45 protein-coding genes and 1 pseudogene (2 of these 46 cut by a window edge) are annotated in these 57,174 nt (G+C 72.6%); 25 read left to right on the top strand and 21 right to left on the bottom strand.

All coding sequences use genetic code 11. The features are described from left to right. The 4 genes from A3Q37_RS15700 to A3Q37_RS15685 form a co-directional block, all read left to right on the top strand. On the top strand, positions 1-131 hold the 3' portion of the coding sequence (locus A3Q37_RS15700) for a hypothetical protein (protein WP_032788903.1). 82 nt of this gene lie to the left of the window's left edge; the window shows 131 of its 213 coding nt (coding positions 83-213); the start codon falls outside the window, past its left edge; its stop codon occupies positions 129-131. A gap of 154 nt (positions 132-285) precedes the next feature. Further along, positions 286-1,440 (top strand): methyltransferase, encoded by a 1,155-nt coding sequence (locus A3Q37_RS15695; RefSeq protein ID WP_065484639.1) that lies wholly within the window; start codon positions 286-288, stop codon positions 1,438-1,440. A gap of 100 nt (positions 1,441-1,540) precedes the next feature. Continuing rightward, positions 1,541-2,719, top strand: coding sequence for an acyl-CoA dehydrogenase family protein (locus tag A3Q37_RS15690; protein WP_065484636.1), 1,179 nt, complete (start codon positions 1,541-1,543; stop codon positions 2,717-2,719). A 106-nt stretch (positions 2,720-2,825) separates the two neighbouring features. Next, positions 2,826-3,503: a pyridoxamine 5'-phosphate oxidase family protein gene (locus tag A3Q37_RS15685; protein WP_065484633.1), complete on the top strand. Its 678-nt coding sequence runs from the start codon at positions 2,826-2,828 to the stop codon at positions 3,501-3,503. A 73-nt stretch (positions 3,504-3,576) separates the two neighbouring features. Here A3Q37_RS15685 and A3Q37_RS15680 read toward each other — a convergent pair whose 3' ends face one another. Then, the gene (locus A3Q37_RS15680) at positions 3,577-4,458 is read right to left on the bottom strand and encodes a universal stress protein (protein WP_065484630.1); all 882 of its coding nucleotides are present in this window, start codon (positions 4,456-4,458) and stop codon (positions 3,577-3,579) included. A gap of 184 nt (positions 4,459-4,642) precedes the next feature. On the opposite strand from A3Q37_RS15680, the gene A3Q37_RS15675 reads away from it, so the two are divergent. Further along, the gene (locus A3Q37_RS15675) at positions 4,643-5,593 is read left to right on the top strand and encodes a universal stress protein (RefSeq protein WP_065484621.1); all 951 of its coding nucleotides are present in this window, start codon (positions 4,643-4,645) and stop codon (positions 5,591-5,593) included. Here the strand turns inward: A3Q37_RS15675 and A3Q37_RS15670 are convergent. The 3 genes from A3Q37_RS15670 to A3Q37_RS15660 are packed head-to-tail and all read right to left on the bottom strand — an operon-like array spanning position 5,586 to position 8,674. After that, entirely contained in the window at positions 5,586-7,025 is a 1,440-nt protein-coding gene (locus tag A3Q37_RS15670) for an MBL fold metallo-hydrolase RNA specificity domain-containing protein (protein ID WP_079137816.1), read from the bottom strand. The two genes, A3Q37_RS15675 and A3Q37_RS15670, sit on opposite strands and share 8 nt — an antisense overlap. A gap of 45 nt (positions 7,026-7,070) precedes the next feature. After that, positions 7,071-8,066, bottom strand: a complete 996-nt coding sequence (locus tag A3Q37_RS15665; protein WP_079137815.1) for an Acg family FMN-binding oxidoreductase — start codon at positions 8,064-8,066, stop codon at positions 7,071-7,073. Further along, positions 8,063-8,674, bottom strand: a complete 612-nt coding sequence (locus A3Q37_RS15660; protein WP_065484619.1) for a CBS domain-containing protein — start codon at positions 8,672-8,674, stop codon at positions 8,063-8,065. The genes A3Q37_RS15665 and A3Q37_RS15660 overlap by 4 nt, the downstream gene beginning before the upstream one ends. Before the next feature lie 217 nt (positions 8,675-8,891). On the opposite strand from A3Q37_RS15660, the gene A3Q37_RS15655 reads away from it, so the two are divergent. After that, entirely contained in the window at positions 8,892-10,676 is a 1,785-nt protein-coding gene (locus A3Q37_RS15655; RefSeq protein WP_065484616.1) for a GAF domain-containing sensor histidine kinase, read from the top strand. 30 nt (positions 10,677-10,706) lie between these two features. On the opposite strand, the gene A3Q37_RS15650 is transcribed toward A3Q37_RS15655, so the two are convergent. Continuing rightward, positions 10,707-11,426: a response regulator transcription factor gene (locus tag A3Q37_RS15650; RefSeq protein ID WP_065484612.1), complete on the bottom strand. Its 720-nt coding sequence runs from the start codon at positions 11,424-11,426 to the stop codon at positions 10,707-10,709. 226 nt (positions 11,427-11,652) lie between these two features. Here A3Q37_RS15650 and A3Q37_RS15645 point away from each other — a divergent pair, with 226 nt between their 5' ends. Both A3Q37_RS15645 and A3Q37_RS15640 read left to right on the top strand, forming a co-directional pair. Further along, positions 11,653-13,821 (top strand): serine/threonine-protein kinase, encoded by a 2,169-nt coding sequence (locus A3Q37_RS15645; protein WP_065484609.1) that lies wholly within the window; start codon positions 11,653-11,655, stop codon positions 13,819-13,821. Between the two features lie 62 nt (positions 13,822-13,883). Further along, the gene (locus A3Q37_RS15640) at positions 13,884-15,503 is read left to right on the top strand and encodes an NAD(P)/FAD-dependent oxidoreductase (protein ID WP_255311828.1); all 1,620 of its coding nucleotides are present in this window, start codon (positions 13,884-13,886) and stop codon (positions 15,501-15,503) included. A 13-nt stretch (positions 15,504-15,516) separates the two neighbouring features. On the opposite strand, the gene A3Q37_RS15635 is transcribed toward A3Q37_RS15640, so the two are convergent. Beyond that, positions 15,517-16,683: an SGNH/GDSL hydrolase family protein gene (locus tag A3Q37_RS15635; protein WP_065484603.1), complete on the bottom strand. Its 1,167-nt coding sequence runs from the start codon at positions 16,681-16,683 to the stop codon at positions 15,517-15,519. Between the two features lie 228 nt (positions 16,684-16,911). Continuing rightward, positions 16,912-18,783 carry a serine hydrolase gene (locus tag A3Q37_RS15630; RefSeq protein ID WP_176711422.1) on the bottom strand — a complete coding sequence of 624 codons (1,872 nt, stop codon included), beginning with the start codon at positions 18,781-18,783 and terminating at the stop codon, positions 16,912-16,914. Between the two features lie 224 nt (positions 18,784-19,007). Between A3Q37_RS15630 and A3Q37_RS15625 the strand changes: the two genes are divergently transcribed. The 3 genes from A3Q37_RS15625 to A3Q37_RS15615 all read left to right on the top strand — a co-directional run bounded on the left by A3Q37_RS15625 (position 19,008) and on the right by A3Q37_RS15615 (position 22,055). Then, entirely contained in the window at positions 19,008-20,117 is a 1,110-nt protein-coding gene (locus A3Q37_RS15625) for a nitronate monooxygenase family protein (RefSeq protein ID WP_065484871.1), read from the top strand. Next, on the top strand, positions 20,114-21,667 hold the full coding sequence (locus tag A3Q37_RS15620; protein WP_065484596.1) for an acyl-CoA synthetase: 1,554 nt from the start codon (positions 20,114-20,116) through the stop codon (positions 21,665-21,667). Before A3Q37_RS15625 ends, A3Q37_RS15620 begins: the two co-directional genes overlap by 4 nt. A 112-nt stretch (positions 21,668-21,779) precedes the next feature. Continuing rightward, on the top strand, positions 21,780-22,055 hold the full coding sequence (locus A3Q37_RS15615) for a hypothetical protein (RefSeq protein ID WP_065484593.1): 276 nt from the start codon (positions 21,780-21,782) through the stop codon (positions 22,053-22,055). Between the two features lie 104 nt (positions 22,056-22,159). Here the strand turns inward: A3Q37_RS15615 and A3Q37_RS15610 are convergent, their stop codons facing one another. Continuing rightward, on the bottom strand, positions 22,160-24,574 hold the full coding sequence (locus A3Q37_RS15610) for an acylase (RefSeq protein WP_065484591.1): 2,415 nt from the start codon (positions 24,572-24,574) through the stop codon (positions 22,160-22,162). Positions 24,575-24,728: 154 nt separating this feature from the next. Between A3Q37_RS15610 and A3Q37_RS15605 the strand changes: the two genes are divergently transcribed. Further along, complete coding sequence (locus tag A3Q37_RS15605) at positions 24,729-26,234, top strand: acyl-CoA synthetase (RefSeq protein ID WP_065484587.1); 1,506 nt, start codon at positions 24,729-24,731, stop codon at positions 26,232-26,234. 11 nt (positions 26,235-26,245) lie between these two features. Here A3Q37_RS15605 and A3Q37_RS15600 read toward each other — a convergent pair whose 3' ends face one another. From A3Q37_RS15600 to paaK, 4 genes and pseudogenes are all read right to left on the bottom strand, one after another. Continuing rightward, a complete protein-coding gene (locus A3Q37_RS15600) occupies positions 26,246-27,010 on the bottom strand; it encodes an amino acid ABC transporter ATP-binding protein (RefSeq protein WP_065484585.1) in 765 nt (254 codons plus the stop codon). After that, positions 27,007-27,884, bottom strand: a pseudogene (locus A3Q37_RS15595) (amino acid ABC transporter permease). Before A3Q37_RS15595 ends, A3Q37_RS15600 begins: the two are co-directional and overlap by 4 nt. Then, positions 27,881-28,762, bottom strand: coding sequence for an ABC transporter substrate-binding protein (locus tag A3Q37_RS15590; RefSeq protein WP_065484583.1), 882 nt, complete (start codon positions 28,760-28,762; stop codon positions 27,881-27,883). The pseudogene A3Q37_RS15595 and the gene A3Q37_RS15590 overlap by 4 nt, the downstream one beginning before the upstream one ends. 110 nt (positions 28,763-28,872) lie before the next feature. Continuing rightward, positions 28,873-30,174 (bottom strand): phenylacetate--CoA ligase PaaK, encoded by a 1,302-nt coding sequence (paaK, locus tag A3Q37_RS15585; RefSeq protein ID WP_065484581.1) that lies wholly within the window; start codon positions 30,172-30,174, stop codon positions 28,873-28,875. A gap of 169 nt (positions 30,175-30,343) precedes the next feature. Here paaK and A3Q37_RS15580 point away from each other — a divergent pair, with 169 nt between their 5' ends. Continuing rightward, positions 30,344-31,894, top strand: coding sequence for an alpha/beta fold hydrolase (locus tag A3Q37_RS15580; RefSeq protein WP_065484579.1), 1,551 nt, complete (start codon positions 30,344-30,346; stop codon positions 31,892-31,894). Continuing rightward, entirely contained in the window at positions 31,888-32,883 is a 996-nt protein-coding gene (locus A3Q37_RS15575; RefSeq protein ID WP_065484573.1) for a helix-turn-helix domain-containing protein, read from the top strand. The genes A3Q37_RS15580 and A3Q37_RS15575 overlap by 7 nt, the downstream gene beginning before the upstream one ends. Before the next feature lie 34 nt (positions 32,884-32,917). Here the strand turns inward: A3Q37_RS15575 and A3Q37_RS38225 are convergent, their stop codons facing one another. Next, complete coding sequence (locus tag A3Q37_RS38225; protein ID WP_065484563.1) at positions 32,918-36,574, bottom strand: serine/threonine-protein kinase; 3,657 nt, start codon at positions 36,572-36,574, stop codon at positions 32,918-32,920. 215 nt (positions 36,575-36,789) lie between these two features. Further along, the gene (locus A3Q37_RS15565; RefSeq protein ID WP_065484561.1) at positions 36,790-38,415 is read right to left on the bottom strand and encodes an acyl-CoA synthetase; all 1,626 of its coding nucleotides are present in this window, start codon (positions 38,413-38,415) and stop codon (positions 36,790-36,792) included. Positions 38,416-38,582: 167 nt separating this feature from the next. Here A3Q37_RS15565 and A3Q37_RS15560 point away from each other — a divergent pair, with 167 nt between their 5' ends. The 5 genes from A3Q37_RS15560 (at position 38,583) to A3Q37_RS15540 (ending at position 43,243) form a co-directional block, all read left to right on the top strand. Further along, the gene (locus A3Q37_RS15560; protein ID WP_065484558.1) at positions 38,583-39,383 is read left to right on the top strand and encodes a crotonase/enoyl-CoA hydratase family protein; all 801 of its coding nucleotides are present in this window, start codon (positions 38,583-38,585) and stop codon (positions 39,381-39,383) included. A gap of 98 nt (positions 39,384-39,481) precedes the next feature. Further along, positions 39,482-40,429, top strand: coding sequence for a Zn-ribbon domain-containing OB-fold protein (locus A3Q37_RS15555; RefSeq protein WP_065484556.1), 948 nt, complete (start codon positions 39,482-39,484; stop codon positions 40,427-40,429). Continuing rightward, positions 40,430-41,482, top strand: a complete 1,053-nt coding sequence (locus tag A3Q37_RS15550; RefSeq protein WP_065484549.1) for a thiolase domain-containing protein — start codon at positions 40,430-40,432, stop codon at positions 41,480-41,482. Continuing rightward, positions 41,475-42,641 (top strand): thiolase domain-containing protein, encoded by a 1,167-nt coding sequence (locus A3Q37_RS15545; protein WP_065484546.1) that lies wholly within the window; start codon positions 41,475-41,477, stop codon positions 42,639-42,641. Before A3Q37_RS15550 ends, A3Q37_RS15545 begins: the two co-directional genes overlap by 8 nt. A 101-nt stretch (positions 42,642-42,742) precedes the next feature. Next, complete coding sequence (locus A3Q37_RS15540) at positions 42,743-43,243, top strand: hypothetical protein (protein WP_003971159.1); 501 nt, start codon at positions 42,743-42,745, stop codon at positions 43,241-43,243. 121 nt (positions 43,244-43,364) lie between these two features. Here A3Q37_RS15540 and A3Q37_RS15535 read toward each other — a convergent pair whose 3' ends face one another. The 3 genes from A3Q37_RS15535 to A3Q37_RS15525 all read right to left on the bottom strand — a co-directional run bounded on the left by A3Q37_RS15535 (position 43,365) and on the right by A3Q37_RS15525 (position 48,046). Next, positions 43,365-45,578 carry a terpene synthase family protein gene (locus tag A3Q37_RS15535; RefSeq protein ID WP_065484545.1) on the bottom strand — a complete coding sequence of 738 codons (2,214 nt, stop codon included), beginning with the start codon at positions 45,576-45,578 and terminating at the stop codon, positions 43,365-43,367. 162 nt (positions 45,579-45,740) lie between these two features. Beyond that, the gene (locus A3Q37_RS15530) at positions 45,741-46,424 is read right to left on the bottom strand and encodes a transglycosylase SLT domain-containing protein (protein ID WP_065484544.1); all 684 of its coding nucleotides are present in this window, start codon (positions 46,422-46,424) and stop codon (positions 45,741-45,743) included. A 485-nt stretch (positions 46,425-46,909) separates the two neighbouring features. Next, positions 46,910-48,046 carry an aminoglycoside phosphotransferase family protein gene (locus A3Q37_RS15525; RefSeq protein WP_065484543.1) on the bottom strand — a complete coding sequence of 379 codons (1,137 nt, stop codon included), beginning with the start codon at positions 48,044-48,046 and terminating at the stop codon, positions 46,910-46,912. Between the two features lie 231 nt (positions 48,047-48,277). On the opposite strand from A3Q37_RS15525, the gene A3Q37_RS15520 reads away from it, so the two are divergent. After that, entirely contained in the window at positions 48,278-49,765 is a 1,488-nt protein-coding gene (locus A3Q37_RS15520; RefSeq protein WP_065484540.1) for a hypothetical protein, read from the top strand. Between the two features lie 111 nt (positions 49,766-49,876). Here the strand turns inward: A3Q37_RS15520 and A3Q37_RS15515 are convergent, their stop codons facing one another. Continuing rightward, complete coding sequence (locus A3Q37_RS15515) at positions 49,877-51,307, bottom strand: PP2C family protein-serine/threonine phosphatase (RefSeq protein ID WP_065484537.1); 1,431 nt, start codon at positions 51,305-51,307, stop codon at positions 49,877-49,879. 361 nt (positions 51,308-51,668) lie between these two features. On the opposite strand from A3Q37_RS15515, the gene A3Q37_RS15510 reads away from it, so the two are divergent. Further along, complete coding sequence (locus A3Q37_RS15510) at positions 51,669-51,929, top strand: type B 50S ribosomal protein L31 (RefSeq protein ID WP_065484534.1); 261 nt, start codon at positions 51,669-51,671, stop codon at positions 51,927-51,929. Positions 51,930-52,154: 225 nt separating this feature from the next. On the opposite strand, the gene A3Q37_RS15505 is transcribed toward A3Q37_RS15510, so the two are convergent. Together A3Q37_RS15505 and A3Q37_RS15500 are read right to left on the bottom strand one after the other, a co-directional pair. Further along, positions 52,155-52,838 carry a YoaK family protein gene (locus tag A3Q37_RS15505; protein WP_065484870.1) on the bottom strand — a complete coding sequence of 228 codons (684 nt, stop codon included), beginning with the start codon at positions 52,836-52,838 and terminating at the stop codon, positions 52,155-52,157. A 185-nt stretch (positions 52,839-53,023) separates the two neighbouring features. Then, the gene (locus A3Q37_RS15500; protein ID WP_065484866.1) at positions 53,024-53,524 is read right to left on the bottom strand and encodes a tetratricopeptide repeat protein; all 501 of its coding nucleotides are present in this window, start codon (positions 53,522-53,524) and stop codon (positions 53,024-53,026) included. A 99-nt stretch (positions 53,525-53,623) separates the two neighbouring features. Here A3Q37_RS15500 and A3Q37_RS15495 point away from each other — a divergent pair, with 99 nt between their 5' ends. Both A3Q37_RS15495 and A3Q37_RS15490 read left to right on the top strand, forming a co-directional pair. Beyond that, a complete protein-coding gene (locus A3Q37_RS15495; protein ID WP_065484530.1) occupies positions 53,624-54,322 on the top strand; it encodes a VanZ family protein in 699 nt (232 codons plus the stop codon). A 113-nt stretch (positions 54,323-54,435) separates the two neighbouring features. After that, positions 54,436-55,224 (top strand): DUF4389 domain-containing protein, encoded by a 789-nt coding sequence (locus A3Q37_RS15490; protein ID WP_065484520.1) that lies wholly within the window; start codon positions 54,436-54,438, stop codon positions 55,222-55,224. Here A3Q37_RS15490 and A3Q37_RS15485 read toward each other — a convergent pair. After that, positions 55,221-56,240 carry a YafY family protein gene (locus tag A3Q37_RS15485; protein ID WP_065484502.1) on the bottom strand — a complete coding sequence of 340 codons (1,020 nt, stop codon included), beginning with the start codon at positions 56,238-56,240 and terminating at the stop codon, positions 55,221-55,223. The two genes, A3Q37_RS15490 and A3Q37_RS15485, sit on opposite strands and share 4 nt — an antisense overlap. Before the next feature lie 99 nt (positions 56,241-56,339). On the opposite strand from A3Q37_RS15485, the gene A3Q37_RS15480 reads away from it, so the two are divergent. Both A3Q37_RS15480 and A3Q37_RS15475 read left to right on the top strand, forming a co-directional pair. Beyond that, on the top strand, positions 56,340-56,915 hold the full coding sequence (locus tag A3Q37_RS15480; protein ID WP_065484500.1) for a DinB family protein: 576 nt from the start codon (positions 56,340-56,342) through the stop codon (positions 56,913-56,915). Beyond that, positions 56,912-57,174, top strand: the beginning of a protein-coding gene (locus A3Q37_RS15475; protein ID WP_065484497.1) for a winged helix DNA-binding domain-containing protein. It continues 838 nt past the right edge of the window; only the first 263 of its 1,101 coding nucleotides appear in the window; the start codon lies at positions 56,912-56,914; its stop codon lies beyond the right edge, outside the window. Before A3Q37_RS15480 ends, A3Q37_RS15475 begins: the two co-directional genes overlap by 4 nt.

The following is a 57,174-nucleotide window of genomic DNA, read 5'->3' as shown; positions in this document are numbered from 1 at the left end:
CGAGCGACCGGCCGAGCCCGGAGGACCTGGTGCTGGCCTCCGGGCGGGACCTGACCCCGGAGACCCTGGAATGGGCCCGGCGCAAGCTGGCCGCCGAGGGGCGGTCGGCCATCGACAAACAACTGCCCTGACACATCCGCCGGGGGCCCACGTGGGCGCCCGGCGAGCAGGCGCGCGGAGCCGTACGCCGCTCGGTACACCGCTCCGTACGCCGAGGTGGACGCGGCCGCGGGGCCGGGGAGCGTGTGGGGCGCCCCCGGCCCCCTCGGCTAGCCTGAGTCACCTATGAACCGCTTGACGATCCCCCAGGGCACGTTCGATCTCGCCCGCTTCCCCGAGCACCCGCGCGACCCCTTCCGGGCGTGGGACGCCGCCGACGACTATCTGCTCCGGCAGCTGACGGACCCCGAGGCGGGACCGGTCGACCTCTCGGGGACGGTCGCCGTCGTGGGGGACCGGTGGGGAGCGCTCGCCACCGCGCTGGCCGCGCACCGGCCCGTCCAGATCAGCGACTCCTACCTGGCCCGCCGCGCCACCCTCGCCAACCTCGCCCGCAACGGCATCGACGAGGACGCGGTACGGCTGCTGTCCTCGCGCGACACCCCTCCGGACCGGATCGACGTCCTGATCGTCCGGGTGCCCAAGTCGCTGGCGTTCCTGGAGGACCAGCTCCACCGGCTCGCGCCCGCCGTCCACGCCGGCACCGTGATCATCGGCACCGGCATGGTCAAGGAGATCCACACCTCCACGCTGAAACTCTTCGAGCGGATCATCGGCCCGACCCGCACCTCCCTCGCCGTCCGCAAGGCGCGGCTGATCTTCTGTACCCCGGACCCCGAGCTGCCGCGTACGCCGAGCCCGTGGCCGTACCGCTACGAGCTGCCCGCCGACGTGGGCCCCGTCTCGGGCCTGACCACCGTCAACCACGCCGGGATCTTCTGCGCCGACCGCCTCGACATCGGCACCCGCTTCTTCCTGAAGCACCTGCCCACCCGCGGCGGGGCCGTCCGGGTCGTCGACCTGGGCTGCGGCAACGGCGTCCTCGGGCTCTCCGCCGCCGTCGCCAACCCCGAAGCGCACATCACCTTCGTCGACGAGTCCTACGGGGCGGTCGCCTCCGCCGAGGAGACCTTCCGGGCCGGGGCGCCGGACGGCGCGAAGGCCGACTTCCTGGTCGGCGACGGACTCGCCGGCCTCGATGCGGGCAGCGTCGACCTGGTGCTGAACAACCCGCCGTTCCACTCCCACCTGGCCACCACCGACGCCACGGCCCGCGCGATGTTCGCCGGCGCGCGGACCGCGCTGCGGCAGGGCGGCGAGCTGTGGGTCGTGGGCAACCGGCACCTCTCGTACCACACCCACCTGCGCCGGATCTTCGGCAACTGCACCACGGTCGCGGGCGATCCGAAGTTCGTGGTCCTGCGCGCCGTCAAGCGCTGACGACGAACCACACGCCCCGGCCCTTCCGGATTCCTGCAACAGGTTCTACTGTGTGCGCCGCTGCACACGGACGACGCCGACGCGAGACTCTGGAGGGGCCGTGCACCTCGAATACACGCCTGAGCAGCAGCGGTTGCGTACCGAACTGCGTACGTACTTCGCGGCCCTGGTCCCCGACAACGCCTACGCCCGCTACGCGGAACCCGCCGCCCAGAAACGCTTCTACCGCGACACGGTCCGCAGGCTCGGCGCCGACGGCTGGCTGGGCGTCGGCTGGCCGGAGGAGTACGGCGGCCGGGGGCTGACCCCGATGGAACAGTTCATCTTCTTCGACGAGGCCGCCCAGGCAGGCGTACCGCTGCCCCTGATGGCCCTGAACACCGTCGGCCCCACGATCATGCAGTACGGCACCGACGAGCAGAAGGCCCACTTCCTGCCCGGAATCCTCGCCGGCGAGATCGACTTCGCGATCGGCTACAGCGAACCGGACGCGGGCACCGACCTCGCCGCCCTCAAGACCCGCGCGGTCCGCGAGGGCGACACCTACATCGTCGACGGCCAGAAGATCTGGACCACCAACGGCGACACCGCCGACTGGGTCTGGCTCGCCGTGCGCACCGACCCCGACGCCCCGCCGCACAAGGGCATCACCATGCTCCTCGTCCCCACGAGCGACCCCGGCTACTCCTGCACCCTGATCAACACCCTCGCCTCGCACGACACGACCGCCAGCTACTACGAGAACATCCGCGTCCCCGTCTCCCGCCGCGTCGGCGAGGAGAACAAGGGCTGGCGGCTCATCACCAACCAGCTCAACCACGAACGCGTCACCCTCGCCGCCCACGGCACCATGGCCGTCCGCGCCCTGCACAATGTCCAGCGCTGGGCCGCCGGCACCAAGCTCGCCGACGGCCGCCGGGTCATCGACCTCGGCTGGGTCCGCGCCCTGCTCGCCCGCACCCACACCCGCCTCGACGCGATGAAACTCCTCAACTGGCAGATGGTCGCCGCCCTCCAGGACAACACCCTCACCCCGCAGGACGCCTCCGCGGTCAAGGTCTACGGCTCCGAGGCCCGCCGGGACGCGTACGCCTGGCTGATGGAGATCGTCGGCTCCGCGGGCGCCCTGAAGGAGGGCTCGGCCGGCGCGGTCCTCCACGGCGAACTGGAACGCGGCTACCGCTCGGCCGTGATCTTCACCTTCGGCGGCGGCAACAACGAGATCCAGCGCGAGATCATCTCGTGGATCGGCCTGGGGATGCCGCGCGTGCGGCGGTGAGCCCGCTCCCGGTGCCGGGCCGGCAGGGTCTTTGCGCTGCGGCCGCCCCCTCTCCTGGTTAGCGTGAGCCGAGGGGGCCGTACGTCGACAGTGAAGGAGCCCCGCGATGCCCTCAGCACCGCAGCCGGTCGGTGGCGACCTGGGCCGGCGCATCGTGGCACGCCGTATGCAGCTCGGTCTGTCCCGGCAGGACGTAGCGCTGCGGGCGGGCGCCGCGCCCGGCTACATCGAGTACGTGGAGGAGCAGTCCGCCACCCCCGGCGTCGGCTTTCTGCTCCGGCTGGCCGACGCGCTGGAGACCACGGTCCATGAGCTGACGGGAGGAACGGTCGATCTGCCGCGCGGCGCGGGGCGGGGTGCCCGGCGCGCCCGGATGGCTGAACTCGACGAAGCGATGTGCTGGACGCTGCTGGGCGACCACGGGGTGGGGCGGGTGGCCCTGGCACTCGGGGACGGGCCGGTCGTCCTGCCGGTGAACTACCAGGTGAGCGACGGTGAGGTGGTGTTCAGCACGGCGGAGGACTCCCCGCTGGCCACCGCGGACGGCACGGAGATCGCCTTCGAGGCCGACCACATCGACGACGCCTTCAGCAAGGGCTGGAGCGTGCTGCTCGTGGGAACCGTGCATGCCGTCACCGACGAGGAGGCGGCGCGGCGGCTGAGGGAGGCCGCGTACTCGACCCCGTGGGCGGGGCCCGAGCGCGACCACGTCATGGTGCTGACGCCCCGGCGCGTCACCGGGCGCAAGATCGTCGTCCCCGACGCCCCGGGCGAGGCCGACTGAAGCCTCGGGGCGCGGGTGAGGGTCCCTGAGCGCGTCGGCCGGGGAGCCGGCTGAAGCCACAGCGCCGCTGACGTCACTCGAACGGAACGACCGCGACCGGCGCCGCGCTGTGATGGATCACCGCGTGCGCCACATGGCCGATGTGGAAGCCCAGAGCCCGGCTGCCGCGCCGGCCCACGACCACCAGGCCCGCACCCCGGGACGCCCGGACCAGCTCGTCGGCCGCCGGGCCCATGACCGCCTTCTCCGTCACCTCGACCCGAGGGAACTCCGCCCGCCACGGACGGAGCAGTTCCGTCAGGCCTTCGGCGGCGCGCTGCCCGAGCCCGCTGCCGAGACCGGGGTCGAGGATCGCCGCGTACCCGTAGGACGGCGGCAGCGACCAGCTGTGCACGACCTGGAGCGCCGCGTTCCCCCGGTCCGCCTGGCCGAAGGCGAAGGAGAGGAGTGCGTCGGACGGGTGGTCGAGGTCGACGCCCAGCACGATGCGGGGCCCGGTGCCGGAGGGGGCCTCCGCCGAGTCGGCCGCCTCGGTCTCCTCCGGGCGGCGCACCAGCACCACGGGACTCCGTACCTTCCCGATGACGCCCAGGGAGACCGAGCCGACAAGGAAGCCGACCACTCCGCCGAGCCCCCGTGAACCCAGCACCGTGACCTCGGCCTCGTTCGCGGCGCGCGTCAGCTCCTCCACGGCCCGGCCCTGCACCAGCTCCGTGGTCACCTCCAGTCCCGGGCGGTCCCGGCGGGCCCGGTCCGCGGTCTCCCGCAGCAGGGTCTCGTACCGTTCGACGAGCGACTGCGTGGACGTCAGCGGCATCTCCGGGGTGATGGGCCACTCCTCCACATGGATCAGGCGCAGCGCGGCGCCGCGCAGCGCGGCCTCACGCGCGGCCCATTGCGCCGCCGCACGGCTTTCGGGGGATTCATCCAGGCCGACAGTGACATGGCGTGTCATGACAGGCGCCTCCTCGGGGTGACGGGGCTCCTCGGGCGAAACCCTCACTTCAGCCTCCCGCCCCGACCCCGGGCGACGGGAGGGCCGACAGGTCTCGATCGGGACCGAACGGCCCATGCCCGCCGCGCGCCCCGGTGCGACCGTGGAAGGTGCAGGCCCCTGGACCATCCCCCGAGGAGGAGCCATGAGCAGCACCACCCCCGACCCCACCGGACTCGGCGCCGTCACCGTCGGAGTGGACGCGTCCGCCCCGGCACGGGAGGCCGCGCTGTGGGCCGCGGAGGAGGCGGACCTTCGCGGTCGGCCCCTGCACATCGTCCACGCCGCCGACACCGACGGCCGCTCCCTCTACGTACGGGCGGACACCATCCAGGCGGTCCGCGAGGCCGGTCGCGACCTGCTGGCCGACACGGCGGACGAGGTAGGCCGCCGCCACCCCGGCCTGGTCGTGACGACGGAGCTGAGCCGGTTCGACCCGGTGGCCGGGCTGCGCGCGGCGGCCGGTGACCGCGGGACGATCGTCGTCGGCAGCCGGGGCCTGGGCGGCTTCGGCGCCCTGATGCTGGGATCCGTCGGGCTGGGCGTGGCCGCGCGGACCGGCGTACCGGTGATCGTCGTACGCGGCGAGACGGACAGCCCAGCGACGGGCGTCGTCACCGCGGCGGTGCACGGTGCCTCCGATCTCGGCTGGCTGATGGTTCCGGCCGCCGAGGCGCAGATCCGCAAGGCGTCGCTCCGGCTGCTCAGCGTCTGCAACGTCCTGGCCCACGTCGGCACGGTCACCACCATGCTCGACAGCCTCGGCGAGGTCGCCGACCAGCAGGTACGTGAGGTCGCGGCGATGGCCGAACAGATCCGGACCCGCTACCCCGGCCTCACCGTCACCCACCACGTCGAGACGGGGGCCAGCGTCCCGGGGATCCTCGTCGAGGCCTCCGAGCACACCGACCTGATGGTCCTGTGCAGCCGCCGCCGACTTCTGGGCGGGGGCTCCACACTCGGACGGGTCAGCCACGCCGTACTCCACCACGCGCACTGCCCCGTCGAGATCGTTCCCCCCGGCCAGGAGGACACCACCGGCGAGGAGGACACCGCCGGTGGTGAAGCCGCCGCCGAGGCCGGGCCGGTCACCTGACCAGCACGGCCTCGCCGGAGCACGGCACCACCGCGGTCCAGCCGAGCTCGTCGGAGATCCGGGCGCGCAGCGCGGCCGCCGCCGACGGCTCGCCGTGCACCACATACGTCGTGTGCGGGGGCGGGGCGCCGCGCAGCCAGTCCAGGAGCTGGTCCGCGTCGGCGTGCGCCGAGAAGTGCGGTACGTCGGCGACCTCGGCGCGTACGGGAACGTACTCGCCGAACATCTTGAGCGCGGGCACGCCGTCCACCAGGTCCCTGGCCCGGGTGCCCGCCGCCGCGAACCCCACGACGACGACGGTGTTCCGCGGGTCGGGCAGCAGCCTGCGCAGATGGTGCAGGACCCGGCCGCCCGTGGCCATCCCCGCCGAGGAGACGATGACGCACGAGCCGCGCGAACTGTTGATGGCGATGGACTCCCGCACGGTCCTGGCGGCCAGGAAGGGATCGGGGCTCAGCGCTCCCGCACCCCGGTCCAGGATGTCCGGCCGCAGCTCCGGCGACCGGTCGCGCACCGCCCGCCGGTAGACGTCCAGCGCCGCGAGGGCCATGGGGCTGTCGACGTACACGGGCACCGAAGCGGGCAGCACCCCGGCGGTGCGCAGCTCGACCAGTTCGTGCAGGACGACCTCGGTCCGGTCCAGGGCGAACGCGGGGATGACCACGGTGCCGCCCCGCGCGAGAGTGCGTCCGACAGCGGAGGCGAACGCGGCGCGGCTCTCGGCCGGTGAGTGGCGGCGGTCGCCGTAGGTGCTCTCCACCAGCAGCACGTCGGCGCCCGAGAACGGCTCGGCGGGAAGCAGCAGAGGATGTCCGGGCCGGCCCAGGTCTCCCGACACGGCCAGGCTGTGACCGTCCTCCAGAGTGAGGCGGGCCCAGGCCGAGCCGAGGATATGGCCGGCGCGGTGCAGCGTGAGCCGGGTGCCCGCGACGATCTCGACCTCGCCGCCGACCGGCACGGGGTCGAAGAAGGCCAGCGTCCTCTCCACGTCGGCGTCGTCGTACAGCGGCTCGGCGGGCCGGTGCTTCGACCAGCCGTGCGTGTTCGCGTGCTGCGCGGACTCCATCTGGAGCCGGGCGCTGTCCCGCAGGACGATCTCCGCGAGCCGGGCCGTGTCGGCGCTCATGAGGATCGGCCCCCGGAACCCCTGCCGGACGAGACGCGGCAGATAGCCGCAGTGATCGAGGTGCGCGTGGGTGACGACGACGGCCTGGATGTCGGCCGGTGGCCGGGCGAACTTCTGCCGGTTGCGGCGCCGCAGATCGGCGAAGCCCTGGAAGAGCCCGCAGTCCACGAGGACGCGGGCGTGGTCGCTCTCGACCAGGAACTTGCTGCCGGTCACGGTGCCCGTGGCCCCGAGGAAGGTCAGCAGGGCCGGACGGGGATCCGCCAGGGGATCCGAAGAGCGGGGACGCGGTGTCTGCCCGGACATGGAAGCTCCTTTGCTTACGGGGCGCGAGGCGCGGGGCACACCGGCTCACCCGACCTCCAGCACCTCCGCGACCGGCCGCCGGGGCGTGGCCGGGCCCGACGGGCCGTAGCCGAAGCGGAACACCATCTGCACGAAGCCGGTCCGGGAACGCGGATCCCGCGCGAGGTTCCTGAGCTCGGGCCATTCGAGAGGCTGCGAGATCAGGGAGGTCGCGAGCCCGTCGAGCGTGGCCTGGAGCAGCACACGCTCCATGCCCTGGCCCGCCCGCAGCCAGTCCACGGGCAGATCCGCCTCGGTGCCCAGCAGGGCCGTCTGCGGCCGCTCCTCGAACACGGCGGCCGCCCGGCCCGGAGAGCCGTGCGGTACGTCGAAGTCCCGCACCGGGGCCGTCGTCCCGTGCTGGCGGGGGCCGAACGCGTACGACGGGACACCCTCGGTGGCCGGGCCCTCCCCGGCCCGGCCCGTGCGGGTCCAGGTGATGATCTCGGCGCGCATGGCGTCGCTGGCCGACTCGAAGAGCTCCGCGTCGTGCACGAGGTCCATGACGGCGCCGGCGTGCCAGGTCCCCGGCACGACCAGCCGGACCCCTTCCAGCAGCGCCGCCGCGCTCAGCTCGTCGAGGATCTCCGGCGGGATCCGCTCGTCCGAGAACGGAAGACGGCTGGTGTGCCGGCGCCGCACGGCGGGCTGAAGATCCGCCAGCCGGTGGTCGGTGGTCTCCGCGTCCTCCTCCAGCACGACATCGGCGAGACGCCAGGGGTCGTGGGGGTCGGGCAGCAGCTCGGTGACAGCCCTCCAGCCTCCGTGTGCGGCGGCCACGCGCAGATTCAGCAGCGCCGCCCCGCATCCGATGTGCAGGGCGCGCTGGTCCGGGTCGCCGACCGGCAGCGTACGTTCCGGATCGCCGTACAGGGAGAGCAGTCGGGTGCCGGAGCGGTGGAAGAACTTCCAGGGCTGCGCATTGTGCATGGACGGCGCGGCCACGGCCGCCTCGACGAGCGAGGGGATGATCGCGGTGGCGCGCTGCTCGGTGGTGATCATGGTTTTCGCGTCTCCTGTCGGTCGTCCCGGTCGTCGTCGGTGTCCACCGCGATACGGTTCACCACCGCGATCACTCCTTCGGTCCGTGAGGCGAGTGCGAGAGCGGTACGGAGCTGGGCCGGCCGCGGCAGCCGCCCGGCCAGGACGACCACACCGTCGAGCACATGGACCTGGACCGTGCCGGCACGGACCCGCAGGACGTCATGGAGCACGTCCTCCCTGATCCGGAGCTTCACCTCGGCGTCCGGGCGGACGAAGAGGCCCAGCAGATCCCGGCGGGTCACCATGCCGACCAGCCGCTCCTCGTCGTCGACGACCGGGAGCCGCTCGTATCCGCGGCGGACCATGAGCCGGGCGGCCTCGGAGGCCGTCTGCTCGGCCTCGACCGTGACGGCCGGCGCGGACATGACGCCGGCGGCCGTCGGGGCCCGCCGGCCGCGCAGATCGCTCGCGGAGACCACGCCGAGCACATGACCGTCCTCGTCCACGACCGGCACACCGTTGATGGCGTGCCGGGTGAACAGCCCGGCCACGTCCGCCGAAGGCGTCGAGGAGCCGACCGCCACCACGTCGGCCGTCATCAGCTCACCGACCCGGAGATGCCGCATACCGTCGCGCCTCTCCTTCTCCCCGCCCTGCGGAGCGGCTGCCGTACCGCCTCCGTACCACCTTGCGGCCGGGCACCTGCCGAAAGTATGGGCCGAACGGTCCTGTCCCGGGACCGACCGGCTCCCGCCCGGCATGAGGCGGCGAGCCCCACGGGCTAGATTGGAACCGCATCGGTTTCACGCGCGCACGTCCCCTCGACGGCCGTCGGAGGTGCTCATGGGCGGGGAGGGCCACGAAGCCCACGAAACCCGGCTCCCCCGGTTGAAGCTGGACGAGCTGATCGACCAGCTCCAGGGCCATATCGACCAGGTCAGGGGGGTCCGGGACCGGCTCAACGGGCTGCTCGTCGCCGTCATGTCCGTCGGCCGGGAGCTGGACCTGCCGCAGGTGCTGCACGGGATCGTCGAATCGGCCGTCACGCTCGTCGACGCCGAGTACGGAGCCCTGGGCGTGGTGGGGAGCGACCAGAAGCTCGCCGAGTTCCTGCCGGTCGGCATCGACGACGAGGTACGGGAACGGATCGGCGGCCTCCCCACCGGCCACGGCCTCCTGGGCGAGCTGATCCGGCACCCGGAGCCGCTGCGCCTGCCCGAACTCTCCGACCACCCGGCCTCGGCCGGCTTCCCGCCCCACCACCCGCCGATGCACTCCTTCCTCGGGGTGCCGATCCGGGTGCGCGACGAGGTGTTCGGCAACCTGTACCTCACGGAGAAGCGGGGCGCGGCCGACTTCGACGCGGACGACGAGGCCGTCGTCCAGACCCTGGCCGTGGCGGCCGGAATCGCCATCGAGAACGCCCGCCTCTACGAGGAGGGCCGGCGCAGACAGCGCTGGCTCGCCGCCAGCTCCGACCTCACCAGCGCCCTCCTGTCGGGCGCCGCCGAGCCGGAGGTCCTCGAAGGCATGCTGGAACAGGCCGTCGCCATCGCGGGAGCGGACCTCGGGGTCTTCTGCCTCATCGGCCCAGCGGGCGAGATCACCGGATCGCTGGCCCTGGGGGAGAGGGCCGAGCCCCACCGGGACGTCACGCTCCCGAGCAGCCGGGGCACGCTCGCCGCCGCCGCGCTGGCTGCGAACGGCCTGGTCACGGTGGCGGACGTCAGCAGCGACCCCCGGGCGGCCGCCGAGCGCGGGCGCTGGGACGGGTTCGGGCCCGCGGTCGCCGTCACCGTGGGGACCAAGGAGCGGCTGAGCGGGGTCATGATCCTCGCCCGCGCCCGGAACAGGGCGGCGTTCATGAACGCGGAGATCGCCCTGCTGCCCGGATTCGCCGGTCAGGCGGCGCTGGCCCTCGAACTGGCCGACCGCCGGAGCGACTTCGAGCGCATGAGTCTGCTGGCCGACCGTGAACGGATCGCCCGGGACCTGCACGACCTGGCGATCCAGCGCCTGTTCGCCACCGGGATGACGTTGCAGAGCGCCCGGCCCCTGGTGGAGCACCCGGAGGCGGCCGAGCGGCTGGGCCGGGCGATCGACGACCTGGACTCCACCATCAAGATCATCCGGTCCACCGTCTTCGGCCTCCGGGAACAGGGGCCGACGGGGCGGACACCGAAACTCCGCTCCCGTGTCGTCCGGGCGGTCGACGCCGCCGTGCCCGCCCTCGGGTTCACTCCCGCCCTCCGCATGGAGGGGCTGATCGACACCGAGGTGCCACGGACCGTCGCCGACCATGTCGTCGCGGTGGTCGGCGAGGCGCTGAGCAACATCGCCCGGCACGCGGAGGCGGGGAAGGCCGAGGTCGCGGTCGTCGCGGAGGACGGCGTACTGACGGTGACGGCGAGCGACGACGGAGTCGGCATCCCGCCGACCGCGAGCGAAACGCGGTCTCCAGGCCACGCGAGCGATACACCGTCTCCAGGCCATGGGCGGGGCGGGATCCGGAACCTCACGGAACGCGCCGAACGGCTGGGCGGCTCCCTGTCGATCCGTGCGAAGGCACCGCCGGGGAGCGGCACGGTGCTGGAGTGGCGGGTGCCGATCACCCCGGCACCCGACTGAACGACGCCTTTCGGTGCTGGGAGAGCGGGCCTATCGCTCCTGCTGCCGGTGTTCGCGCACCTCCGTCGCGATCACGGCGGCCTGCACCCGCCGCTCGACGCCCAGCTTCCCGAGCAGCCGGGAGATGTGGTTCTTGACGGTCTTCTCCGACAGATAGAGCCGCTGGGCGATCTGCCGGTTGGTCAGCCCCTCGCCGATGAGGTCGAGTACGGAACGCTCCCGCTCGGAGAGCACCGCGAGCCGTTCGTCCTCCTCGGGGGCCGGACCGGCCTCGGCGTCCCGCAACGACCGCATCAGCCTGGCCGTCGTCGACGGGTCCAGCATCGACCGGCCCGCCGCCACGGTCCGTACGGCGGACACCAGGTCCGAGCCGTTGATCTGCTTGAGCACATACCCGGCGGCACCCGCCATGATCGCGTCGAGCAGGGCCTCCTCGTCGTCGAACGAGGTGAGGATCAGACAGGCGAGATCGGGCATACGGGAGCGCAACTCCCGGCACACGGTGATGCCGTCCCCGTCGGCCAGCCTGACGTCGAGCACCGCCACATCAGGCCGCAGCGCCGGACCACGGGCCAGCGCCTGGGCGGCCGTCGCCGCCTCGCCCACGACGACCAGGTCCTCCTCGGACTCCAGAAGGTCGCGCAGGCCCCGGCGGACCACCTCGTGGTCGTCCAGCAGGAAGATCCGCGTCGGAGCGGCGGGGACGGCGGGAGCGGCGGCGGTACCGGTGCCGGTCGGCGTCTCGCCCATCTGCGCTCCCTGTCGTCGGCGCCGGTCTCCCGAACGCCCATGCGGCCATGCGGCCATTGTCCCAGGAGCGCCGGGGCGCGCACGCGGTGGACCGCCCGGGACCCGGTAACCGCCCCGCCGCGTACACACTCCGGCTACCGGCAGCCATACTGGACATGCCGGGGAGGGCGCAGCACAGCGGCTGGGAACACGGGGAACAGGGAACAACGGGGGCGGGAAACGGCAGATGGCGGACACCAGGCTGATCCAGAGCCGGTACCGGCTGCTCGAACTCATCGGGCGCGGCGGCATGGGCGAGGTGTGGCGCGCCCTCGACGAGTCGCTGGGCCGTCAGGTCGCCGTGAAATGCCTCAAACCCATGGGCCCCCAGCACGACCAGGCGTTCACCCGGATCCTGCGCGAGCGCTTCCGGCGCGAGGCCCGGGTGGCCGCCTCCCTCCAGCACCGGGGCGTCACCGTCGTCCACGACTTCGGCGAGTACGAGGGCGTGCTCTACCTCGTCATGGAACTGCTCGACGGGCAGAACCTGAGCCAGCTGCTGGAGGAGAACCAGCAGCACCCGCTGCCCGTCGAGCATGTCGTCGACATCGCTGAGCAGGTCGCCGACGCCCTCGGCTACACCCACCGGCAGGGCATCGTCCACCGCGACCTCAAGCCCGCCAACATCATGCGGCTCACCGACGGCACGGTGAAGATCTGCGACTTCGGCATAGCGCGCCTCGGCCACGACATCGGCATGACCTCCCGGCTCACCACCACCGGCCTCGCCATGGGCACCCCGCACTACATGTCGCCCGAGCAGATCAGCGGCAAGGAGGTCGACCACCGCAGCGACCTCTACTCGCTGGGCTGCGTCCTGTACGAAATCGCCACCGGCGTACCGCCGTTCGACCAGGAGGACGCCTGGGCCGTGCTCGTCGGACACCGCGACACCCCGCCGGAGCCGCTGCGCACCCACCGCGCCGAACTGCCCGGCTTCTTCGACCGGGTCGTCCTCGACCTGCTCGCCAAGGCTCCCGAGGAACGGCCCGTGGACGCGGGCGACCTGCGCCGCCGCATCGTCCTCGGCCGGACCGGCGAACAGCCCGCGCTCGGACCGGGACCCCTCGCGCACTCCGGCGCCCTGCCGCTGCCGGCCCCGCGCGAGAGGGCGCTGCCCGCCTGGACCCGGTCCATGACCGCCGGTCACCGGGCGACCGGCCCGCACGCCGAACTCCCCGACCCGGCCGCCGGGCTGACGGGGCAGTGGACCACCGCGCGCGCCACCGTCCCGCACACCGGCTCCTTCGTCTCCGTCTCGGCCGGACCCCCCGCCCCGGACCTCCTCGCCAGGCTGGAGGGCCGCCACAGCGCGGGCATCGACCTCGGCCGCCTCGGCCGCTGGGAGGAGGCGGGGGAGGTGCACCGCCAGGTCGCCGAGCAGCGCGACCGCGTCCTCGGCCCGGACCACCCCGACACCCTCGCCAGCCATTACGAGATCGGCCTCACCCTCAGCCGTACGGGCCGGGCCGAGGAGGCGCTGCGCGCGTTCACCCGGGTCGCCGAGGGCCGCGAACGCACCCTGGGCCCCGACCATCCCCAGACGCTCGCCGCCCGCCAGGGGACCGCCCACGCCCTGGGCCGGCTCGGCCGGCACGCCGAGGCCCACCAGGTGTACGGGACGGTCCTCGCCGTCCGTGAACGCGTCATGGGCCCCGACCACCCCGACACCCTGCGCTGCCGCCACAACCTGGCGTTCAACCTCTGCCGTCTCGGGCGGCCCGAGGAGTCCTGCCGGATCGCCCGGGAGGTCGCCGACGCCCGCGCCCGCGTGCTCGGCCCGGACCACCCCGACACCCTCGTCACCCGCTACGAAGTGGCGTACACCCTGGGCAGGCTGGGCCGCTGGGCGGAGGCGCTGGCCACGTACCAGGAGGTCGCCCGGGCCCGCGCCGACGTCCTCGGGGCCGACCACCCCGACACCTTCGCCGCCCGCTACGAGGCCGGCATCAGCCTCGGCAGGCTCGGCCGCGACGAAGAGGCCCTGGAGCTCTACCGCTCCCTGGTCGCCGACCGCACCCGGACCGCCGGAGCGGCCGACCCCGAGACGCTGCGCGCCCGCCACGGCCTCGGCGTCAACCTGGGGCGGCTGGGCCGCTGGGACGAGGCGCTGGCGGAGGCGCGCGAGGTCTGCGCCCTCCGGGAACACGCCCTGGGCCCCGACCACCCCGACACGGTCATCAGCCGCCGGGAGGTCGCCGCCGGGCTCGGCTGGCTCGGCCGCTGGAGCGAGGCCCTGGTGGCGTACCGCCAGGTCGCCGAGGCGCGCACCCGGACCCTGGGCCCCGACCATCCCCAGACGCTCGCGGCACGCGACGACGAGGCGCACTGCCTGGAACGGCTCGCGCAGGCATAGGGCGCGTCCAGGGAGAGCCGCCGCCTCTGGTGGGGACGGCGGGCGGCGTGCTACGAAGGTGCATGCCCGCACCTCAGAGCCCCGCACCCCGAACACCCGCAGGTCAGCCCGGACCCCAGCAGGCCTCCGGACCCGGCGCGCCCGCCCGGGACCGCTACGACGCCGTGATCGTCGGCGGCGGCCACAACGGTCTGGTCGCCGCCGCCTACCTCGCGCGCGCCGGACAGTCCGTCCTCGTCCTGGAACGGCTCGGCACCACCGGGGGAGCGGCCATCTCCACCCGCCCCTTCGCCGGGGTCGACGCCCGGCTCTCGCGCTACTCGTACCTGGTCTCCCTGCTGCCCGACAAGATCGTCCGCGACCTCGGCCTCGACTTCGCCGTGCGCAAGCGGTCCGTCTCGTCCTACACCCCCGCCGTGCGCGACGGCCGCCCCACCGGGCTGCTCGTCGCGGGCGAGGGCACCCGGGAGTCCTTCGCGGCGCTCACCGGCGGCGAGCGGGAGTACGCCGCCTGGCAGCGGTTCTACGGGATGACCCAGCGGGTCGCCGAGCGCGTCTTCCCCACGCTCACCGAACCGCTGCCCGGCCGAGAGGCCCTGCGCGAGCGGATCGACGACGCGGATGCCTGGCGGATGCTCTTCGAGGAACCGCTCGGCGTGGCCGTCGAGGAGAACTTCACCGACGACCTGGTGCGCGGGGTCGTCCTCACCGACGCCCTGATCGGCACCTTCGCCGACGCCCATGACACCTCGCTCCTCCAGAACCGCTGCTTCCTCTACCACGTGATCGGCGGCGGGACCGGCGACTGGGACGTCCCCGTCGGCGGCATGGGCGCGCTCACCGACGCCCTGGCCGGGGCCGCCCGGGCGGCGGGCGCCGAGATCCGCGTACGGCACGAGGCGACCCGTATCGAGACGGACGGGAACGCCGCCGAGGTCACCGTCCGCACCCCGGACGGCGAGCACGTCGTCGCCGCGGGCCGCGTCCTCGTCAACGCCTCCCCGCAGGCCCTCGCCGCCCTGCTCGGCGACGCCCCGCCCCCGCCCGCCGAAGGCGCCCAGCTCAAGGTGAACATGCTGCTCACCCGGCTGCCGCGGCTTCGCGACCGGTCCGTCGACCCCCGGCAGGCCTTCGCCGGGACGTTCCACATCGCCGAGGGATACGGGCAGCTCGCCGACGCCTACCGGGACGCGGCGGCCGGCCGGCTGCCCACCGCCCCGCCCTCCGAGATCTACTGCCACTCGCTGACCGACCCCACGATCCTCGGCCCCGAACTCGCCGCGCGCGGCTACCAGACCCTCACCCTCTTCGGCCTGCACGCCCCGGCCCGGCTGTTCACCGCCGACAACGACGCCGCCCGCGCCGCCCTCCTCAAGGCGACCCTCGCCGAACTGGACGCGCACCTGGAGGAACCGGTCACCGACTGCCTCGCCCTCGACGCCAACGGCGAACCCTGCATCGAGGCCAAGACCCCGCTCGACCTGGAGCGCGATCTGCGGCTGCCCGGCGGCCACATCTTCCACCGCGACCTCTCCTTCCCGTACGCGGACGAGGGCACCGGGCGCTGGGGCGTGGAGACCGCGCACGCCAATGTGCTGCTCTGCGGGGCGGGCGCGGTGCGCGGCGGCGGGGTCAGCGGGGTCCCCGGCCACAACGCGGCGATGGCCGCGCTGGGGGAGTAGTGAGGGGTATTTCCTAACGCAGGTGCCGGGGGTCCACGGCGGCGGCGATCGCCGTGTGCCCCTCGGCGCCCGGGTGCAGGCCGTCGCCGCTGTCGTACGCGGGCAGCAGCCGGGACGGGCGGTCCGGGTCGCGCAGCGCCGCGTCGAAGTCGGCGACCGCGTCGAAGATCCGCCCGGTGCGCACCGCCTCGTTGACCTCCCGGCGCACCGCGTCCGCCTCCGGCGTCCAGCGCGTCCACCCCTCGAACGGGGTGATCGTGGCGCCCACCACCCGCAGCCCGGCGGACCGGGCGCGCAGGGCGAGTTGGCGGTACGCGGCCACCATCCGCGCCGGGTCGCGCTCGACCGGCAGATGGTGGAGGTCGTTGACGCCCAGGTGCACCAGGACCGTCCGCAGCCCCGGCAGCGACAGCACGTCCCGGTCGAAGCGGGCCTGGGCGCTCGGCCCGAAGCGGTCGTTGTCGAGCAGCAGCCGGTTGCCGCTGATGCCGAGGTTGGCGACGGCGGAGCCGGACAGCCTGCGGGCCAGCTGGTCGGGCCAGCGCAGGTCCGCGTCGTCGGGCGTACCGGTGCCCTCCGCGATGGAGTCGCCCAGCACGGCGAGGACCGGGCCGCGCGCCCCCGTCGTCTCGACCCCGGTCAGGAGGAACACGGACCGGGTCCGGACCCCGTCGACGGTGTGCCAGGCGTGGGTGTTGCGGTGGAAGGACAGCGGGCCGGTGGGGCCCGGGAGCCGCGTCTCGACGGTCAGGAGGGACCCGTCCGGCACCTGAAGCCCCGCAACCGGGTCGCTGGTGAGCGAGGCGCCCGCCGCCAGCCACGCCTGCGGCCGCCCGCCGAAGGTGACCGGCCGCCCCTCGGCGGTCACCGGACCCACCAGCACCTGCGCGGCCCCGAAGGCGTGCGCGTACCGCAGGCGGACCTGCCCGCCCGCCGAGAGCCGCAGCCGCGTCGTGCAGAGCCCGTCCGTGAGCCCGGCCGACGCGAGCGGATCGTCCGCCGTGGGTGCGGTCTGCGCGGTGGCCCAGGAGGTGGTCCAGGGCGTGCCCGCGCGGGGGAGACCGGGCTCGGGGCGCGGGGCGGCCGAGGCGTGCGGGGCGGCGGTGAAGGCCGCCGTGATCCCGGCCGCCGCCGCGTACAGCAGACTGCGTCTGGCCGGTGCGGGAACCCGGCCGGTCACCGGGAGTGCACCGGGGCGAAGAGGGCGGGGTGCCGAACGCTGCTCATGGTGTGCCTCCTGGAATCGACCACGGGGGTGGATGGGCCGAGCGGCTCGCATACAGCTCGTGCCATCCAACGGCCCCCGGATGAACCGGCGGTGACGTCGGCACGCACCGGACGCGACGCCATTGTGGCGGGGGCGTCGGGCGGGCGCCGGCGCACCACGCGCGGCGCCCCGCCCTGCCGCTCAGTCGGCCGACAGCACCCAGCCCGTCGCCCCGATCCGCCCCGCGTCCTTGGGCCGCTCGGAGTCGAAGACCGTACGGCCCCCGTCCCGCACTCGCAGGGCGTCCACGTACGCGCCGCGCCCCACGTACAGCTGGTCCGTGGTGTACCGCCACCGTAGCTGGAGACTCGTGCCGCGCCAGGCCGACAGGTCCGCCTCCAGCCGGTGCCACACCCGCCCCGACCAGCCGGTCACCGAGCCCGTCGGGTGCGGCACCGGATCCGGGCGGTGGCCGGGGCCCGGACGCACGGTGGTGAACGGCACCGGCTGCCAGTCCTCCCCGCCCGCCGACGCTTCCAGGAAGAGGCCGTCGGAGGCCGGTTCGGTGTCCCACCACAGCGCGCACTCCAGCCGGGCCCGTGCGGAGCCCAGGCGCAGGGCGGGCAGCGTGAGGGTGGCCGTGGAGGCGCTGGCCATCCCGGAGAACCAGGCCGTGCGCCCCCGCTCGGGCCGCACCGGAACGGCCCGGGCCAGCTGGTTGGCGGTCGCCACCCGGGGCGCGCTGCCCGAGCGCCAACTCCGTACGGGATGGACGGAGTTGCCCAGCACGATGAGGAAGGTGTCGGTGGACGGGTCGAGCACCAGGCTGGTCCCGGTGAATCCGGTGTGCCCCGCACTGCGCGGGGTCGCCATCGCGCCCATGTACCAGTGCTGGTAGAGCTCGAAGCCGAGGCCGTGCTCGTCGCCCGGGAACGCGGTGTTGAAGTCGGTGAACAGCAGGTCCACCGACTCCTCGGACAGGATGCGGGAGCGGCCGTACACCCCGCCGTTGAGCAGCGTCCGGGCGAGCACCGCGAGATCCCAGGCGCAGGAGAACACCCCCGCGTGGCCCGCCACCCCGCCGAAGCTGTACGCGTTCTCGTCGTGCACCTCGCCCCAGACGAGACCGCGCTCCAGACCGGACCAGGGCAGCCGGGCGTCCTCGGTCGCCGCGATCTTCGGCTTCCACGAGGCCGGCGGGTTGTAGCGGGTGCGGTGCATTCCGAGCGGGGCGGTGATCTCCTCGCGGAGCAGCACGTCCAGCGTCCGGCCGGTGATCTGCTCCAGGATCAGCTGGAGCGAGATCAGGTTGAGGTCGGAGTAGAGGTAGGCGCTGCCCGGGGTGCTCGCCGGGACCTCGTCCCACAGCATCCGGAGCTTGCCCTCCCGGGTCGGCTCCTCGTACAGCGGGATCCACGACCGGAAACCCGAGGTGTGCGTGAGCAGTTGACGGACCGTGATGTCCTGCTTGCCGCCGCCCGCGAAGTCCGGAAGATACGAGGCGACCGTCGCCTCCAGCTCCAGCCGGCCGCGCTCGATCTGCTGGACCGCCAGGAGCGAGGTGAACAGCTTGGAGATCGAGGCCAGGTCGAAGACGGTGTCCTCGGCCATCGCGATCTGCCGGTCCGCTGGGAACTCCACCCCGGTGTCGGTCTTCTCGTCGTACGCGGAGTAGCGCACCGCCTTGCCGATCGGCCGGTGCAGCGCCACCGTGCCGCCCCGCCCGGCGAGCAGCACCGCGCCCGCGTACCAGGGATGCTCGGGGGAGTCCGCGAGGTAGGCCTCGGCGTCCCGGACGAGCTGGTCCAGCGGCTCCTGGAGCAGCCCGGCGCGGGCCGCGCTGCCGCGCCGCAGCGTGGGCCGGTGCGCCCCTGACTCCATGCCCGCTCCCGTGTCCGCCGCACTGCCCGGCCCGCTCCGGGCAGCCGCGTCCGCGAGGGGGATCGGCGTCAGCGCGAGCGCCCCGCCCAGCGCCAGTATCCCGCCGCCCAGCCGCCGCCGGGCGATGCCGCTCCGCGCGGTGCGTGGGGTGTTCTCGGAGGTCCGCCCGTACCCCTGCGTGTCCCCGGTCATCCGCAACTCCTTCCCGCGCCTGACGTCCGGTCACCGGGCCGTGCCCGTAAGCCGGAGCCCGCGCGAAAGTAACTTCCGAAATCTCGCCGAGCAGTGAAAGTTCCTGCCGCCGCAGAGATTACTGTCACCTCCCCGATTCCGGATGGGTCCAGCTCCGCAAAGAATCTGACACTGCATCAGAAAATCTCTTCCCTCGGGTGCGTCGCTGCGGCATCCTGCCGCCCATGGAGACGGAACTGAGCCGCCGACTGGGAATCGAGCACGCGATCTTCGGCTTCACGCCGTTCCCCGAGGTCGCCGCGGCCATCACCAGAGCCGGCGGCTTCGGCGTGCTCGGAGCCGTCCGCTACACCGCCCCCGACGACCTGGCCCGCGACCTCGACCGTCTGCACCAGCACGCCGACGGCAAGCCCTACGGCCTCGATGTCGTCATGCCCGCCAAGAAGGTCGAGGGCGTCACCGAGGCGGACGTCGAGGCGATGATCCCCGACGGGCACCGCGGATTCGTCCGGGAACTCCTGGCCCGCCACGGCGTGCCCGAACTGGCCGAGGGGGAGGCGTCCGGCTGGCGCATCACCGGCTGGATGGAGGAGGTCGCCCGGAGCCAGCTCGACGTGGCCTTCGACTACCCGATCAAACTCCTCGCCAACGCCCTCGGCTCCCCGCCCGCCGACGTCGTCGCCCGCGCCCACGACCACGGCGTCCTCGTCGCCGCCCTGGCCGGCAGCGCCCGGCACGCCCGACGCCATGCGGAGGCGGGCATCGACGTCGTCGTCGCCCAGGGGTACGAGGCGGGCGGCCACACCGGCGAGATCGGCTCCATGGTGCTGGTCCCCGAAGTCGTCGAGGCCGTCGCCCCGCTGCCCGTGCTCGCCGCCGGAGGTATCGGCAGCGGCGAACAGGTCGCCGCCGGACTCGCCCTCGGCGCCCAGGGCGTCTGGCTCGGCTCCCTCTGGCTCACCACCGAGGAGGCCGACCTGCACTCCGAGGCCCTGACCGCCAAACTGCTCGCCGCCGGCTCCGGCGACACCGTCCGCTCCCGAGCCCTCACGGGCAAGCCCGCACGCCAGCTCCGTACCGCGTGGACCGACGCCTGGGACGACCCGGCAGGGCCCGGAACCCTGCCCATGCCGCTCCAGGGGCTGCTGGTCGCCGAGGCCGTCTCCCGGATCCAGAAGTACGAGGTCGGCGAACTGCTGGGCACGCCCGTCGGGCAGATCGTCGGCCGGATGAGCAGCCGGCGCAGCGTCCAGGCCGTCGTCGACGATCTCACCCGCGGTTTCGAACGGGCCGTCAGCCGCATCAACCGCATCGCCGGAAGGAGCGCCACGTGAACCAGCCGCCCAACGGCTTCTGGGCCCAGGCCGCCGCCGATCCCGACCGCACCGTCCTGATCGCCCCCGACGGCGAGGAGTGGAGCGCGGGCCGGCTGCACGCCGACGTCAACCGCATGGTCCACGGGCTGCGCGCGGCGGGGCTGCGCGAGGGCGACGCGTTCGCCGTCGTCCTGCCCAACGGCGTCGAACTCCTCACCGCCTACCTCGCCGCCTCGCAGGCCGGCTTCTACCTCGTCCCCGTCAACCACCACCTCGTCGGCCCCGAGATCGCCTGGATCGTCGCCGACTCCGGCGCCCGCGTCCTCATCGCCCACGAACGCTTCGCGGCCGCCGCGACGGCCGCCGCCGACGAGGCCGGGCTGCCCACGAGCCACCGCTACGGCGTGGGTACGGTCCCCGGCGGCCGCCCGTACGCCGACCTCCTCGACGGCCACCCCACCACCCCGCCCGAGGACCGCACGCTGGGCTGGGTCATGAACTACACCTCGGGCACCACCGGCCGCCCGCGCGGAATCCGGCGTCCGCTGCCCGGCAAACGCCCCGAGGAGACCTATCTCGGCGGGTTCCTCGGCATCTTCGGCATCCGGCCGTTCGACGACAACGTCCACCTCGTCTGCTCGCCGCTCTACCACACCGCCGTACTCCAATTCGCGGGCGCCGCACTCCACATCGGGCACCCGCTGGTCCTGATGGACGGCTGGGCCCCGCAGGAGATGCTGCGCCTCATCGACGCCCACCGCTGCACACACACCCATATGGTCCCCACCCAGTTCCACCGGCTGCTAGCCCTGCCCGACGAGGTGAAGACCCGCTACGACGTCTCCTCGATGCGGCACGCCATCCACGGGGCCGCCCCCTGCCCCGACCACGTCAAACGCGCCATGATCGACTGGTGGGGGAGCTGCGTCGAGGAGTACTACGCGGCCAGCGAGGGCGGCGGCGCGTTCGCCACCGCCGAGGACTGGCTGAAGAAGCCCGGCACCGTGGGCAAGGCCTGGCCGATCAGCGAACTCGCCGTCTTCGACGACGACGGGAACCGGCTCCCGGCGGGCGAACTGGGCACCGTCTACATGAAGATGAGCACCGGCGGCTTCAGCTACCACAAGGACGAGACCAAGACCCGCAAGAACCGCATCGGCGACTTCTTCACCGTCGGCGACCTCGGTGTGCTGGACGAGGACGGTTACCTCTTCCTCCGCGACCGCAAGATCGACATGATCATCGCCGGGGGCGTCAACATCTACCCCGCCGAGATCGAGTCCGCCCTGCTCACCCACCCCGCTGTCGCGGACGCCGCCGCCTTCGGCATCCCGCACGCCGACCGGGGCGAGGAGGTCAAGGCCGTCGTCGAACCGGCCGGCGGCCACGAGCCGTCGGCCGAACTCGCCGCCGCGATCCTCGCCCACTGCGAAGAGCGGCTCGCCGGCTACAAACGGCCCCGGAGCCTGGACTTCATCACCGCGATGCCTCGCGACCCCAATGGCAAGCTCTACAAACGACGCTTGCGCGAACCGTACTGGGAGGGCTTCGAGCGACCTCTTTTTTGATACGGGCGCGTCCACACGGGCTCGGCCTCGGGGGCAGGATGGGCGGGTGCTCCCTCCTCGACTGCTGTGGTGTGATCCCCGGCCCATTCCTCGGCTCAACCGGCAGGATCCGGTGACCGTGATCGTCAGCGACCCCGGCTTCCACGAACCGGGCGGCGACGACCACTGCTCGGCGTTCGGCTATTTCTGCCGGGCGCACGACCGCCCCTACCGGCACGAGTCCTGCGGGGACGGGCCGCACCTCCTCGCCCTGGACTGCCAGGAACACGGACCGGAGAACATGTGGCCGCAGCCGCGCATGCTGCTGTTCCCGGAGGGCTTCGACCCGCCGCTGAGCGACGCGCAGCTGGCCTGGGCGCGGGCGGAGGGCGGAGCCGTCCCGGGATGATCCGCCAGGAACGCCCGGGAACGCCGTCACGACACGTCAGCGAGAAGGGCGCCCACCGAGGCGGACGCCCTTCTGACAGCGGGCGGGCGCACCCGCCCACTGCGCTACCGCCGCTCGTGCACCCGCACCACCCGCAGGGCCGGCGAGCGTGCGATGTCCTTCTCGCAGAACCGCGACGTCACCCAGCGCTCGCCCGCGTACAGCCGGGTCTGGTCGCTGTAGTGCGGCGACTTCGGGTTCTCCGACTGGGAGTACGTCAGCAGCGTCCGAGCCACCGGGCAGCGGCTGTCGTCCCAGCCGACCGCCTGGATGTAGCTGGAGCCCGACGACACCTCCGTATAACCGCCCGCCGCCGCGTTCCACACCGGCTCGGTCTTGTTCCAGATGCCCAGCGACTCCGTGCCGCCGCCGATCGGGAGCCGCTTGCCGTTCCGTACGACGAACTGATGCTTGCCCAGCGGTGCGTCCAGCGCGATGCCCGCCGCCCGCAGCTCCGCCACCGCGTCCGCCAGCGCCCTGCCCACTCCCGGCGCGGCGGTGTTCAGGTCGCGCGGGGTGCGCACCGGGTCGGCCGGGTCGAACGGGGTCTTCCACAGCTCGGCCGCCGGCACCGCCGACGTCTTCCGCCAGAACCGGTCGAAGAGCAGCGCGCCCCGGCTGTCGCTGTCCACGCTCCGGTCCCAGCGCCGCAGCACCCGGCAGGCCTCCGACACATCGACGGGCGTGCCGTCCGTGCCCACCGCCCTGCCGCCCGGCAGGGCCGCGCACCACTTCGCCACCTCCGACGCGGCCAGGTCACCGGCCGGCGCCCGGTTGGCGAACTGCTGCCGCTGGAGGTCCGTCACCCGCAGGCGGCCCTTGTCCGCCATCGACGCCACGTCCTCGATCGCGCCGCGCGTCCGCATCGACCGGGGCGTCGCGACCGTGCCGAAGACCCGCTCGTACCCGGTCAGCGGCCGGTCCGCGTTGGTCAGCCACGCGCTGTCGTTGGAGTTCTCGACGTACGGCTGGTTCTTCAGCACCGGCATCCGGCTCGGGCCGAAGATCCCCGGCTGCACCGCGTCCCGGTCGCTGCCCAGCGCGCAGTCCTTCCGCGAACCGTCCAGCACCGCCAGACCGGAGGCGGGGTACGTGGCCCGGCCCAGCGGGGTCGAGCAGCGCTCCGCCAGCTCGTCCGTGATCCTCGGCAGCACCTGCGACTGGGCGAAGAACGAGTGCCCCGCCCGGTCCGCCGCGATCGTGTTCACCCACGGCATGCCCTGATTCCGGCGCAGCGAGCGTTCGACGTCCGCCGTGCCCCGGGCCTTGCTGAAGCCCAGACCCGTGTCCGCCATCCGCAGATTCGTCGCGTTCGGGTCGTTCAGCGCGTACGCCGTGCTCGCCGTCCACGGCAACGGCAGCGCCGTGCCCATGGAGTCGACGACCGGGCCGTAGCGCGTCCACCACTGGGTGCGGGTCACGGGAGCCGCGCCCTTCACCGGGACGGTCACCGTCCGCTTCGTCATCCGCTCCCGTTTCCCGTCCACCAGATACGTGGTCGGGTCGGCCGGATCCAGCGTCAGCTGATGCAGATTCAGCGTCACGCCCGTGGCGACCGTATGGCTCCACGCCACATCCGCGTTGTGGCCGATCGAGATCGTCGTCGCGCCCAGCAGGGACGCCCCCGACACGTTCAGCTCGCCGGGGATCGTCTGCTGCGACTGCCAGAAGCGGCGTCCGCCCTGCCACGGGTAGTGCGGGTTGCCCAGCAGCAGCCCGCGCCCGTTCGCCGTGGTGGAGCCGTCGAAGGCCACCGCGTTGGACCCCATGTCCGCGTTCTGCGCCGACAGCAGCCGCTTCGCCGCCGACGCCGCCTCCTCAGGGGTGACCCCGGCCGCCGGGGGAGCGGCGGTCGGCGGCTGCGCGGCCGTGATGCCGTCGATCCCGCGCCCCTGGCCGCCGAGCACCGCCAGGGCGTACCCGCGCGCCGCCACGTCCAGCGCCGTCACCGGGCGCACCCACGACGCGCCCCGGCAGGCCGGATCGGTGATCCGGTTCTGCGCGATCCACGCGTTGTACCCGGCGGCGAACCCGCGCATGGTCTCCTTCACGTCCCGGCTCGGACCGGCGGGCGCGGGGACCTTCAGCAGCTTCTCCACCGTGCCGCTGTCCCGGACACCCCGGAAGTACAGATCGCTGGAGAGGTTCGTCGTCGCCGAGGAGAGGGAGAAGTCCGTGGCCGCGTCCGGCCCGAAGTGCTTCGACCGTTCCCCGCGCACCGTGAGGAAGCCGTCCGCCAGCGTGCACACCTGGTCGGCGGCCTGCGCCCAGCCGGTGCCGAAGCCGAGCCGCGCGTAGTCCTTGGCCACGATGTGCGGGATGCCGTACTCCGTGTACCGGATGACGGCGGAGAGCCCGCCGCCGGACGGGTGCCGCTCCTGCCCCGCCCCGGAGGCGGTCGCCGGCGGCAGCGACGCCGACACGGTGAACAGGGCGAGACCGGCAACCCCGAGCAGTCTCAGACGGTTTCGCAATCTCAAGGTGTTCCTCCCAACGGTGCGGGTGGCACGGGCGGTTGACCGGACCGTCCGGTCAGCCACGCGCCACTCAGCCAGGGAGCCCCGGCAACTGTCAACCGTCTGGTCGGTATCCGGCCTCTTGACCCCCGGGGCCCGGCCCGCACAGGATCACGCCATGACAGGTGTACGCAGCAGCACAGTCGACGGCGTCCTCACCCGCAGCGCCCGGCGCACCCCCGGCCGGACCGCCGTACGGTACGCCGACCGGGCCTGGACCTACCGCTCGCTGGACGCCGCCGTCTCCACGGCCGCCGCCGTCCTGACCGAGGAGCACGGTCTCGCCCCCGGCGACCGGGTGGCCGCCTACGCGCACAACTCCGACGCCTATCTGATCGGCTTCCTCGCCTGCGCCCGGGCCGGCCTCGTCCACGTACCGGTCAATCAGAACCTCACCGGTGACGACCTGGCGTACCTCCTCGACCAGTCCGGCTCCTCCCTCGTGCTGACCGACCCGGACCTCGCCGGGCGGCTCCCCGCCGGCTGTACCGTACGCGCGCTGCGTGATGCTCCCGGTTCGCTGCTCGACGCCCTGGAGGCGGAACGGCCCTTCACCCCAAAGCGCCCGCCCGCCTCCGACGACCTGGTGCAGCTGCTGTACACCTCCGGTACCACCGCCCTGCCCAAGGGCGCGATGATGACGCACGGGGCCCTGGTCCACGAGTACGTCAGTGCGATCACCGCGCTCGGCCTCGCCGCCGCCGACCGGCCCGTGCACTCCCTGCCGCTCTACCACTCGGCCCAGATGCATGTGTTCCTGCTGCCCTATCTGGCGGTGGGCGCGGAGAACACCATCCTGGACGCGCCGGACGCCGCCCGCATCTTCGACCTCGTCGAATCGGGCCTGGGCGACAGCCTGTTCGCTCCGCCCACCGTCTGGATCGCCCTCGCCAACCACCCGGATTTCGCCACCCGCGACCTCCGCGGCCTGCGGAAGGCGTTCTACGGGGCCTCGATCATGCCCGTCCCTGTCCTGGAGCGGCTGCGCGAACGCCTGCCGCACCTGGCCTTCTTCAACTGTTTCGGCCAGAGCGAGATCGGGCCGCTGGCCGCCGTGCTGGGACCCGACGAGCACGAGGGCCGCATGGAATCCTGCGGCCGGCCGGTCCTTTTCGTGGAGGCCCGCGTCGTCGACGAGAAGGGCGAGGACGTCCCCGACGGAACCCCCGGCGAGGTCGTCTACCGCTCGCCCCAACTCTGCTCCGGCTACTGGGAGAAGCCCGAGGAGACGGCGGAGGCCTTCCGCGACGGCTGGTTCCGTTCCGGCGACCTCGCCGTCCGCGACGCCGAGGGCTTCTACACCGTCGTCGACCGGGTGAAGGACGTCATCAACTCCGGCGGCGTCCTCGTCGCCTCCCGCCAGGTCGAGGACGCCCTCTACACCCACCCCGCCGTCGCCGAGACCGCCGTCATCGGCCTCCCCGACGACCGCTGGATCGAGGCCGTCACCGCCGTCGTCGTCCGGCACGCCGACGCGGCCGTGGACGAGGGCGAACTCATCGCCCACGCCCGCGAGAAGCTCACCGCCTTCAAAGCGCCCAAGCGCGTCGTGTTCGTCGACGAACTCCCGCGCAACGCCAGCGGAAAGATCCTCAAGCGGCAACTGCGCGACGAACTGACCTGAAACCGGCGGTTTTACAGCCGCCCAGCCGCCACGATCCGCCGCAGGAACCGCTGGGTGCGCTCCTCGCGCGGCGCGCCGAACACCTCCTCGGGCGTGCCGCGCTCCAGCACCACCCCGGCGTCCAGGAAACACACCTGGTCGGCGACCTCACGCGCGAACGCCATCTCGTGCGTGGCGATCACCATCGTCATGCCGTCCTCCTTCACCTCCCGTACGAGACCCAGCACTTCGCCCACCAGCTCCGGGTCCAGGGCCGCCGTGATCTCGTCCAGAAGCAGCAGCCGGGGGCGTACGGCCAGCGCCCGCACGATCGCCGCCCGCTGCTGCTGCCCGCCGCTGAGCCGGTCCGGATACTCGTCCGCCTTCGCCCCGAGCCCCAGCCGCTCCAGCAGCTCCCGGGCCTCCGCCTCGGCCCGGGGCCGCGAGAGCCCGTGGACGCGGCGCGGGGCCAGGGTGATGTTCTGTAGCACGGTCAGATGCGGGAAGAGGTTGTACGCCTGGAACACCACGCCGATCCGGCGGCGCACCGCGTCCGCGTCGGCCCGGGGATCGGTGATCTCCTCGCCGTCCAAGAAGATCGCCCCGTCGTCGACCTCCTCCAGGAGGTTGGCGCAGCGCAGCAGCGTCGACTTCCCCGACCCGGAAGTGCCAAGCAGGGCGGTCACCGTGTGCGGGGCCACCTCCAGATCCACGTCCCGCAGCACCAGCGACGTACCGAACGACTTCCGGACCGCCTCCATCCGCAGCACCGGAGCCGCTTCCGCTGCCGTGCTCATACCAGCCCTCCCTGCGCCCGCCGCCGGTCCATCCGGGCCGTCACCCAGTCGGTGAGCCGGGTCATCGGGATGGTCAGCGCCACGAAGACCAGCCCCGCGACCACGTACGGCGTGTAGTTGAAGTCCTTGCTCGCGATGATCTGCGCCGCGTACACGGCGTCCACCGCCCCGGCGATCGAGACGAGCCCGGTGTCCTTCTGGAGCGACACCAGATCGTTCAGGAGCGGCGGCACCACCCGCCGCACCGCCTGGGGGAGTACGACGAAACGCAGCGCCTGCCCGCTGCTCAGCCCCAGCGAACGCGCCGCCGCCCGCTGCGAGGGGTGCACGGACTCGATGCCCGCCCGGAAGACCTCCGCGACGTACGCCGAATACGTCAGCACCAGCGCGCTGCCGCCCAGCAGCACCGGATCGGTGGTCACCCCCTCCAGCCGCAGGGCGGGCACCCCGAACACCACCATCAGCAGACAGATGATGAGCGGCAGCCCCCGGAAGAAGTCCGTGTACGCGGCGGCCAGCGCACGCAGGGGGAAGAACACCGGGCGCGCAGAGTACGGGCCACCGCCAGCAGCAGACCGAGCACGAGCACGGCCGCCCCGCACACGGCCAGCAGTCGCAGATTCAGCCACAGCCCCTCCAGGACCTGCGGGAAGGCGACGCGCGCGTAGTGGGCGCTGAAGAAGGTCTCCTTGGTACGGGTCCACCCCGGCGAGTTCGTGATCAGCACGAACAGCACCGCGCCCACCACCAGCGTGCTGGTCGCAGCGATCGCGGTGGCCCGCCGGGTGCGTCCCCGACGGTAGCGCTCGCGGGCGATCCGCCGCTCGGAGGGGACGTAGGCGTCCTCGACGGCCGGCGCCTTGTGCAGGGTCACCTGAGCACCGGCGCGTCGACGGCGTCGGAGAGCCACTCCTTCTCCAGGCCGGCCAGCGTGCCGTCCTTCCGCAGGGCGTCCACCGCCCCGCTCACGCAGGAGGTCAGCGCGCTCTCCCGGTCCAGGACAAGACCGAACTGCTCCGGCTCACCGGGGGATTCGGCGAACTGGCCCACCACCTGAGCCTCGGGCACCTCGGCCCCGGTGATGTAGAACGCGGTCGGCAGGTCCACCACGATGGCGTCCACCTGGCCGGTCTTCAGCGCCGACTTGGCGAAGTCGTTGCGCTGGTAGACGGCGGGCTTCTCCTTCGGCTTCACCAGATCGGTGATGAAGTCGAGGCTGGTGGTGCCCACCTGCGCGCCCAGCTTCACGTCCTTGAGGTCGGCGACGCTCTTCGCCTTCGCGGCCTTCGACGACTTCAGCGCGACGACGGCCTGGCGCACGTCGTAGTAGCCGGAGGAGAAGGCGACGGCCTTCTTCCGCTCCTCGCTGATGGAGACCTGGTTGATGTCGAAGTCGAACTTCTTCGCACCGGGCGCGAACGCGCTGTTGAACGGCACATGCTGCCAGACCACCGCATCGCGGCCGTACCCCAGCTCCTTCGCCACGGCGTACGCCACCGCCGACTCGAAGCCCTTCCCGTTGGACGGCTCGTCGTCGGCGAACCAGGGGGCGTACGCGGGCTTGTCGGTGCCGACGGTGAGCTTGCCCGGCACCCGGGTGGCGAGCTTGCCGGGCGCGCAGGACGCCGCCGCACCGGGCCGGTCCGACGCCTCCTTCTCCTCCGCTTGCGGGGCACAGCCCGCGAGGGCGGCGCAGAGGGCGACGACGGAGCACAGAGCGGTGATGACCAGGGGCCGGTGGGCGAGATGCATAGCGGGAGACTCGCAGGACCCGGCCCCCTGTGTCGAGACGTTTCGGCAGCTGTCCGCATCGTGGGAACGGGTGTTGCGACGGTGTGAACAGCGCCGGTCAGCGCCGCCGTTCACCTCGTGCCGGACTCCTTCTCCCGCAGGTCGACGATCCGCCGGATCTTGCCCACGGAGCGCTCCAGCGTCTCCGGATCCACGATCTCGACGCTCACCGACACCCCGACGCCGTCCTTCACCGCCGCCGCGATGGCCCGCGCCGCCTTCTCCCGCTCGTCGGCCGTCGCGTCCGCCCGTGCCTCCGCGAGGACCGTCAGCGCGTCCAGCCGCCCGTCGCGCGTCAGCCGCAGCTGGAAGTGCGGGGCGACGGCGGGCGTACGGAGCACGATCTCCTCGATCTGGGTGGGGAAGAGGTTCACCCCGCGCAGGATCACCATGTCGTCGCTGCGGCCGGTGACCTTCTCCATCCGCCGGAACGTCCGCGCCGTCCCCGGTAGCAGCCGCGTCAGGTCCCGGGTCCGGTACCGGATCACCGGCATCGCCTCCTTGGTCAGCGAGGTGAAGACCAGCTCCCCCTCCTCGCCGTAGGGCAGCACCTCACCGGTGAACGGGTCCACGACCTCCGGATAGAAGTGGTCCTCCCAGATGTGCAGCCCGTCCTTCGTCTCCACGCACTCCTGCGCCACCCCCGGGCCCATCACCTCCGAGAGCCCGTATATGTCCACCGCGTCGATCGCGAACCGGTCCTCGATCTCCGCGCGCATCCCCTCGGTCCACGGCTCCGCGCCGAAGATCCCCACCTTCAGGGACGTCGACCGCGGATCGACGCCCTGCCGCTCGAACTCGTCCAGCAGCGTCAGCATGTACGACGGCGTGATCATGATGATCTCGGGCCGGAAGTCCTGGATCAGCTGCACCTGACGCGCGGTCATGCCGCCGGAGGCCGGGATCACCGTGCAGCCGAGCCGCTCCGCCCCGTAATGCGCCCCGAGACCACCGGTGAACAGCCCGTACCCGTACGCCACATGGACCTTGTGGCCGGGCCGTCCGCCCGCCGCCCGGATCGACCGGGCCACCACGTCCGCCCAGGTGTCCAGATCCCGTTCGGTGTACCCGACGACCGTCGGCCGCCCCGTCGTGCCGCTGGAGGCGTGGATCCTGCGCACCTCGTGCTCCGGTACGGCGAACATCCCGAAGGGGTAGTTGTCCCGCAGATCCGTCTTCGCGGTGAACGGGAAACGGGCCAGATCCGCGAGCGTCCGGCAATGCTCGGGCAGCAGCCCCGCCCGGTCGAAAGCGTCCCGGTAGAAGGGGACGTTGTCGTACGCGTGGCGCAGGGTGGACCGCAGCCGCTCCAGCTGGAGGGCCTCCAGCTCGCCCCGGCCGAGCCGCTCCGCCGCGTCCAGCATGGCCGTCATAAGGACCCTTCCTCTCCCGAACCGGGCGACCGATCATTCGGTCGATCTTCCTGGGAGCAGTAATTCAGGCGGCCGGGGCCGCTGGCAAGAGGGGCGCACGCATCACTGTGGATCAGCTCCCCGCGAAGCCCGCTGTGCCCGCCCACGGCTTCCTGTTTGGATGGGACGTATGCCGACCTTCTCCGCGTACGACAAGACCCCCCTCGCCCATGACGTGGTGGGCGAGGGGGAACCGCTGATCTGTCTGCCCGGCGGGCCCATGCGGGCGAGCGCGTATCTCGGCGACCTCGGAGGGCTCACCGCCCGGCGCCGGCTCGTCCTGCCGGACCTGCGCGGCACTGGCGCGTCCGGTGTGCCCGACGACCCGTCGACGTACCGCTGCGACCGCCTCGTCGACGATGTGGAGGCCCTGCGCGAACACCTGGGCCTGGAGCGGATCGACGTACTGGCGCACTCCGCCGGAGCCGATCTGGCCCTCCTGTACGCCGCCCGCCACCCGGAACGGCTGCGCACCCTGACCCTCGTCACGCCCAGCACCCGGGCCGTGGGCATCGAGGTGACGGACCAGGATCTGCGCGAGGCCGCCGAGCTGCGCCGCGACGAGCCCTGGTACCCCGAGGCGCGGGCCGCCCAGGAGGCGCTGCTCGCCGGAGGCCCCTTCGCCGAGCTGTGGCCCGCCGTCCGGCCCCTCACCTACGGCCGCTGGGACGACGCGGCCCGCGCCCACGCCGAGGCCTCCGCCGGACAGACCAACGCGGCAGCCCGCGAACGCTACGCCGAGGAAGGCGCCTTCGACCCCGCCGCCACCGCCGCGGCCCTGCGCGAGCTCACCGTGCCGGTGCTCGTCCTCGCCGGGGAGTACGACGGCCACCCCAGCCCCGACCGGGCCACGGAGCTCGCCGCGCTCTTCCCGGGCGCCGAGTTCGTCGTCCAGCGCGGAGCCGGGCACTTCCCCTGGCTGGACGACCCGGGAGCCTTCGCCCGTACGGTCGAGGCCTTCCTCGACCCGGAGGTCCTGAGCGTCCAGGCGGGCGGGGTCCGGCTCGCCTACCGGGTGTGGGGCGCCCCCGAGGCCCCGCCCGTCGTCCTGCTGCACGGCCGGGCGGGCTCCGGCGAGACCTGGAACCGGATCGCGGAGGACCTGGCCGCCGACCACCGCGTGTACGCCCCCGACTTCCGGGGCCACGGGCTGAGCGACTGGCCCGGCCGCTACTCCTTCGAGATGTTCCGCGACGACCTGCACGCCTTCCTGGAGGCCCGCAACCTCGCCGGAGCGACCGTCGTCGGACACTCCATGGGCGGGGTCGCCGCCTACCTCCTGGCCCAGCGGGAACCGGACCTGATCGGGCGGCTGGTCATCGAGGACGCGCCGCCCCTCCTCCCGCTCGACCCGCCCCGCCCGCCCTCCGTCCGCCCCGAGGGCGACCTCGACTTCGACTGGCCCGTCGTCCCCGACACCGACGCCCAGCTGAACGACCCCGACCCGGCCGTCCGCGAACGTTTCCCGGAGATCACCGCGCCCACCCTCGTCATCGGCGGCGGGCCCGGCAGCCACATCGACCAGGAACAGCTCGCGCGGATGGTCCGCGAGATACCGGACGCCGAGCTGGTCACCATCGACGCCGGGCACCTGATCCACACGGACCGGCCGGAGCAATTCCTCGCGGCGGTCCGGGAGTTCGGGCTCCAGGACCGGGAAGGAGGCGGCGGCGCATGCTGACCGCGGGAAGATTTTGGACCGACACGATACCGCGCGGCGACCGGTTCGCCTACTGGCACAAGTACATGGCCGACGTCGTCGCGCCCATGGAGATCAGCAGCCCCCACGCCGCCGACTTCCGGGCCGGCTACCGGCTCCTGCGCATCGAGGACGCAGTGCTGTGGCCCACCCAGGCGCCCGCCTCCCGCTACCGGCGCACCCCCCGGCTGATCCGGCAGTCCGACCCGGGGCTGCTCCACATGACCCTCGTCCAGCCCGGAAGCGGGCCCATACAGGTCGAACAGGGCAGGGTGCACAGCGCCGTGGCACCGCACGACGTCTACTTCATCGACACCTCGAAGCCCTACGAGGTGGCGACCGTCGACGCGCCCATCAAGGGCATCGGCCTCGACCTGCCCCGGTCGCAGCTGCCCCTGCCGCCGAGCACGTCCCTGGACGCCATCGTGGGCCGACGCCTGTCCGGCCGCCACGGCTTCGGCGCGCTGATCTCCCAGGTCCTCCTGCACCTGGTGGACCAGGCCGAGGCATACGGCCCGTCCGACGGGCCCCGGCTGCACCGGATCCTGCTCGACCTCACAGCCGGCCTGCTCGCGGAGGGGCTCGACCAGGAGGCGGCCCTGTCACCGGAGGCCCGCAGCCGCAACCTCGTCCTGGCCATCCGCTCCTTCATCGGCGGCAACCTCCACGACCCCCGGCTCACCCCGGCGTCCGTCGCCGCCGCGCACCACATCTCCACCCGCCATCTGCACCGGCTGTTCCAGCAGGAGGGAACCACGGTGGCCGCCCTCATCCGCAACCGCCGCCTGGAGCGGGCCCGGCGGGACCTCGCCGACCCCGGACTCGCCGACACACCGGTCCAAGCGATCGCCGCACGGTGCGGCTTCGCATCACCGGCCCACTTCAGCCGGGTGTTCCGCACCGCCCACGGGATGTCCCCCAGCGACTACCGGTACGTCGAGCTCCGGGCGAGCAACGAGCCTCCGAGCTGAGCGGCCGGGGCGGGACCGATTCCGTCCCGCCCCCTCAGCACAGGCTCCGATACGGCGCGTCGGGCACGTACGTACGCCACTCCTCCGGGGTGATGTCGCGCCCGGCGCGCCGGCACACCTGCTCCGCCAGTCGGTCCGGCGAGAGGTCCAGCCTGTGGACCGCGGAGCCCGTCAGGGTGCGCAGGACCGTCCCGTCGAACGTGAGGGAGTCGACCCTGCGTCCCGTGATCGGCAGAGGCTTCCCGAGGGGCGTCCTCGTGTTCGTGTCCCAGAGCTGGACGGCCTCGCCCCGTACCACGACGGCCAACAGGCCCCCGTCGGCGGAGAAGGCCAGATCGCCGAGCGGCTGCCCGAACCGGGGAGCCCCCGGCACCAGCTCGCTCGGCAGCGCCGCCTTCCGTTCGCGCACCGCGCCGTCCCACAGTTCCAGCCAGCCGGAACTCCTGAGCACGGCCAGGGAGCGACCGTCGGGGGAGAAGGCCGGCCGGCCTCCGGGGTCTCGGGCGAGCCCGGTCCTGCGCAGCGCCCCGTCGTCCAGGGTGACCTCCATCCCCGATGCGGTCACCAGCCGTTCGCTGTCGTGGCTGAACACGGCCTCCGCGGTGCTGTCGTTGAACTGCCGTACCCTCTTGCCCTTCTCGATGTCCCAGACCTCGTGGATGTGCGCGCCCGAACTCTCCACCCCGAACTCCATCGACACCACGGACAGATGGCGGCCGTCCGGGGAGACAGCCAGATGGAGCGGGCGGTGGTTCGCGGCGACCGGGACGCGGTGGAGGTCCTTGCCCTTCCTGATGTCGCGCACCACCACCTCGTGGTCGCTCTCGTAGCGGGAGAGCCTTTCCTTGTACGAGTACGCCACGACGCGGCCCTCGTCGTCGATGGAGGCGTACAGCTCCTCGTTCTCCAAGGGGTCGCCGGGCTGGCGCTGCGCGACGAGGCCGCCGACGCGCTTGCCGGTGCGCAGGTCGACCGCCTGGAGTGTCGGTTGGTCGATCGCGTCCGGGGCGGACCGGACCAGCCCGAACCGTCCATCGGCGGAGACAGCGGCGGTGACGCGTCCGTCCGTCCGGCCGGACAGGGCGCCGGTCAGGTCGATCTCGTAGAGCCGGCCGGTGGTGGTCGAGAAGTAGCGCAGCCGCTCCGCCTTCTCGTCCAGGGCGAGTTGGTCGGCGTACATCCCCTTGTCACCCTGCCCGGTGGGCGCGGTCACCGAGAACAGCGGTTTCTCTGAGTCACGGGCCCAGACGTCGATGGTCGTGCCGTCGTTCCCCCAGCCGACGAAGAAGCGCCCTTGCGAGCCGAAGCGGATGTTGTCGCCCCGGTGGCTGATCAACCCGGCCTCCTCGTGGGTGACGAGGTCGTACAGGCGCGCCGACGATCCGGTGCTCACGGACATGTACCGCCCGTCCGGGCTGAACTCGAACCGGCAGGTATCGGCCTTGGGAGGCAGCGTGTCACGGATGACGGGATCCTCCCCGGGCAGCAGGCCCACGACGCGGACCTCCCCTTCCACGCAGTCGACGGAATACTTCCCGTCGGGCGTCAGCGTGCCGCCGGTGGGGGCCGCCAGGCCGTTGCCCTCCCGGTCGACCAGGGTGATCGAGCGGCGGTCGGACAGCAGCGTGTGCCCGCTGTTGGAGACGGCCAGCCCCTCGAAGTACCCCGACGGCGCCCGGATCGGAGGTGCGGCCGGGGTGCCGTCCTCGGTGTTCAGCACCCGGAACGTCTTGTCCTTGGCGACCAGGAGCATGAGCCGGTCGTCCGGGCTGAACGCCGGGCGTCGCGTGTCGTTGAGCTCGAACTCGTCGGGGGAGAGGGTCGCCACCGGCTTCTTCAGCGCCGCCTGCCCGCCCGTCAGGTCGTGGATGCGTACCCCCAGCGACGACGAGGCGATCAGGCGCCGGCCGTCCCGGGAGAGGTGGCTCGACTGCTCCTCACCGTCGTTCACGTCGCTCAGGTCGACGACCGAGCGCACCGGCTGGACGGCGGCGGCGGCGAGGGCGGCCCGCGCCTCCGGCACCTCGGCGATCCGCCACGAGGCGAGCCCCAGCAGCATCGCGGTCTTCGGCTCCGTGGCCGGCAGGTTCGCCGCCGCCTGCGCCACCGTACGGGCCGTGGCCTCGGCCCGGCGGCGGTCGGCCTCCCGGCTCTGCGCCCAGGCCAGGCCACCCGCCAGCAGAGCGAGCGCCGTGGCCCCGGCGAGCCCCGACAGCAGCTGCCGCCGACGCCGGGTGGTACGGGCCGCGGTGGCCCGGCTCGCGGTGAGGAAGCGCTGCTCCAGAGGGTTGGGCCGCAGGCTGTAGGGAGCGGTGGGCAGCCAGTCGAGGCACCGCGTCAGCTCGGTGCCGCGCAGCAGGTCCTCCGGCCGCTCACCGTGCCGCTGCCAGAGCCGGGCCGCCGAGCCGATGCGCTGAAGGACGGCGAGGCCCCGCCGGTCGGCGTCGATCCAGGCGTGCAGCCGCCGCCACGCGGGGAGCAGCGCGGCGCTGGCGGGCCGCAGGGCGCCGTCCGCCTCCGATACGAGGACCCCGGCGGCCAGGAGCCGCTGGGCGGCGGCGGTGACCTCCCGCTGTTCGTCCTCGGGCCGGTCGGCCAGCAGTTCGTCGGGGTGGGCGGTGCGCACGGAGTCCTGGGAGCCGTCCGGCGCGGCCCCCGGCACGGTGAGGCGGAGCAGCAGCCCGTGGGCGGCGAGCCGGGCGACGGGGGAGAGCGCCGCGAAGGCCGCCTCCGCACGCTCCCCGAGGGGCGCCTCCACGACGGTCCCGCCGACGCCGGCCGGCCCTTCCGTGCCGGTCGCCTCGGGGCGGTTGGCTTCGGGCGCGTCGCCCGAAGGCGCGGCGGCCTTCCGGGCGCCCGCCTCCATCAGCGCGGCCCGGGGGTCCGCCGCCTTGACGGGCGCACCGACCAGGCCCAGCAGCAGATCGGCCGCGGTGGGCCGCAGCTCCGGATCCTTGGCGAGGGCCGCGGCCATGAGCGGCCGTATCGCCGGGGGCAGCGCTCCCAGATCCGGCTCGACGGTGGTGGTGCGGTGGGCGACCTCGGCGATGTTCTCGCCCCGGAACGGCTCCGTACCGGTCGCCGCGTACAGCACGACGGCGGCCCACGCGAAGACGTCGGACGCCTCGGTCGCCCGCTGCCCGGCCAGAACCTCGGGGGCCATGTAGCCGAACGTCCCCATGATCGCGCCGGTGGCGGTGAGGGACATGTCCGGGGCCCGGGCGATCCCGAAGTCGATGATCCGGGGCCCGTCCGGGCCCAGCAGGACGTTCCCGGGCTTGAGGTCCCGGTGCACGACGCCCGCCTGGTGGATCGCGGCCAGCGCGGTCGCCACCCCGGTGGCCAGCCGCAGCACCGCGTCCGGGGACGACGGCCCGTTCTCCCGTACGGCAGTGGCGAGGGTCGGCCCCGGCACGTACTCGCTGACCAGATACGGGACTTCGTCGTCGACGCCGGCGCGCACGATCCGTGCCGTGCAGAACGGGGCCACCCGCCGGGCGGCCTCCGCCTCCCGCGTGAACCGCTCCCGCAGGAACGGATCAGCGGCCCGGTGCAGCGTCTTGAGCGCGAACCGGTCCCCGGCCGCGTCGTACGCCTCGTACACCACGCCCTGTCCACCGGCACCCAGTCTGGCGGCGAGCCAGTACCCCCCGACGCGCTCCGGATCGTCCTGTGTCAGCGGCGAACTCACTGTGATCTCTTCCCCGTTCGAGCATGAAGGCGCAGGTGCGAGCGTAAGCGGAGTCGGGCGCCCGACACACCCCCGCGGCGCCGGGCATCCCGACACCCACCAGTCTGCGGATCACTTTCCGCTCTGTCCTTGACGATCGGCGACGGGGCTTTGACGATCAGCGCCCGGGGCAGGCGGGAGGCCCTGGTCCTTCAGCTCCGGTCGGCCCCGGCCGTTCAGCTCCGGTGGGCCTCCGCCGCCACCGCCTTCGCCCACCGGTAGTCCGCCTTGCCGCTCGGCGAGCGCTGGATCCGGTCGGCGAGCACCAGCGCCCGGGGGATCTTGTAGCCGGCCAGCCGGGTCCGGCAGTGGGCCTGCACCGCGTCCAGGGTCAACGCGTCCGCACCCTCGCGGAGTTGGACCACGGCGGCGACCCGGTTGCCCCAGCGCTCGTCGGGAACGCCCGCGACGAGCGCGTCGTACACATCCGCATGCGACTTGAGCGCCTGCTCGACCTCCTCCGGATACACCTTCTCCCCACCGGTGTTGATGCACTGCGAGCCCCGCCCGAGCACCGTGACGATGCCGTCCGCGTCCACGGTCGCCATGTCGCCCAGCAGCACCCAGCGCTCATCGCCCCGGCGGAAGAAAGTGTCGGCGGTCTTGGCCGGGTCGTTGTAGTAGCCGAGCGGGACGTGTCCGCGCTGGGCGATACGGCCCGGCTCGCCGGGGGCCACCGGCTCGTACGTCACCGGATCCACCACCGCCGTACGGGCGTTGACCTGGACCCGGAAGCCCTTCTCGGGTCCCGAGTCGGCGGTGGCCGTGCCGTTGAAGCCGGACTCGGAGGAGCCGAAGTTGTTCAGCAGCATCACCGTCGGCACGAGCGCCTGGAACTCCGCCCGCACCGAGTCCGACATGATGGCCCCGGAGCTGGAGACGGAGAACAGCGACGAGCAGTCCGTCCCGCGCAGCGGCCCCTTCAGACAGTCGATCAGCGGGCGCAGCATCGCGTCGCCGACCAGCGACACGCTCGTGACTTTCTCCTTCTCGATCGTCCGCAGCACCTCCTCCGGAACGAACTTGCGGTGCACCACCACGCGTTGGCCGAAATTGAAGCCGATGAACGCGGTCAGCGTGGAAGTCCCGTGCATCAGTGGCGGGGTGGGGAAGAAGGTGATGCCGTCGCCGCCCGCCGCGACCCGCTCCGCCAGCTCCTGCGGGGTCTTCACTGGCTCGCCGGTCGGCGCTCCGCCGCCCAAACCCGAGAAGAACAGGTCTTCCTGACGCCACATCACCCCTTTGGGCATGCCGGTCGTGCCGCCGGTGTAGATGATGAACTGGTCGTCGGCGGAGCGGGGTGCGAAGCCGCGCTCCGGGGAGCCGGACGCCTCCGCCTCGGTGAAGGGCACGGCCGCGGGCCCGGGGGCGGCCGTCGTGGCGGCGGGCCCCACCCGGACCAGATGGCGCAGTCCCGGCGCCTGCGGGGCGGCCGCCGCGACCCGCTCGTCGAACTCGCCGTCGAAGACCAGCGCCGCCAGGTCCGCGTCCCGGTAGAGGTAGACCAACTCCTCCTCGACGTAACGGTAATTGACGTTCACCGGCACGATCCGCGCCTTGAGGGCGCCCAGCACCGTCTGGAGGTATTCCACCCCGTTGTAGAGGTGCAGCCCCAGATGCTCGCCCGGCCGGATCCCGGCGTCGATCAGGTGGTGGGCGACGCGGTTGGCGGCGGCGTCCAGCTCCGCGTAGGTGAGCCGGCGCTCCGCGCCCGTACCGGGATGGTCGACGTACAGGAGCGCCTCACGGTCGGGCACCGCGTCGACGACCGACTCGAACAGGTCGGCAAGGTTGTACTCCACCGTTCCTCCTGACCCCGGGTGACTGGCGACTCGGCCGTCATTAGAGCGCCGGTCGGCACAAGTGGGAAGAGGTGGCGTCGCAACAATCTGACGAGCTGTCAGAAAACTATTGAACTGCGCCCTCTCCTCCTGCAACCTGTTCCAGATCCGGAGAACAGGAGTCGGTCATGGGCGGTACGGAACACCTCACCGTGCGGCGCGAGGGCGCCACGCTGGTGCTCACCCTGAACAGACCACAGGCCAGGAACGCGCTCTCGCTGCCGATGCTCGTCGGCCTGTACGACGGCTGGCTCGCGGCCGACGCGGACGACACCGTCCGCTCCGTCGTCCTCACCGGTGCGGGCGGCGCGTTCTGCTCCGGCATGGACCTCAAGGCGCTCGCGGGCGACGGCATGGCGGGGGAGGAGTACCGCGCACGGATGACCGCCGACCCGGATCTGCACTGGAAAGCGATGCTGCGCCACCACCGCCCCCGCAAACCGGTCATCGCCGCCGTAGAGGGCCCCTGTGTCGCGGGCGGCACCGAAATTCTCCAGGGCACCGATATCCGCGTCGCCGGAGCCGGAGCCACCTTCGGGCTCTTCGAGGTCCGCCGGGGCCTCTTCCCGATCGGCGGCTCCACCGTACGGCTGCCCCGCCAGATCCCCCGCACCCACGCCCTCGAAATGCTCCTCACCGGCCGCCCGTACACCGCCGAAGAGGCCGCCGCCATCGGGCTCATCGGCCGGGTCGTGCCCGACGGCACCGCGCTGGAGGAGGCCCTCGCCGTCGCCGAACGGGTCAACGCCTGCGGGCCGCTCGCCGTCGAGGCGGTCAAGGCATCGGTCTACGAGGGCGCCGAGCTGACCGAGAGCGAGGCGCTGGCCGCCGAACTCAAGCGCGGCTGGCCCGTGTTCGCCACCGAGGACGCCAAGGAGGGCGCCCGCGCTTTCGCCGAGAAGCGCCCGCCCGTCTACCGGCGCGCCTGAACGCCGGGGGCCCGGTCCACCTGAACGCCGGGGCCCGGCCCGCCCCGAGCCCCCGGCGCTCCCCGCCCTCTCAGCTCCGAGCCAAGGAGGCAGCAGCCATGCCCGACGTCCTCAGCGCCCCGCTGGTGGTCGAGTTCCCCTTCACCCGCTCGCTCGGCCCCGTCCAGAGCGCCTTTCTCACCGGACTGCGCGAACGCACCGTCCTCGGCGTCCGCACGGACGGCGGCACGGTCCTCGTGCCGCCCGTCGAGTACGACCCGGTCACCGCCAACGAACTCCGCGACCTCGTCGAGGTCGCCCCCACCGGCACCGTCACCACCTGGGCCTGGAACCCGTCCCCGCGCCGCGACCAGCCGCTCGGCACCCCCTTCGCCTGGGTCCTCGTCCGTCTCGACGGGGCCGGCACCGCACTCCTGCACGCACTCGACGCACCCGGACCCGACGCCGTACGCACCGGGATGCGCGTCCGCATCCGCTGGGCAGCCACCCGCACCGGCGCCATCACCGACATCGCCTGCTTCGAACCGTACGAGGGCGAGCCCGGCCCCACCGAACCCGCCCCGCACACCGGTGAGTTCACCGACCCCGTCACCGGCATCGTCGCCCCGGCCCGCCTCGACTACGTCCACACCCCCGGCCGTGCCCAGAGCGCCTACATCAAGGCTCTGGAGGAACGCCGCACCGTCGGCGAACGCTGCCCGTCCTGCCGCAAGGTCTACGTACCGCCGCGCGGCGCCTGCCCCACCTGCGGGGTCGCCACCGCCGAACAGGTCGAGGTCGGCCCGCGCGGCACGGTCACCACGTTCTGCATCGTCAACATCAAGGCGAAGAATCTCGACATCGAAGTCCCGTACGTCTACGCCCACATCGCCCTCGACGGCGCGGACCTCGCCCTGCACGGACGCATCGCCGGAATCCCCTACGACCAGGTGCGCATGGGGCTGCGCGTCGAGCCCGTCTGGACCGAGGGCACCCGCCATGTGGACCACTACCGGCCCACCGGCGAGCCCGACGCCGACTACGACACGTACAAGGAGCTGGTGTAGATGCGGGACGTGGCCATCGTCGCCTTCGCGCAGAGCGCGCACCGGCGGCGCACCGACGAGCTCTCCGAGGTCGACCTGCTGATGCCCGTCCTCCACGAGGTCCTGGGCGCGACCGGCCTCAAGGCCAACGAGATCGGGTTCACCTGCTCCGGCTCCGCCGACTACCTCGCCGGGCGGGCCTTCTCCTTCACCATGGCGCTCGACGGCGTCGGCGCCCACCCGCCCATCTCCGAGTCCCACGTCGAGATGGACGGGGCCTGGGCGCTCTACGAGGCCTGGGTGAAGATCCAGACCGGCGAGGCGGACACCGCGCTCGTCTACTCCTACGGCAAGTCGTCGCCCGGCCGGGTCCGCGACGTCCTCACCCGCCAGCTCGACCCCTACTACCTCGCCCCGCTCTGGCCCGACTCCGTCGCCCTCGCCGCCCTCCAGGCCCAGGCCCTCATCGACGCCGGCGACACCGACGAAGAAGCCCTCGCCGAGATCGCCGCCCGCAACCGCACCGCCGCCGTCGACAACCCGTACGCCCAGCTCACCGGCGACGTCCCGGCGGGCGACCACCTCGTGCGCCCGCTGCGCACCGGCGACTGCCCGCCCATCGGCGACGGGGCCGCCGCGGTGATCCTCGCCGCCGGGGACACCGCCCGCGCCCTGTGCGAACGGCCCGCCTGGATCCGGGGCATCGACCACCGTATCGAGGCCCACAGCCTCGGCGTCCGCGACCTGACCGACAGCCCCTCCGCCCGGCTCGCCGCCGAACACGCCGGGGCCTTCGAACGGCCCGTCGACACCGCCGAGCTGCACGCCCCGTTCACCTCGCAGGAAGTCGTCCTGCGCAAGGCGCTCGGGCTCGGCGACGAGGTCCGCGTCAACCCCTCCGGCGGCGCGCTGGCCGCCAACCCGATCATGGCCGCCGGGCTGATCCGGCTCGGCGAGGCCGCCGCCCGCATCCACCGGGGCGAGTCCGCCCGGGCGCTCGCCCACGCCACCTCCGGGCCCTGTTTGCAGCAGAACCTGGTCGCCGTCCTGGAAGGGGAGAGCGCTCATGCCTAAGGAGCCCGTCGCCGTCGTCGGCATCGGCCAGACCAAACACGTCGCCGCCCGGCACGACGTCTCCATCGCCGGACTGGTCCGCGAGGCCGCGGTCCGCGCCCTGGAGGACGCCGGGCTGAGCTGGGCCGACATCGACGCCGTTGTCATCGGCAAGGCGCCCGACTTCTTCGAGGGCGTCATGATGCCGGAGCTCTACCTCGCCGACGCCCTCGGCGCTGTCGGCAAACCCCTGCTCCGCGTCCACACCGCGGGCTCCGTCGGCGGATCGACGGCCCTGGTCGCCGCGAACCTCGTCGCCGCCCGGGTCCACCGCACCGTCCTCACCCTCGCCTTCGAGAAGCAGTCCGAGTCCAACGCCATGTGGGGGCTCTCCCTGCCCGTCCCCTTCCAGCAGCCGCTGCTGGCCGGCGCGGGCGGCTTCTTCGCCCCGCACGTGCGCGCGTACATGCGGCGTACCGGAGCACCCGACACGGTCGGCTCGCTCGTCGCGTACAAGGACCGCCGCAACGCGCTGAAGAACCCCTACGCGCACATCCACGACCACGACCTCACCCTGGAGAAGGTCCAGGCCTCGCCGATGCTCTGGGACCCGGTCCGCTACTCCGAGACCTGCCCCTCGTCCGACGGGGCCTGCGCCATGATCCTCACCGGTCGGGACGGCGCCGCCCGCTCCCCGCACCCGCCCGCCTGGGTGCACGGCGGGGCGATGCGCAGCGAACCCACCCTGTTCGCGGGCAAGGACTTCGTCTCCCCGCAGGCCGGGAAGGACTGCGCCGCCGACGTCTACCGGCAGGCCCGCATCACCGACCCGCGCCGGGAGATCGACGCCGTCGAGATGTACGTACCGTTCTCCTGGTACGAACCGATGTGGCTGGAGAACCTCGGCTTCGCCGACGAGGGCGAGGGCTGGAAGCTCACCGAGGCAGGCGTCACCGAACTCGACGGCGACCTCCCCGTCAACCCCTCGGGCGGCGTGCTGTCCACCAACCCCATCGGCGCCTCCGGCATGATCCGCTTCGCCGAGGCGGCCCTCCAGGTCCGGGGGAGAGCCGGGGAACACCAGGTCGACGGGGCCGCCAGGGCGCTCGGCCACGCCTACGGCGGAGGGTCCCAGTTCTTCGCCATGTGGCTCGTGGGAGCGGAGCCCCCGCCCGGCTGAGAAGCGGAGCCCCGGCCCGGCCGAGAAGACGCGACGGGCCCGGTCCCGCGCGGCCCGGGCCCGGCTCCGCAACGTGAGCCGGGACACGTAACATGGCAGGCATGTCCTTCCTCCGCCGCCGTAGCGCCGCAACACCCGCGGGCCCGGACTTCGACGTCCTGGCCATGGACCCCGGGGACTGGCCCGGCAACCTCGGCGCCGGTCTGCTCCCCGCCCCCGACGGCAGCTGCCAGGGCGTCTTCCTCCGCTACGACCTGTACGGCGGACGAGGCCCGGCGATGATCATCGGCAACCTGCCGGAAGGCTCGCCCGCCCGCGAGACCGAGGAGGGCCAGGTCCCCTTCGAGGTGGCCCAGCTGCTCCTCGCCCTGGAGAACGACGAGCCGATCGAGGTCGTCAGCTCCGAGGACGTCCCCGTCATGCAGGGCGACAATCTGCTGATCGTCCGCCGCGTCAAGCTCTCCGAGAGCCGGATCGCCTGCGTCCAGTTCGACCGCAGCGACGGCGTCCTCGTGACCATCGCCAGCTGGGACCGGCCGATCACCGACGACCTCTACACCCTCCTCAAGCCCCTGCCCGCGGAGCTGTTCCAGCAAGGCTGAAACGTCCCTTCGCAAGGCCGTCCGGCCGCACGGCCGTCCGAATCCGTTCGGGCGGCCTTTCCGCTGTCCGGACGGACCCGCCGTCCTGCCCGGGCGGCCGGGCAGGACGCGACCTGTCGGCCTACACCGCGCTGCCCGCCGACTGGGCGAACATCCGGGTCACCTGCGCCGCCGACGTACCGACACCTGTAGGCCCCCCGAGATGCCACGGCGCGGCGCGGCCGCCCCGCAGATCCTCCTCGCGGTAGCGGCGGCAGCCCCGGTGCCAGAGCATGACACTCGCGAGCCAGCGCCTGAGCTCCAGCACATGGCCCGCCAGATTCTCCCGCGCCTCGGCGTCCAGGCCGAAGTCGTCGTACAACACCGGAAGTTCCACTTCGGCCACATGCTGGAACTGCCGCAGCCGCGACTTCATCAGGTCGTGCACGATCGTCACGCCCGTCGGATAGTCGACCCCGAAGAAGTTCTGCACGACCAGGGCGCCGTTGTGCACCTCACCCTCGTACTCGATCTCCTTCTGGTACGAGAACAGGTCGTTCAGCAGGGACGCGTAGTCCGCCGCCGCGTTCTCCAGCGATCGCATCGGGCCGCTGCGGTAGATTTCGTCCGGGATTTCCCTGCCGTGCTTGAGGCGGCACAGGTTCATCATGAAGTCCGCCCCGAACGTCGCCCGCCGCATCTCCACGTAATCCACCGGATCGGGAACGCGGTTCTGCGCCTGGTTCGCCAGCTCCCACAGCCAGCTCTCGGTCATCGTCTCGACCGCGGTACGGAAGGTACGCCGCGCGTCCCCGTCCATCGGGGCGGCCGTCCTGCGCCACAGGTCGCCCAGGCTCCGCTCCAGCGCGTTGGCCGGCTCCGGCGTTCCCTCGTCGTCCAGCGGCATGAACAGCGACAGCCGGTCGTTCGCCAGCCGCGCCCCGGCCAGGTCCCGGGTCCGCCCGTGCACGACCGGGAACCAGTCGTCCCCGTACGTCCCCCAGGCCAGCCACCCCGAGGTCAGGTCCAGCTCGTCCGGGCTCGCGTCCGGGTGGATGCCCGCGGCGCAGAGCGGCAGGTCGATCGCGCGGATCCGCTCCTCGTCCCAGATGTGCGAACCCGGCACGCCCGGCTGGGCCTCCAGGATGCCCATCCGCCGCGCCCAGTCGACCAGCCGGACCCGCGCCCCCTCCAGATGGGGGCTGAGCGTGGTGGTGAAGGGCAGATCGAAGTCCGGCAGCAGCGAGGGGCCCACGTGCTGGTACGGCACATGGCTGTGGCTGCGGGCCCGCGCGGTCTCCGAGCGGAGCGTGAACCTGATGGAGGCGGCGGACATGCCGAGACCGGGCACGGCCTCGCCCGCGCCGCCGCCGTTCATGTAACGGCTGGAGCGCATGTGCCATTCGTGGCCGCCGGACTGCCAGTCCTGGAGCCCCTTGGCGTACGCCAGCACGGCGGCGGTCTGCGCCGGGTCCAGGGCCTTCTCGGCGCAGAGCGGGCCGAGCTCGGTCAGCGCGGTGTTCTCGAACTGCTGGAGCCGTGAGGTCAGCAGATCGTTGACGGCCTCGGCGGCCTCCTGCGTGGAGCAGCCGAGGAACTTCTCCAGCACCAGCACGCCGTTGCTGTTCTCCCCCTCGTCCTCCACCTCACGCTGGTAGGAGAAGAGGTCGTTGCGCAGGTGTACGGCGTCGGAGAAGGCGTCCCGCAGCACCCGCAGCGGCCGGGACGCGGCGACCGACGCCGGTACCTCCGCGTTCGCCGCGTACTCGACCAGCCCCGCGGACCAGGGCGCGCCGCCCACCTTGCGGCGCATCTCGATGTACTCGACCGGGTTCGCGATGCGGCCCTCGTGGATGTTGGCGAGCTCCCACAGGGACTCGTTGAGGAGGTTCTCCGTCGACTCCGCGAACCGGGCCCGCCAGTCGTCCGTCATCGCCGGCACGGTCCGGGCCCACAGATCGGCGAGCCCCGCCTCGACGGGATTCTCCGGCTCGGGTGTCGCGGCTCCGCGCTCCATCGGCATGAAGGCGGGCAGCCGGTCCAGATACCGCTTGCCGCCCTCCCGGTCGGGAGTGCGCTTGAACAGTTCCAGGAAGTGGTCGTCGAAGAAGAAGACCCACACGTACCAGTCGGTGACGAGGCTGAGCGCCTCCGCCGAGCAGTCGGGGTGGGTGTAGGCGCACAGGAGGGCGTAGTCGTGCGCCTCCAGGTCCTTCTCCTCCCAGATGCCGGATCCCTCCAGCATCCCCATGGAACGGGCCCACTCCCGGGTGTGCGAGCGTGCCGCTTCCACATGGGGGTTGAGCCGGGCCGGATACGGAACATAGAAGTCCGGCAGTGAGAAGGGCTGTGCCATGTGCGTCAGGCCTTTCCAGAAGCCTCCGCGCGGGGAATCGCGCGGACCGGTGGTGTCCGCGCAGCACTACCCTTCGGCCATCCGGGGCACGCACGATGAGCGTTAGTCAGATCATCGGCACGCCGGGGGTGTCGGCTCGGCAGGCCGACTCGACAGGCCGGCTCAGTAGGCGGAGTCGACGTTGTCGATCGAGCCGTACCGGTCCGCGGCGTAGTTGGCGGCGGCGGTGATGTTGGCGACCGGGTCGGTGAGGTTCTTCGGGGTGCCCTTGACGTGGTACGCGTCGAAGGTGGGCTGGATCACCTGGAGGAGACCCTTGGAGGGGATGCCGTTCCGCGCGTTGATGTCCCAGTCGTTGACGGCGTTCGGGTTGCCGCTGGACTCGCGCATGATGTTGCGGTGCAGCCCCTCGTAGGAGCCGGGGATGTTCTTCTTCTTCATGATGTCGAGCGACTCGCGGATCCAGCCGTCGAGGTTGTTCGCGTACTTCTTCGGCGTGACGGCCTTGCGCTCGGTGGACCGGTTGGCGGCCTGCTTCTCGGAGCGCGCCTTCTCGGCGGCCTTCTCCGCGGTCGCCTTCTCCGCGGCCGCCTTGACGGTGGCGGCCTTCTTCGCGGCGGCTTCCTTGGCGGCGTTCTCCTTCGCGGCCTTCTCGGCCGCGTCCTTCGCCGTGGGGATGCCCGCGGCGGCGACCGGCTCCACGGAGACGGAGGACCGGGTCGCGGTGGTCTGCGCTTCGCTCGGGCCGCCGGTGGCGGTTATGGCGGTCACGGAACCGGCCGCGACGAGCACGGCGGTGGCGATCTTGTGCGAGCGGGTGATGCGCAGGGTGGAGATGCGGGGCATGCGTGAGCTCTTCCTATGGGGGACGGGCTTCGCGGCCTTCGCGCCGCGTCGGCGGGTTCCGGGGCGTCCGGCCGCGGTCGCCGGTGGGCGATCGACGCGGGCTCGAACTCGGTGCCTGCCGGGATCCATGGTTAGCGGGCACCGACATAGGAAGCAATGACCGCCTTTACTACGCTTCATCGTGAGATGCCAATTTATGAGCCATATGGGCGGTTCGTTACGCCGGACGGGAGGGCCCACGCCTACTACCGGATCTCGTAGGTGACGTGGGTCTCGTGGCGGGCCTCACCCGCGAGGGACCCCGGAACGGCACAGGGTCAGCGTTCGGTCACCGAACGCAGAACAGCGCGCTGCGGGACCGGTGTGTCGGCACCGGTCCCGCAGCGCGCTTCTTCTTCACAGTGGTCTGGTCACTGTGGTCTTCGACGGGCGGGCTCCTGCCCCGCCCCGTTCTCCTGGTTGTCCGGTTCGGCGTCGCCCCCGCCTCAGCGGGTGCCGACCGCCGCCCGCACCGCCCTCCGCGCCATCGCGCAGTCGTCGTGCAGCCTCCGCAGCAGCAGCCGCTGCTCCTCACCCGAGGAGAGCGCACCGGGGCGGTCCCCTCCCGCACCCACCGCGGGCGCCTCCCGCATGGTCCGCTGCACCGCCGTCTCGTAGTTCCGGATCTCGCGGGTCAGCACCAGCATCAGGTTCACCAGGAACGCGTCCCGCGCGGCCGGGCCCCTGGCCTGGGCCAGCTGACTGATCTGGCGGCGCGCCACCGGGGCGTCGCCCAGCACCGCCCACAGCGTCGCCAGGTCGTACCCCGGCAGATACCAGCCGGCGTGCTCCCAGTCGACGAGCACCGGTCCGGTCGGCGACAGCAGGATGTTGGAGAGCAGGGCGTCCCCGTGACAGAACTGGCCCATGCCCTGCCGGCCGCCCGCGTGGGCCAGGCCGTGCAGCAGCTTCTGAAGGTCACCGAGGTCACGATCGGTGAACAGACCGAGCTCGTGGTAGCGGGCGATCCGCGAGGCGTAGTCGAGCGGCGCCTCGAACAGCCCGGGCGGCGGCCGCCAGGCGTTCACCCGGGCGATCGCGCCCAGGGCGGCGCGGATGTCGGCCCGCGGCGGCGCCTCCGCCGGATGCCGGGTGAGGGCGGCGACCCGGCCGGGCATCCGCTCGATCACCAGCGTGCAGTTCTCCGGGTCCGCCGCGATCAGCCGGGGCACCCGAACCGGGGGCCGATGCCGGACGAACGCGCGGTACGCCGCTATTTCGTGCCGGAACCGCTCGGTCCACGCCGGCGAGTGGTCCAGTAAACACTTCGCCACGGCGGTCGCCCGCCCGGTCGTTCCGACGATCAGGACCGAACGGCCGCTGCGGCGGAGCACCTGGACCGGGTTGAACTCGGGGCAGATGCGCTGCACGGAGGCGATGGCCATCCGCACCTGCGCGCCCTGCGGCCCGGACAGGTCGATCCTTCCGCTGAGCGGTCCGGCGCCCGGTCCCGCGGCCCGTCGGGCCCGGCCCGGACCCTGCACCGGTGCGCCGGCGTGAGGAGCGAGATAGGGCCCGCCGCCCGCGCCCATCGGGCGGAGCGGACGGGGCGGGGCGGACACGGAGGACGATGCTGTGTACATGGGCGAGACAGATCCCTTCGTGCGCCGACAAGGTACGCGCGCCAACCCGGCCGACGGCCGTTCGGCACCCTGGGGAGTACCTAGGGCTGCCGGGCGGGGTGGCGCACTCCTACCTGACAACGGGTCACGGGTGGCAGACCATCTGGCGGACCCTGGCGAACCCTGGCGAATAGTCACAGCGCATCTGACAGGGGGTTAATGTCAAGTCAGCCGAGAACCTGGGGGCTTGAAGTGACCGGAGAACCCAACACCCGCCTCAGCGACCTGTTCGGCCTGGCCGGCTGGTCCAAGGGCGAACTCGCGAGAATGGTGAACCGGCAGGCGGCGGCCATGGGCCACCCGCAGCTGGCCACCGACACCTCGCGCGTCAGGCGCTGGATCGACATGGGGGAGTCCCCCCGCGATCCCGTGCCCGAAGTGCTGGCGGCTCTGTTCACCGAGCGGCTCGGCCGTGTCGTGACCATCGAGGACCTCGGGTTCGGCCGACGCGGGCGTGTGGGGAAACGGCGTGACTCCGGGACGGAACACAATCCCGATCAACTGCCGTGGGCGCCCGAGCGGACGGCAGCGGTCCTCACCGAATTCACGGGAATGGACCTCATGCTCAACCGACGCGGCTTGGTGGGTGCGGGCGCCGCGCTCGCCGCCGGCTCAACCATCGCCGGCCCCATGTACGACTGGCTGCACAGCGACCCTGTTCTGGCGGCCGACGCGCCACGGACCAACGACCCCCTGCACGCCGATCCCGCCGGCTTCGACCGGTACGAGGCCGCACCGGTCGGCTCCGACGAGATCGCGGCACTGGAGCACTCGGTCGAGGTCTTCCGCGCCTGGGACGCGTCCCGGGGCGGCGGACTCCAGCGCAAGGCGGTCGTGGGCCAGCTCAACGAGGTGGGCGGCATGCTCGCCTACCGCCACCCCGACCATCTCCAGCGCCGGCTGTGGGGCGTCGCCGCCAACCTCGCCGTCCTGGCGGGCTGGATGTCCCACGACGTGGGCCTCGAACCCACCGCCCAGAAGTACTTCGTCATCGCCGCCCACGCGGCCCGCGAGGGCGGCGACCGGCCACGCGCCGGAGAGGCGCTCTCCCGGGCGGCACGCCAGATGGTGCACCTGGGCCGCCCCGACGACGCACTCGACCTGATGAAGCTCGCCAAATCCGGCTCCGGCGACGAGACCCTGCCCCGTACGCAGGCGATGCTGCGCACCATCGAGGCCTGGGCACAGGCGTCGATGGGACGCGGCCAGGCCATGCGGCGCACCCTCGGCGAGGCCGAGGAGCTCTTCGTCTCGGACAAGAGCGATGTGCCGCCGCCCAGTTGGATGCAGATGTTCGACGAGGCCGATATGCACGGCATGCAGGCGCTCGCCTTCCGTACGCTGGCCGAGCACGACCCGGGGGCGGCGATCATCGCCCAGCGCCACGCCAAGCAGGCGCTGGAGCTGCGGGTCAACGGGCGCCAGCGGTCGAAGATCTTCGACTACATCTCGCTGGCCTCGGCCTGCTTCATCGCCAACGACCCCGAACAGGCCGACCGTTACGCCCGGCTCGCGCTGGTGTCGATGGGGGAGACCTCCTCGCACCGCACCTGGGACCGGCTCCGCGAGATGTACCGGCTCACCGGTCAGTTCGCCGGATACGCGGGCATCCAGGATCTGCGCGAGGAGATCGAGCTGTCGATGCCGAGCCAGAAGAAGGTCAGGGGCACACAGATCTGATCCGGCCCCGCCGCGCCGATCGGCGCTCCTTCACACCCTGACGCGCCCGCCACACCCTGACGGGCCCGCCACACCCTGACGGGCCCGCGCCGATGCGCGGTCCGCGTCCCCTCACGCCCCGATACGGGCGACCAGCACGCACGCGTCGTCCAGGCGCTCGGTCCCGCCGAACTCCTCGACGACGCCCCGGACGCACTCCTGTGCCGTACGGGCCTCTGCGAACCGGGGGGCGAGGGCGAGCAGTGCCTCCGGGCCCGCACCCCGGTCGCCGCGTCGGGTCAGACCGTCGGTGTGCAGAACGAGCACGTCGCCGGGGAACAGCCGTACCTCGTCCTGCTCGAACGCGGCCTGGGGCGCGGCGCCGAGCAGTATCCCGTCCGGCGGGGGCAGCAGCCGTCCCGAACCGCCGCGGAAGAGCACCGGCGCGGGGTGACCTGCCTGGGCCCAGGAGAGAACGGAGGTCGTGGGGTCGAATCGGCAGCACAGGGCGCTGCCCAGCGCGGGCTGTATCGACGTCTCCAGCACCTGGTTGAGGTGCCCCATCAGCGCGCCCGGTTCGATGCCGGCCACCGCCATGCCCCGCAGCGCGCCCAGCATCATCGCCATCGCCGAGGTGGCGGGGATGCCGTGCCCGGTGAGGTCGCCGACGGTGAGGAGGGTGCGTCCGTCCGGCAGCTCCATCGCGTCGTACCAGTCGCCGCCGATGAGCCCGCTCGACGCGGAGGGGAGGTAGTGCGCGGCGATGTCCAGGGCGCCGGGGCCCTGCGGCGGAAGACGCAGCGATCCGCGCCACGGCGGCAGGACGGTCTCCTGGAGCTCCACGGCCATGCGGTGCTCGGTGCGCTCGATGTGCTCCTCGCGCCGCACCGACGCGCGGCTTCGGGTCACGGCCTGCTCGCTGCGGCGCAGCTCGCTGACGTCCCGCAGGACCGCCCACATGGAGGCGGTGCAGCCCTCGGTGTCCAGGACCGGCTCACCCGTCATGTGCAGGGTGCGCGTGCCGCCGTCGGGGCGCACGATGCGGAACTCGCCGTCCATCGGCCGGCCGTCGACCAGGCAGCCCGTCACCATGGCGGTGAGCACCGGCTGGTCCTCGGGCAGCAGCACGGACGGCAGGTCGTCCAGGGAGAGGGGGGCGGAGTCGAGCGGCCGGCCGAAGATCTCGTACAGCTCCTCGGACCAGCTGGACTCGTCGGTGAGGAGGTTCCACTCGGCGCTGCCCACCCGGCTCAGCAGGGAACCGGTCCTCGGGTCGTCCGGCGCCCGGTCGCCCTCGGGGGCGGAGTCCTTGGTGCGCGGACCCGGCAGACCCGCCCTGAGCTGGCCCAGGTGCTCGTCGAGGGTGTCCAGGTGGTGCACGGCGAGCTCGCACAGGGCGCGTTGCCAGCGCAGCTGCGGATCGTCCTCGTCGAACATGACGGCGTCCCGCCGCACGGCGTCCACATCCCCGCGCAGCCGGCGCGTCCGGTGGATCAGATCGTCGACGGCGTCGTGCGCGGCAAGCTGTGGTGCGGGGCGGTCCGCGAAGAGGGGGGACGGCATCTCGTACTCCGTTACAGGCGCGGCCTGGCCGGTTGTGAGGGGTGGGCCGCTACCGACTGTGGCACAGGCCGCGGCGGGCCGTAAGGGATTTGGCAACACTCGATGCGTGGTTGCTTCTGGCATATGCCAGCGGCTGTCCGGGGCGGTGACCATCCGAACAGGCTTGCGCACAGGGCGAGTTGGTCGACCGTTCCGAGGTGCGCGTGGGGCGCATGGGTGGCACGTGAAGAGCGTGCGAAGCCCCGGGAATGCCGAGTGGCCGGTCCGCGTTACCTCACCAGTACGAAAACGAATCCCATTCCCAATAGGGGGCGGGATCTGTACGCCACCGCTGTGTGCGCGGTGAGGAAGGAACGCATCGATGAAGCCCCGTATCCACCCCGTGTCCCGTCCCGTGGTCTTCCGTGACCGCGCCGCCGACGCCGCCTTCCTGATCCGCTCGACCGCCGACTCCGGCGAGCGCGTGGAGTGGCGGGACGGCAACACCTACCCCGTCATCGACGTGGAGACCTCGTCGGCGAGCCACCCGTTCTACACGGGTGGCACCCAGGTGCTCGACACGGCGGGCCGGGTCGAGCGGTTCCGGCGTCGCTACGGCACCGGCGAGACGTCCGGAGGCTGACCGGACGTGGCCTGACCAGGGCGAGAGCCGGGAATCCCGTGCCGTGGATCACATCCGCGGGGGCGGATTCCCGGGAACAGCCCAGGATGGTTTATCGTTCATCTATACGTGGGTGTGAGGGGGACAGTGTCCCCGGGCCTCACCTGTAGCCCATGGGGACGATCGGCACCGCCGAAGCCCCATGGAGCCCCCCCGCCGAGAGGCGACCGCCCTTCACGCCCGCACTCAAGCCGCCCCGGCTGGATTCCCCCGATCCGGCCGGGGCTTCCCCTTGTCCGGCCGCTTCCGGCCGCCGCGTCCCGGGACCGTCTCCAGGACCAGCGCGGCGGCAGCCATCACCACCGCCCCCAGCGCGGCCCCGGGGCTCCACCACCGCTCGGCCAGCGCCGCGACCGCCGCCCCCGCCACCACCGCGGCCAGCCGCCCCAGCACCCAGCCGTCCCCGGCCCGCAGCTCACGCGACGCCACACGGCCGGCCAGCGAGGTCAGCGTCCCGGTGAAGTAGTTCGTCGGCGTCACCCGTACTCGCCCCTGGACGCCCATCGCCACCGCCACCAGCGCCAGCAGCCCGAGCCGGTCCCCGGACGACGTGACCAGCTCCAGCCCCCACAGCGCGGCGGCCGCCCCCAGCAGGACCACCTCCGCCCCCAACAGCACCGGGACCCGGAAACCCCGCCGCCCGGCCATCAGCGCACCGGCCGCCACCCCGCAGAAGTACGCCCCCAGAGCGACGACGACCTTCAGCGCCACGCCGTCCTCGCCCGCACCGGCGGCCGAAGCCCCGAGCAGCACCAGGTTCCCCGTCATCACCCCGGCGAAGACCTGCCCCACGCACAGGAAGACGAACGCGTCCGCCGCCCCGGAGGCCGCGGACAGCAGAAGCAGCGTCGCCTCGCCGCGCCACGGCACCTCACCGGCCCGGGACGCACCGGAAGCGGAGGCGGAAGGCGGGGACGGCGGGAGCGCCGGGGGAGCGGTGGACACCCGAGCATTCTCGGCACCCGCCGCTCCCGACCGGCGCGTCGCCCGCCGCGCGGCGCGCCGTTCGAGGAACACCGGCCCCCGCGCGGCAGCGCCCCCGGCCCCCGCGTGGGTCACACGGTCTCGTGGAGATCCTTCGCGTAGTGCTCGATCGCCCGCCGGTACCGCTGGACGTACGGGTCCTGGCTGGTCGACGCCGTCAGCTCCAGCAGCAGCCGCATCGCCTCGTCGTGCTCGCCGGTGTTGAACAGCGCCATCGCCAGGAACGTCCGCAGCGCGCCGTCGTCCGGGAACTCCTCCATGCCCCGGCGCAGCGTCTCCACCGATTGTCCGTACCGGCCGAGGATCCGGTACGTACTGCCCAGCCCCAACAGCGCCCCGCGCCGGTCCTCCGTCGCCAGCTCCTCATCGGCCAGAGCGCGCTCGTAGTACGGCACCGCCTCCGACTCCAGGCCCAGCACATCGTGGATCCATGCCGTCCGGTAGGCCACCTCGGCGTCGCCGGGATACTCGGCGGTCAGGGCGAGCAGCCGCTTCCGCGCCTCCTCCGGCCGGCCCTCCTCACGCAACCGGTCGGCCTCGTCCAGCAGGTCCTTCTTCTTGTCTGCGCTCATGCGCACATCGTCGCAGGCGGGCGCGGACAGCCGGACGAGATTTCGCTCCACCGCCCGGGCCGGGGGTGTGTTCCGGCCGGGCGGGGGCATCCGTCGGCCATGACAGCAGAGGCGAATCCCCCTGCACGCCAGGGGACATGGGTACGTGTACTGGTGCGCGGGGTGGTCCTGGCGGTGGTGCTGCTGGGGCTCGTGGTGTTCTCCGTCCTGCTGGCCAAGGTGACGCTCACCCCCTCACCGGCCTCCGAGGACCTCGTCACGTCGAACCTGCGGCCCGGGCGGTCGCTGCGCCAGTACGCCGAGGACTACACCTTCCTCGCCGCGTGCAAGCAGGCGGGCGGAAACCTGCTGCTCGGCGTGCCGTTCGGACTCCTGCTGCCGTTCTTCGTGCCGCGCCGCCTGCGGATGATCCGGACGACGCTGCTGACGGCCGTCGCGATGGCCGTCGTCGAGCTGATCCAGGGGGCCCTGGTCCAGGGGCGCGCCTTCGACATCGACGACGTCATCCTCAACACGGCGGGCGCACTGCTCGGGTACTTCGTGCTGGGCCGCCGGATCAGCCACCGCTATTACACGTACACCGATGCCCCGGCCTCCTCCGGACAGCGGGACGAGCCCGAGCCGACGCCCAAGCCCAAGCGCACGCCTACGAAGGCCGCCGCGAAGACGGGTACCGGAACCAAGGCCGCCAACAAGAAGGCCGGCGCCAAGAAGGCCACCGGCACCAAAACTGCCGCCAAGAAGACCACTGCTTCCAAGGCCCCCCGCCCCCTCCTCGACCGCCTCCGCAGGCGCTGAGCGCGGGCACCCGTTCGGGCCCGGGCCGTTTGCGGGCGGCCCGGACCGGACGCACGGTGGGGGCACGTCCTGCGTGCGGATGCCGTACGGATCCCCTGCCGAGGAGGAGCGACATGGCCGAAGGCCAGTGGAGCCCGGGCCGCAAGGAGGCGGACGCCGACGAGTTCCGGCCCGTCCTGGACATCGTCGAACCGGCACGCCAGCGGCGGCTGACCGTGCTCCTGCGACTCCTGCTGCTGATCCCGCACTTCATCGTGCTGTTCTTCCTGCACATCGCGGCGTTCTTCACCGTCATCGCGGGATGGTTCGCGGCCCTGGTCCTGGGGCGGCTGCCCGACCCCGTCTTCCGCTTCCTGACCGGTGTCCTCGGCTACGACATGCGCGTCTCGGCGAGCGACATGCTGCTCATCGACCGCTACCCGCCGTTCGCCCTCACCCCGCCGGCCGACTACCCGGTGCAGATCGAGGTGCGTCCCACCCCGCTCAACCGGCTCGCGGTGCTGTTCCGCATCTTCCTGATGATCCCGGCGGCGATCGTCCAGAGCCTCGCCGTGTACGGGTGGTGGGCGCTGGCCTTCGTCTGGTGGCTGATCACGCTCTGTCTCGGCCGGATGCCCCGGCCGCTGTTCGAGGCGACGGCCGCCACCCTGCGCTACCGGATGCGCTTCTCCGCGTACGTCATGATGCTCACCCCCGCCTACCCCAAGGCGCTCTTCGGTGACGACGACCTCGCCGTGGCCCCGGATCCGCCGCGCTCGGCCACCCGCCCGCTGATCCTGAGCAGCGCCGCGAAGTGGCTCGTCGTGCTCTTCCTGGTGCTCGGCCTCGCCGGACACATCACCTCGTCCCTGACCGCCTCGACGAGCGACGACACGACCGACACCCAGCTCATCGGCCGCTAAGAGGCGCCGGACTCCGTGGAGCCACCGTGCCCCTGGCCCGCCGCGTCGGTGAAGCGGCGGGCCAGATCGGCGAAGGCGTTCCTGAGCTCGTCGGGCCCCACGACCTCGATGTCCACGTCGAACCGGCCGAGTCCGGCGGCCAGACCTGGCCACGACCAGGCGCCCAGGACCACCCGGCAGCGGCCGGGGCCGTGCTCCTCGACGATGCCGTCACGGATGTGGCCCGCCACCGCGGAGGCCGGCGCGTCGAGGATCACCTCACCGCGGCAGGGCCACGCGCCGGGGGCGTCGAAGCCCTGGAACCGGGCGGCGACGAACGCGGCCACATCGCCCCCGGGCACCTCGCGGGCGGTGAAGCGCGGACCCGTGGGCGTACGCGGGTCGATCCGGTCCGCACGGAACGTCCGCCAGTCCTCGCGGTCCAGGTCCCAGGCGACGAGATACCAGCGCCCGCCCCAGGTGACCAGCCGGTGCGGCTCCACCCGCCGTACCACGGGCGGCGCGTCGGCGTCGGTCGCCGGGGTGTACGCGGCGGAGTAGCCGAACCGCAGCACCTCCTGGGCGCGCACCGCGTCGCTCAGCGCGAGAAGAACCCGCGGATCGGCCTGGGGCCGCGGCGCGCCTCCCGTACGTTCGACGGCGGTGACGTCCAGGGCGTCGACGCGATGACGCAGCCGGGCCGGCATGACCTGCCGGACCGTGGTGAGCGCGCGGGCCGCGGCCTCCCCGATCCCGGCGCCCGTCGCGGTGGCGGTCCGCAGGGCCACGGCGAGGGCGACGGCCTGGTCGTCGTCGAACAGCAGCGGCGGCAACCGGGCGCCCGCGTCCAGCCGGTATCCGCCGTCGGGCCCCTTGAACGCAGCGATGGGGTAGCCCAGCTCCCGCAGCCGGTCGACGTCACGCCGCACCGTGCGCGGGCTGACCTCCAGCCGCTCGGCCAGCAGCTGCCCCGGCCAGTCGCGGCGCGCCTGGAGCAGGGAGAGCAGCGCCAGCAGTCGTGCTGAAGTCTTCGGCATGACACGAGTATGAGCGGAGAAGAGGACACGTCCTGGCCGCTTCCCTTGAGATGGTCGATCCGTACCGCACGAGAAGAACTCCGGAAGGACCCGATCGCCATGACCTCCTCCTCCGTGTCTCCGTCCCCCGACGCCGAGCGCATCGACCTGCTCGCCGCACTCGCCGAGGCGCGAGCCGCTCTGACCGCGTCGGTACGCGACCTCACCGACGAGCAGGCCGGCCAGAGTCCGACGGCCAGCGCGCTGTGCCTGGGCGGCCTCGTCAAGCACGTCACGGCCATGGAGGAGGGCTGGCTGAACTTCGTGACGGAGGGCCCCTCGGCGATGTCCTTCGACCTGCCCGACGGCGTCACCTGGGACGACCTCATGGCCGGGACCGCACGCGAGTTCCCGAAGTGGATGACCGACCGGGAGAGCGAGTTCCGGATGCTGCCCGGGGAGACGGTGACCGGCATCCTCCAGGCGTACGAGCAGGTCGCCGCCCGCAGCGAGAAGACCATCCTCACGGTCCCCGACCTCTCGGCCTCGCACCCGCTCCCCGAGGCGCCCTGGAACGAACCCGGCGGCGAGTGGAGCGCACGGCGGGTGCTGACCCACGTCATCGCCGAGACCGCCCAGCACGCCGGGCACGCGGACATCCTGCGCGAGACGCTCGACGGGCGGACGGCGACGTGACCGTCCTCGACCACCGGGCGCTCAACCGCGCCACTCTCGCACGCCAGTTGCTGCTGGAGCGGGCGGATCTGCCGGTCGTCGACGCGGTGGCCCACCTCTGCGGTCTCCAGGCGCAGGAGCCGCAGGAGCCCTTCGTCGGGCTCTGGTCCCGGCTGACGGCCTTCGATCCGGCCGTTCTCTCGGACCTGCTGACCCGGCGGAGCGTGGTGCGCACCCACCTGATGCGCCGCACGGTCCACCTCGTCACCGCCGAGGACGT

This window comes from Streptomyces sp. PTY087I2 (assembly GCF_001687325.1).
Taxonomy (GTDB): domain Bacteria; phylum Actinomycetota; class Actinomycetes; order Streptomycetales; family Streptomycetaceae; genus Streptomyces.
The sequence above is the reverse complement of the archived record's forward strand: the minus strand, read 5'-3'. Positions and strand labels throughout refer to the sequence as shown.

Coding starts and splice junctions, on each gene's coding strand:
- A3Q37_RS15650 (WP_065484612.1), bottom strand. CDS start 11,426: ATGGGCGAGACGCCGACCGGCACCGGTACCGCCGCCGCTCCCGCCGTC.
- A3Q37_RS15535 (WP_065484545.1), bottom strand. CDS start 45,578: ATGGCACAGCCCTTCTCACTGCCGGACTTCTATGTTCCGTATCCGGCC.
- paaK (WP_065484581.1), bottom strand. CDS start 30,174: ATGACGGCCATGCTGGACGCGGCGGAGCGGCTCGGCCGGGGCGAGCTG.
- A3Q37_RS15480 (WP_065484500.1), top strand. CDS start 56,340: ATGACCTCCTCCTCCGTGTCTCCGTCCCCCGACGCCGAGCGCATCGAC.
- A3Q37_RS15485 (WP_065484502.1), bottom strand. CDS start 56,240: ATGCCGAAGACTTCAGCACGACTGCTGGCGCTGCTCTCCCTGCTCCAG.
- A3Q37_RS15645 (WP_065484609.1), top strand. CDS start 11,653: ATGGCGGACACCAGGCTGATCCAGAGCCGGTACCGGCTGCTCGAACTC.
- A3Q37_RS15490 (WP_065484520.1), top strand. CDS start 54,436: ATGGCCGAAGGCCAGTGGAGCCCGGGCCGCAAGGAGGCGGACGCCGAC.
- A3Q37_RS15560 (WP_065484558.1), top strand. CDS start 38,583: ATGGGCGGTACGGAACACCTCACCGTGCGGCGCGAGGGCGCCACGCTG.
- A3Q37_RS15590 (WP_065484583.1), bottom strand. CDS start 28,762: ATGCATCTCGCCCACCGGCCCCTGGTCATCACCGCTCTGTGCTCCGTC.
- A3Q37_RS15655 (WP_065484616.1), top strand. CDS start 8,892: ATGGGCGGGGAGGGCCACGAAGCCCACGAAACCCGGCTCCCCCGGTTG.
- A3Q37_RS15605 (WP_065484587.1), top strand. CDS start 24,729: ATGACAGGTGTACGCAGCAGCACAGTCGACGGCGTCCTCACCCGCAGC.
- A3Q37_RS15640 (WP_255311828.1), top strand. CDS start 13,884: ATGCCCGCACCTCAGAGCCCCGCACCCCGAACACCCGCAGGTCAGCCC.
- A3Q37_RS15695 (WP_065484639.1), top strand. CDS start 286: ATGAACCGCTTGACGATCCCCCAGGGCACGTTCGATCTCGCCCGCTTC.
- A3Q37_RS15525 (WP_065484543.1), bottom strand. CDS start 48,046: ATGTACACAGCATCGTCCTCCGTGTCCGCCCCGCCCCGTCCGCTCCGC.
- A3Q37_RS15550 (WP_065484549.1), top strand. CDS start 40,430: ATGCGGGACGTGGCCATCGTCGCCTTCGCGCAGAGCGCGCACCGGCGG.
- A3Q37_RS15530 (WP_065484544.1), bottom strand. CDS start 46,424: ATGCCCCGCATCTCCACCCTGCGCATCACCCGCTCGCACAAGATCGCC.
- A3Q37_RS15660 (WP_065484619.1), bottom strand. CDS start 8,674: ATGCGGCATCTCCGGGTCGGTGAGCTGATGACGGCCGACGTGGTGGCG.
- A3Q37_RS15495 (WP_065484530.1), top strand. CDS start 53,624: ATGACAGCAGAGGCGAATCCCCCTGCACGCCAGGGGACATGGGTACGT.
- A3Q37_RS15665 (WP_079137815.1), bottom strand. CDS start 8,066: ATGATCACCACCGAGCAGCGCGCCACCGCGATCATCCCCTCGCTCGTC.
- A3Q37_RS15625 (WP_065484871.1), top strand. CDS start 19,008: ATGGAGACGGAACTGAGCCGCCGACTGGGAATCGAGCACGCGATCTTC.
- A3Q37_RS15540 (WP_003971159.1), top strand. CDS start 42,743: ATGTCCTTCCTCCGCCGCCGTAGCGCCGCAACACCCGCGGGCCCGGAC.
- A3Q37_RS15545 (WP_065484546.1), top strand. CDS start 41,475: ATGCCTAAGGAGCCCGTCGCCGTCGTCGGCATCGGCCAGACCAAACAC.
- A3Q37_RS15680 (WP_065484630.1), bottom strand. CDS start 4,458: ATGACACGCCATGTCACTGTCGGCCTGGATGAATCCCCCGAAAGCCGT.
- A3Q37_RS15575 (WP_065484573.1), top strand. CDS start 31,888: ATGCTGACCGCGGGAAGATTTTGGACCGACACGATACCGCGCGGCGAC.
- A3Q37_RS15600 (WP_065484585.1), bottom strand. CDS start 27,010: ATGAGCACGGCAGCGGAAGCGGCTCCGGTGCTGCGGATGGAGGCGGTC.
- A3Q37_RS15510 (WP_065484534.1), top strand. CDS start 51,669: ATGAAGCCCCGTATCCACCCCGTGTCCCGTCCCGTGGTCTTCCGTGAC.
- A3Q37_RS15685 (WP_065484633.1), top strand. CDS start 2,826: ATGCCCTCAGCACCGCAGCCGGTCGGTGGCGACCTGGGCCGGCGCATC.
- A3Q37_RS15580 (WP_065484579.1), top strand. CDS start 30,344: ATGCCGACCTTCTCCGCGTACGACAAGACCCCCCTCGCCCATGACGTG.
- A3Q37_RS15500 (WP_065484866.1), bottom strand. CDS start 53,524: ATGAGCGCAGACAAGAAGAAGGACCTGCTGGACGAGGCCGACCGGTTG.
- A3Q37_RS15670 (WP_079137816.1), bottom strand. CDS start 7,025: ATGTCCGGGCAGACACCGCGTCCCCGCTCTTCGGATCCCCTGGCGGAT.
- A3Q37_RS15515 (WP_065484537.1), bottom strand. CDS start 51,307: ATGCCGTCCCCCCTCTTCGCGGACCGCCCCGCACCACAGCTTGCCGCG.
- A3Q37_RS15630 (WP_176711422.1), bottom strand. CDS start 18,783: ATGACCGGGGACACGCAGGGGTACGGGCGGACCTCCGAGAACACCCCA.
- A3Q37_RS15555 (WP_065484556.1), top strand. CDS start 39,482: ATGCCCGACGTCCTCAGCGCCCCGCTGGTGGTCGAGTTCCCCTTCACC.
- A3Q37_RS15675 (WP_065484621.1), top strand. CDS start 4,643: ATGAGCAGCACCACCCCCGACCCCACCGGACTCGGCGCCGTCACCGTC.